This is a genomic window from Williamsia sp. M5A3_1d (assembly GCF_053345315.1).
This window is the reverse complement of sequence record NZ_JBKEZX010000002.1, coordinates 800,379-856,904: the sequence shown is the minus strand read 5'-3', so window position 1 is coordinate 856,904 and position 56,526 is coordinate 800,379. Positions and strand designations below refer to the sequence as shown.

The following is a 56,526-nucleotide window of genomic DNA, read 5'->3' as shown; positions in this document are numbered from 1 at the left end:
CACCATCGCGCGGACCGCACCGCGGCTCGGCGACTACGCGACGTCGTCGATCGAGCGCCTCGCGGCGCGGTCGGTGCTCTCGGCCCGGCTCGGCCGATTCCTCGACACGACCGGCATGGTGAGCGCGGCGATCCTCCGCAATCTGTCGTGGGTGCCCTACACCCAGCTCGCGAACCTGACGGGTCGTCCGGCGGCCAGCATCCCGCTGCACCAGGCACCCGACGGCCTGCCGATCGGCATCCAGTTCGTGACGCCACCCGGCGGCGAGGGACTGCTGTTCTCCCTGGCCAGTCAGCTCGAACAGGCGCTGCCATGGCGCGATCGGCATCCCGCTTTGTAGGCTCGTGCTCATCGCGAGCCCGAGTCCGCGAGGAGATGAGGCGATCGTGAACGCATTCCAGAAGTCGGCGGCGGTGTGGAACTCGTTCTTCACCCGCCTGATGCGAGTTCCCGTGCTGGACAGGGTGATCGGCAAGTCGACGGCGATCATCACCTACACGGGCCGCAAATCGGGCAAGACCATCAGCCTCCCGGTGAGCTTCTCGCGATCCGGCGAGACGCTGACGGTGCGCGTGATGATGCCGGACAAGAAGAACTGGTGGCGCAACTTCACCGGCACGGGTGATCGCGTCACCGTCGACATCGCCGGTGTCGAACGCGCCGGTCACGCCGTCACCGCACGCAGCGGCTCCGGTGCGGTGTCGGTGCGCATCGACCTCGAACCGTCCGCCCGCTGACGAAGGGGCGGCGTCGTCACGCCGACTGCTAGGTTTACTCGCATATAGTTTGCCTGGCACTCGGACCGAGGATCACCGATGACCGCACCCACCCCCGCCGACACGCGATCCGCGCGCCGGTCCCTCGCCGTGTCGGCCCTGGGCACCCTGCTCGTCCTGGTCGCGTTCACCGCACCGCTGTCGACGCTGAACGTGACCGCCGCGGCGCTCGACGCCGACGTGAGCGGCAAGACCTGGATCCTCAGCTCGATGAGCATCGGTCTGGGTGCCGCCCTGCTCTCGGCGGGGACCATCGCCGACGACTTCGGACGTCGACGCACCCTCACCCTCGGACTGGTGGTGATGGCCGTCGGATCGGTTGTGGGCGTGCTGGTCCCGGATGTCGTGGTGTTCGTGCTGACCCGCGTCGCCGTCGGTGTCGGTGGCGCGGCGGTGATCGCGTCGAGCCTGGGCATCATCGCCCACACCTTCGCGCCGGGCCCGGCGCGGGCGGCCGCGAGCGGTGTCTGGGGTGCGAGCGTGGGCGCGGGTATCGCGATCGGCCCGTTGCTCTCGGCGCTGCTCGAGAGGGCGCACAGCTGGCACGACGCCTACTGGGTCCTCGCCGCCGCCGCACTGATCCTCGCGGTGGTGGCCGAACGTGTTGTGCCCGAATCGCGCTCGGACTCGCCGCGGGGCCTCGACCTCCCGGGTGCACTGGTGTTCGCCGGCGGGATCGCGACGCTGCTCGCAGGCCTCGTCGAAGGTCGACAGGGGTGGGGGCAACCGGTGGTGATCGGGTTGTTCGTCGCATCGGCGGCGTTGCTCGCGTTCTTCGTGGTCGTCGAACACCGCAGTGCCACCTCGATGCTCGACCTGTCGCTGCTGCGATCGCCGGCGTTCGGTGCCGCCACCCTGGCCGCCGTGGCCATCGGCGCCGGCGCGATCGCGCTGATGTCGTACATGTCGGGCTTCCTCGGCGCGGCGCTGGGGATCTCGGCGCTCGGGGCCGCGCTGCTGTTGTTCGCGTGGTCGGGGACCTCCGTCGTCACCGCGCTGCTGGCCCGCCGTATCCCGGCGCGCATCTCGGGTCGTGTTCAGCTCGGCGTCGGATTGCTGGGCGTCGCAGTCGGTCTCGCGGGTCTGACCGGTGTCGGCGAGGAGTCGGGATGGGCACGGTTCCTGCCGGGGCTGCTGTTCGCGGGTGTCGCGACCGGCGTGGTCAACGCCAACCTCGGCAAGGAGGCGGTTGCCAGCGTCCCGGCCGGTCGGGGCGGGATGGGCAGCGGGGCCAACAACACCGCCCGCTATGTCGGATCGGCGATCGGTGTGACGATCGTGTCGGTGATCGCCACCCACCCCGGTCCTGGCTCGGCCGCCGCCGACCTCGTCGGTGGCTGGAACGTCGCATCGGTGGTGACGGCGGTGATCTCGGCGGTGGGCGGTCTGGTGGTGCTGGCGCTGCACCGCCGAACTAGGATTCGAGATCTCGCCCAGAAAGACCCAGCCCAGTCGGGCCCGATTGTTCAGGTGGCAGAAAACCAGTGAGCGTTCTCGTGTGTTTCCACGCCCATCCCGACGACGAGGTGTTCAGCACCGGCGGCACGATGCGCCGCGCCGCCGACGACGGTCACCGGGTGGTGCTGGTGACCGCGACCGACGGTGCGCGCGGGGAGTTCCCCCCGGACCTCCTGGCCGAGGGGGAGTCGCTGCTCGAGCGCCGCCGCGTGGAGCTGGCCCGTTCGGCCGAGATCCTGGGCGTCCATCGACTCGTGATGTTCGACTATCCCGACTCGGGCATGGCCGGCACCGACGACAACGCCAACCCCGACGCGTTCACCAACGTCGACGTCGAGACCGCCGCGCAACGCCTCGCCGACATCCTCGTGGAGGAGAAGGCCGACGTGGTCACCTTCTACGACAGCAACGGCGGCTACGGACACCCCGATCACATCGCGGTCCACCACGTCGGTCGGCGTGCCGCCGAGATCGCGGGCACGCCACACGCTTTCGAGAACGTCGCCAACCGCGACCGGATGCGTGAACTGATGAAGATCAATCCCCGGTGGTCCGAGGAGGAGTCCCCGCTCGACATCGAGACGTTCGGCGTACCGGCCGCCGAGATCACCGTCGAGGTGGACGTGAGCGACCTCATCGAGACCAAGAGGGCCGCGATGGTCGCGCACGCCACCCAGATCGGTGACTTCGGACCGTTCCTCGAGATGCCGGTGGAGATGTTGACCGCCGCGTTCGGACTCGAGTCGTTCCGACGAGCAGACCTCGTGATCGAGCCGATGCGGGATCGTCTGCCGCTGTAGCGGGATCAGCCGATGGTGGCGTGCATCTCCCACACGATGACCTCGGCGCCGACCGCGGAGCTCAGGGTCTGACCCCCGCCGCCGCTGACGCGCACCGCGTCGCCCTCGGCGAGCACACCGACGCCTTCGAGTGAGGCCTCACCGCGGGCGACGAAGACGTGCAGGAACGGTGCGTCGGGCAGGGTGACCGCTCGCCGGCCCGGCTGCAGCCGCGCCACGTGCATCGCCGCGTACTTGTTCTTGATGCGGATCGCCGAGTGGTCGGCGTATTCGGGCATCCCCGATGCGACTGGGACCAACCCACCCGAGAGCAGCTCGTGGTCGATCTCGAGTTGCTCGTAGGTGGGGGTGATGCCGCCCTCGTCGGGGACCACCCACATCTGTACGAAGTGCACCGGCTCGGCGTGCTCGGACTTGTACGCGCCCGCGACGTCTCCGAGGCGCCACGAGTCGTTCTTCTCCGAATGCATGATCCCGGTGCCGGCGCTCATGCGTTGGGCGAGCCCGGGGTAGATGACGCCCGAGTGCCCCATCGAGTCCTGGTGGACCAACGATCCCTGCAACACCCAGGTGACGATCTCCATGTCGCGGTGCGGGTGGGTGTCGAAACCCTGCCCGGGCGTGACGATGTCGTCGTTGTTGACCAGCAGCACGCCGTGATGGGTGTTGTCGGGATCGTAATTGCCCCCGAACGAGAACGAATGCTTCGAGTCCAGCCACCCGATGCGGGTGGAGTCCCGGTCATCGGAGCGGCGGACGTCAAGGTTCGGCGCGACTGCGGTGCTCATGCGGACAGTTTGCCCGCGATGGAGACCACTCGGGTGGCGAGGTGATCGAGCGCGTCGAGGGTGGCCGGCGACAGTTCATCGGTGTTGTTCGCACCGGTGATGTGGCCGACGCCGTAGGGGTTGCCGTCGGCGAATTTCACACCGTCGGTGTAGCCGGGTGCGGCGATGACGCCGCCCCAGTGCATGACCGAGGTGTAGAGCGCGAGCAGCGTGGCCTCCTGACCGCCGTGCGCGGTCTGGCTGGAGGTGAAGGCTGCGTACGCCTTGTCGGCGAGCTTGCCCTGGCCCCACAGGCCGCCGAGCGTGTCGATGAACGCCTGGAACGGCGCCGCGGTGTTGCCGAAGCGGGTGGGCGACCCGAGGATCACGCCGTCGGCCCACACGATATCGTCACCGGTCGCCGCGGGCTGGTCCTTCGTGGCCTCGTAGTTGGCGCTCCAGGCCGGGTTCTCGGCGAACACCGAGGGATCGGTGGTCTCCGCGATGTGGCGCACGCGGACCTCGGCGCCTGCCTTCTCGGCCGCCTCGGCGATGCGGTCGGCCATCGCGGTGCCGTGGCCGGTGGCGGAGTAGTAGATGACAGCGAGCTTGGTCATGGGGACACCTTTCGAATAGACGTCTGACCGCCGAGATGGTTGCGCGATCAATCACCCTGGACACTACCGAAGATGATTGCGTTGTCAACCATTTGTCGTATCCTCGTCTCATGACGGAGACGAGATGGCTCAGCGACGACGAGCAGCGGATGTGGCGTGCCTACCTCGACTCCACGCGTATGCTCCTCCACCGGCTCGACCAGCAACTCGTCCACGACGCGGGCGTCTCGTTCACCGACTACGAGCTGCTGGTGCGGCTGTCGGAGGCGCCGGGACGGCGCCTGCGGATGTCGCAGCTGGCCACCGCCGTCACCGCCACGCGTAGCGGTGTGACCAGGGCGATCAGTCGATTGGTCGATGCGGGATGGGTTGAACGGACCCCGTGTCCGGACGACCGCCGTGGCGCGTGGGCGGTGCTGACGGATGCCGGTGCGGGAAAGCTCGAGTCGGCGAGTGCCGGGCATGTTGAGGCGGTGCGCGCCAATGTCTTCGACGTCCTGTCGCCGCGTGACGTGGACAGTCTCGGCGCCGCCTACGCCGAGATGCGACAGCACATGCAGGAGTTGCCTGCGCACGCGTGATCGTTGCCGAGGAAATCGTCGACGCGGCGTCGCCTCCGGTTCGAGATGCGTTCACCTGCAGCGCGGATCAGACTTGCGGCCATGACCCTGAACGACCTCGAGGCCCCGAGTGACTTCGAGGTGCCCGTCGTCGACCTGTCCGCGCCGCACGACGACGTCGTCGCAGCGGTGGACGAGGCGTGTTCGCGGGTGGGTTTCATGCAGATCGTCGGCCACGGCATACCGGTCGGGGTGATCAACGGTCTCGCGGACGCCATGGACGCGTTCTTCGGCCTCTCGCTCGAGGAGCGATCGCGCTACCGGGTGGCCGATGCCAACCGCGGGTACAGCCCGCCGAAGAGCGAGTCGCTGAGCCTGAGTCTCGGGGTGGAATCGGCCGCGCGCATGAACGATTTCTTCGAGGCGTTCAACGTCGGGGTGGAGGCGCGTTCCTTCGCCGACCTCGATCTCGACGAAGCCGACTACGGGATCAATCTGTGGCCCGCGGTCGTGGGATTCCGCGAGAACGTGGAGACCTACTTCGCCGAGGCCGGTCGGGTGGCGCGCGCACTGACCTCGATCTTCGCGGCGGCCCTGGACCTCCCGCCGGAGTTCTTCGCGTCGATCACCGATCATTCGATCGATGTGTTGCGCATGAACAACTACGCGTTGCCGCCGGGCACGGTGACGGTGTCGGGTGAGCTCACCGGCATGGGCGAGCACACCGACTTCGGGATCGTGACGGTGTTGTGGGCCGACCGGGTGGCGGGCCTCCAGGTGCTCGGTGCCGATCGGCGATGGCACGACGTCTCACCGGTGGAAGGCGGACTGCTGGTGAACCTCGGCGATCTCACCGCGCGACTCACCAACGACCGGTGGCTCTCCACGCTGCACCGGGTGAAGCCGCCGATCGTCGACGGCACCATTCGTCGGCGACGATCCGCGGCGTTCTTCCACGACGGCAACCCCGACGCGGTGATCGGAACCCTCGCCTCCCACCTCGGGGCCGACGACGGTCTCGCCTATGAACCGATCACGGTGCGCGATCACATCGCGGCGAAACTGGCGGGCTCGCGACAGGGCACGTCGAACACCGCGGCGGTGCGTGAGGCGCAGCGGGTGGCGGCCGCATCGGACTGAGTCAGGCCGCCGGTCCGCGTTCGAGTTTCGTGAGCAGAGCGACGAGGGTGGCGATCTCGTCGTCGTCGAGGGCACCGAACGCGGCGGGCGCGGGGTCGTCGGTCGAGCGGGCGTCGGCGAGCATCGCGTGACCCTCGTCGGTGAGCGACACCAGTTTGCGGCGGCGGTTGGACGGGTCCACGGTGCGGGCGGCGAGGCCCCGGTTCTCGAGCTCGTTGACACCGACGGTCGCCGCGGGGGCGTCGATGGACGCCGAGGCCGCGAGGTCGCCGATGGTGATCGGACCGTCGGCGATACGACGCAGCAGTCGGAAGTGGTTGAACGGCAATCCGGTTCGGGCCATCATCGCCTTGCGCCACGGGCCGCGGTTGTCGATCACGAAGTGCGCCATCACCTGCCACGCGCGGGTGCGCTGATCAGACATGGGCCGGTGCCTTCGGCTCGGTCGGTTCGAACAGGAACGCGGTCTTCTCGACGGTGTTCTTCGCCCACGCGGTGGTGCTCGCGATGCCCAGCGCCGTGATCGCCAACGCCAGTCCGGTGGTCACCCACCACAGCGGCTGCACCGCGTCGGTGAACGCGCCGTCCGACGCCGTGACCGCGGCGCCGGCGATGGACCCGCTGATCGCGACACCGAGGCTCACGCCGAGTTGACGGCTCGTCGACGCCACGGCCGAGGCCGCGCCGGCGCGATCGCGAGGCATGCCGCTGACCGCCGATGTCGTGATCGGTGCGTTGACCAGACCGAACCCCACGCCGAACAGGCCGAAGGTGACGACGAGCTGCCATACCGGGGTGGTGGGCGTGAACGTGGTGAGCAGGATCGACGCCAGCGCCAGCAGCAGGCCCGAGACGATGAGCGACGGGCGCGTGCCGTACTTGCCCACCAGCCGTCCCGAGATCGGCGAGAAGATGAGCGTGCCCACGGCGATGGGCAGGTAGATGACGCCGGTGTGGATCGCGGAGTACCCGCGGACGTTCTGCAGGTAGTTCGACATCAGGAACAGGAAGCCGCCGTACGCGGAGAAGGCCAGGATGCCGATGACCGTGGCCGTCGCGAACGGGACGCTGCGGAAGAAGCGCAGGTCGATGAACGGTGACGCGTGTCGGCGTTCGTGTCGGATGAAGCCGACCAGGCCGATGATCGCCACGGCGAAGATCGCGAGCGAACGCGGATCGCCCCAGCCCAGGTTCGGACCCTCGATGAGTCCCGACACCAGCGCCGCCATGAACACGATGCCCAGTGCCTGGCCGATCGGGTCGAGCCTGCGGACGGTCGTCGACTTCGACTCCGGCACGAAGATCGCGGCCAGCACGACGGCGGCGGCGCAGATCGGGAGATTGATCCAGAACACGGCCTTCCAGTCGAGGACGTCGATGAGCACGCCGCCGACCATCGGACCGAGAGCCATCGAGATCCCCACGACCGCACCCCAGATACCCACGGCGCGAGCACGTTCGGCACGCCCGCTGAAGACCTGGGTGATGATCGACATCGCCACCGGGTTGAGCATCGATCCGCCGATGGCCTGCACGAACCGAGCCGCGATGAGCATCTCCACGCTGGTCGACAGGCTGCACAGCAGCGATCCGAGTGCGAAGACGGTGAGGCCGATCTGGAAGATGCGACGCCGTCCGATGCGGTCGGCCATGGCTCCGGAGAGCAGCAGCAGGCTGGCCAGGACCAGCGTGTAGATGTCGATCACCCACTGCAGGCCCGACACGGACGCGTCGAGATCACGACGGATCGCCGGGATCGCGACGTTCACGATCGTCGCGTCCATCGACACGATCAGCAGGCTGAGGCAGCAGGTGGCCAGGATGATCCATTTGCGCCGCGCGCTGTAGGTCTCGGTTTCCACCGGACCATTGTGAAACTACAACTGTTAGTCGGGCAAGCGATCGCCGAGTGGGATGGGTCACCGGGTCCGTCGACCGTGCCGAAACCGGCCGGCGAGTGTGCCGAACGTTGCCGCCGAGTGTGCCGATAACGTCTGCCGGGTGGACAGTTCTCCTGACGTGACCGCGCGATCGTGACCGGCGCACTCGACGGCATCGTCGTGGCCGACTTCAGTCGGGTGCTGGCCGGGCCCTACGCGACGATGATGATGGCCGACCTCGGCGCCGAGGTGGTGAAGGTCGAGCGACCCGGGACCGGCGACGACACCCGCTCCTGGGGGCCGCCGTTCCTCCCGTCCGACACCGCGAACGCCGACGGCGACCCGATGGCCACCTACTTCGCGTCGGTGAACCGCAACAAGGCCTCGCTCGTGGTGGATCTGCAGACCGATGAGGGGCGCAGGGAGGCTCGCGATCTGGTGCGCCGCTCGGATGTGGTGATCGAGAACTTCCGGGCCGGGACCATGGAACGGCTGGGCCTCGGTTACGACACCCTCGTCTCCGACACACCCGACCTCATCTACTGCGCCATCACGGGTTTCGGCCGCGATGGTGGCGCCGACATCCCCGGATACGACCTGCTGATCCAGGCCATGAGCGGACTGATGAGCATCACCGGCCCGGACGAGAGTTCGCCGAGCAAAGTCGGTGTCGCGGTGGTCGACGTGTTGACCGGGGTGCACGCGGTCGCCGGGATCCTCGCCGCGCTGCGTCATCGTGACCGCACCGGGGAGGGTCAGCGGGTGGATCTCGACCTCTTCTCGGTGGCGCTGTCGTCGATGGCGAACATGACCACCGCGTACCTCGGCGCCGATGTCGTACCGCGCTCGATGGGCAACCGCCATCCGAGCATCGTTCCGTACGAGGTGTTCTCGACCGCCGACCGACCGCTGGCGCTGGCCGTCGGGAACGACACCCAGTTCCGTCGGCTCGTCGACGCCCTGGACACGCCCGCCCTCGCCGAGGACGAACGGTTCGCCACCAACACCGCCCGCGTGGCCCACCGCGACGACCTCGTCGTCGAGCTGACGCGCGCGCTCCGCGAAGAGGGCGCCGACCACTGGTTTCGGGTGCTCACCCGAGCCGGTGTGCCGGCCGGTCCCATCAACGACATCGCCGAGGCGTTCGCCTTCGCGCGCTCGATCGGCATCGAACCCGCCGTCGCTGTCGCGGGGACCGACGTTCCCGCGGTGCGCAACCCGATCGGTATGTCGCTGACGCCGGCCACCTACCGTCTACCGCCGCCTGTGCTGCCCGACTGACGCGAACCACGGCCCAACTGACGCGAACGTCGGCCCAACCGGCGCGGACGTCGGCCCAACCGACGCGAACGTCGGCCCAACTGGCGGGAACGTCGGCCCAACTGCGGTGGTTACGTGCCCGACCGGCGGGGTGGGTCAGGGGCGGGGATCGGTGGGGAGGAGGCCGTGGAGGACGAGGTCGTGGCGGCGGCCGTCCTTGCCGAGCCGCGCCGAACGGAGAACACCCTCCTCCACGAACCCGCACCGAGCGGCCACGCGCCGCGACGCCGGGTTGTCGGCGTGGGCGTCGAGGGCGATGCGTCGGGCCCCGATGGACCACGAGTAGTCGATGAGCAACAGCGTTGCACGGGTGGCGATCCCGCGCCCCCGTGCCCAGGGCGACACCATGTAGCCGATCTCGGTGACGGCGGACTCCTCGTCGCGGATGCGCAGGCCGCAGGTGCCGATCAGGGCGCCGTCGGCGTCGGTGATGGCCATCTCGAATCCCGGCCACGCCCTCTGCGCCGAGGAGTCGACGAATTCCACGGCGTCCGCGCGGGTGAACGGGCTAGGTATGGAGGTGAAGGCCGCCGAATCGGGATCGAGGCAGGTGGCGAGCACCGAGTCGACATCGTCGACCCCCAGTGGGCGCAGGGTGATCACGCCGTCGGTCAGCGTCGGGATGGTGCGCGGCCAGTCCATCAGCTCACCGCCCCGTCGCCGTGCCCGAGTGATTCCATCAGGTCGGTCATGATCTCCGACCGGACGTCGGCGCGCATCACCGCGCTCACCGGGATCCGCAATCGACCTTCGCGTTCGCGCAGCCGGGCGATCGCCGACCCGGGTGGCTCGTCGTAGAGCACCGTCCACGCATCGGGTTGGTTGATCAGTTCCAGCGTCGCGGTGTGGTCGGCGGGCACCGGCGGACCGTACCGCGGGGTGAGCCCGACATCGGCGAACGCGTCGCGGATCACGGTGTGCAGCAACACCTGCTGCTTCTGCGGCGGCATGATCAGCGGGTGGTGGGCGAGATCGGCCAGGGCGACATCGTCGGCGCCGGCGAGAGGATGCTTCTCGGACACGGCCACCGTCAGCTCCTCCACCCACAGCTGCGTCACGTGCAGGCGACTGTCGACGAGGGTGCCGCGGATGAGTGCGATGTCGACGTCACCGGACACGACGGCGTCCACCCGGCGCTGGAAACTCTTGATCACGAACTCGATCTCGACGCCCGCGTGGCGTTCGCGGACCGCGGCGATCGCCGCCAGCGACCGTCGCGCGAACGACATGTTGGCCGCCAGCCGGATGCGTGACCCCGGGTCGCGCACCGCGGTGTACGCACGATTCTCGAGTTCGATGATCTGGCGCGCGATGGGGAGGAGGCGTTCGCCCGCGTCGGTCACACTCACCGTTCGCGTCGACCGCTCGAGCAGGGTGGCACCGAGGTCGCGTTCGAGGCGGGCGATCTGGTGGCTGATCGCCGACTGCGAGATGAAGGTGCGTTCGGCGGCTCTGCTGAAACTCAGCTCGTCGCACACGGCGACGAAGTAGGCCAACTGACGTAGCTCCACCACACACCTCGTCTCACCGCATCGCCGATCTCCCATGGCGCCGCCCGGAGGCGACGCCGTGAAGACTACCCGGCATTGATGAGCGATCGAGATCAGTCTCATATCGAAGTCGCGCGTGATCTCGGGATCAAAACCCAGCACCATGGGTGTTGGTCATGAGTGACCGACGTTCGCGATCGAGACGAGGAGTGCGACATGGGTACCGCGACAGAACAGACCTACGACGTGGTGATCGTGGGATCGGGCTTCGGTGGTGTCGCGGCGGCGCGCCGCCTGGCCGGCTCGGACAACTCGGTGCTGATGGTGTCGGGCAACGCCCAGTATCTCTTCCAACCGCTGCTCTACCAGGTGGCGGCCGGTGTCCTCGATCCCGAGACCGTCGCGCGCGACGCCGCCGATGCGGTTCCCGACTCGGTGGACGTGGTGACCGGATCGGTCACCGCGGTCGACGCCGACGCCCACACCGTGACCTACGACTCGGCCGCCGGTCAGGTGACTGTCGGCTACAAGTGGCTGATCGCGGCGACGGGTGCCTCGCAGTCGTATTTCGGACGCGACGAGTTCGCGCACCGGACCTTCTCGCTCAAGACCCGCGACGACGCCGTCCGGTTGCGTGAGCAGATGATCGCCAACTTCTCGAAGCCCGACGACGCGGCCGCGCAGAACTACGTGGTGGTCGGCGCCGGTGCGACAGGCGTCGAGCTCGCCGGTGAGATCGCCGGTCTCGCTCGACGTCATCAGCGCGGCGACGTCACCATCACCCTCGTCGAGGGTGTGAAGGAGGTCCTGCCGGCATTCGGTGGTCGGTTGAGCCGGTATGCGCAGCGGCGGCTCGAGAAGGGCGGGGTCGACGTGGTGCTCGGGTCGCTCGTCACAGACATCGACGACGGCGTCGTCACCATCGACATCGATCACGGGTCGGAGACACGGAGGATCGCGGCCGACACGGTGATCTGGGCCGCGGGGGTCTCGGCGTCGCCTTTCGCGCAGATCCTCGCCCAGGCCACCGACTGCGACACCGACCGCGCCGGGCGTCTTCGCGTCAACCCCGATCTCACGGTCGGTGCGCACGCCGATGTCTTCGCCGTCGGCGACATGACGATCCTGGAGAACTACCCCGGGCAGAGCCCCGTCGCCATGCAGGAGGGACGCCACGCCGCCGACACGATCACCCGCAGGATCGGACCCGGTACCCGATTCCGCTACTTCGACAAGGGCAGCATGTCGATCATCGGACGCGGGAGTGCGGTGCTGCAGACCCCGGTGAAGCTCGGCCTGACGGGGCTCCCGGCATGGGGCGCCTGGCTCGGCGTGCACCTCTACTACCTGTCGGGCATCCGGAATCGCCGCGACGCCCTCCTACGGTGGGTCGGCGCGTACGGCGCCAACTGGCGCCCGGGGCTGCGGGATGCGCGGCACGCCCAACACGGCGATCGGGTCCACCGCTAGGCGCACCGGTACTCCTCAGCCGCCGAACAGCAGGTACAGCCCGAGGAAGGTGTAGCCGACCATCGTCAGCATCAGGGCGAGCTGCCCGGTGAGTCGGTGGCGTCTCGGGAGCAGTCGTAGCGAGGCGTCGTGTGCGGCGATCACCGCGGCGATGTGGCCACCGACGACGAACACCAGTTTGAGCGTCGACGACACCGTCGGATGCGACGACAACACGTACTCGGGATGGATGTCGCTCAGCCACAACACGTTCCATCCACGATCGAGAGGATCGGCGAGCGAGGCGAACACCAGCTGGCTGCGTTCGACGATGTAGTTGAGGTAGTGGGCGAGGATGTAGCCGATCACGATCGGGATCAGGGTGTGCGTCATCTGCAGCGGCAGTCGACGCCGCTGCTGTGGCGTGACCCCGCCGGTGGCTCGCGTCGCCGCCCAGAACGTCGCCGCCACCACGGCGATGAAACCGGCGAGCGTTGCCGTCGACACCGCCGACGCAGCGGCGCTGCCCTCGCCCACATCGTCGATGGTCCTCTGCCACAACGGGAACGACGAGAAGCTGTCGAACGCCGTCGACCCCAGCAGCACCGACATCACCGCCAGCATCCCGGGCCGCTCGGGCAGCGTCTGCAGGTGCGCCAGGGGATTGCCCAGCACGACGCGACCCGACCCGTCACGACGGAACGGTGCGAAACGCGACGCCACGAGGCCGTAGGTCTCGAAGGGATCGGCTCGGGCGAACCATCGCGAGCCTGTGAGCGCAACGCCGACCGCCATGGCGACGACGTAGACCAGCAGCCAGATCCGGATGCCGGTCAGCGAATCGGGGTCTGGTGAGGCAAGTTCCAACCACACGAACGCGGCCAGTCCGACCGCTGCCGGTCGGTGTCCCCACGATTCCGGGTACGCGCGCCGAACCGGGGAACCGGTCGGCAGCCGCGCGAGCAGGCGCGCCACGGTCCGGATCGGTGAGATGACCCGCCACACCGGACCGAACAGCACCGACAGGACCACCAGCCCGACCCACAGCAGTACGTAGAACACCCCGGGTAGCGGGTTGACCTCGGGATCGTCGCTGCCCGCGACCGCCGCGAGCAGCACCCACACGGTGAACAGGAGTGCGGCGCCGGCGGCGACCCAGCGCACCCCGCGCGAGTCGACCAGCCGTGTGACCGCCGTCGGCAGAGCGACGCCGGGAGCTCGCGGCTCCAACCGCGGCGTCCTCCAGGCGAAGGCGACGATCGCGAACGATGCCGTGAGTGCCCACGCGCCACCGATCAGCGCGTAGGTGTAGGGCAGCGGGAGGTACTCCGCGCCGAGACCGTGCGCCAGGATCGTGCTCTGGCTCATCGCCGTTCGGCCGGATCGGTGTCCGCGGAATCGGTACCGGCGGCAGCATCGGGATCGTCGTCCTCGTCGTCACCACGCCGCCGGTCGCGCACGGCGACGAACACGATCACGCCGACCAGCAGGACGGCCGGGACGAACGCGGGCAGCGCCAACAGGAGCGAATGCGACGCCAGCGTCGTCGTGGTCGTCACGGACGCGGCCCCACCTTCGGTCGCTCGGTGGCCGTGCGCACAGGCGTGGCGTCGTTCCGGTTGATCCGGGCCGCGCCCCACGCCATGGCCGTGATCAGCAGCAGCGAGCAGACGCCGACGACCAGCGACGCCGCACCGTACAGCCAGCTCGGGTAGTCGAACGTGCGCTCGCGCTGCAGGATCGTGATCTCGCGGACGAAGTCGCGGGTCATCCGCGGCTCGGCCGGCACCTGCTGAGCGCCGATGCCCGGGTCGGCAGGAAGGTAGATCGGCACCGCGGTCATGGTGGTGCCGTCCTGCACGCGCAGCAATGTCTTCCACGAACCCGAGGTCGGCACCGACTTCGTCGAGCGGTACAGCCCGGGGCCGATCTTCTCCAGGGGGTCGATGATGAGGCCACGGGATTTGTCGAGACCGCCCTGCCAGGCGAGAAGCGTCACCCACTCGGGGTCGTCGCTGACGAGATCCTTTGGCGTGATCGCGACGACGGCGGTCGCGCGGGTCTCACCGTCGACACTCGCCGCCGGACTCAGGGTGATGGTCGCGCTGGCGTTCTCGGGCACCGTCGTCCGCAGTCCGTTCGCGACCGCACCGCCGATCACCAGCACGGTGATCGCGACGGCGACGGTGGCCCACTTCGGCCGCGGCAGCCGTTCGCCGGTGAGGATGATGCCGAGCAGTGCCCCGCACAGGCCCATCCCGACGGCCACGGGGATCGCCATCGCGAGGGCCTCGGCCCACATGCCGACCGGCCACGGGTAGTGGTACACCGCATCGATCCACAGCGACTCGAGATACAGTCCCGCGGTGGCGATCCCGAGCCCGCCGACGACGCCGAACCACACCGGTCGACGGATGAGCGGAGTCAGCGCGAGGAGTTCGATCACCACGGCCGGGCCGAGGTACAGCGCGAAGACGTTGATCGGCGCGCCGAGACCGGGACCGACGACGAGGGCGACGACGCCCCGGATGACGGCGGCGAACACCGCGGCGATGATGGCGGCACCGCGACCGAGCGTGATGCGGGCGGCGATCAACGCGAACGCAGCCGCTCCGGCGATCATCATGGGCTGCAACACGAGTCGGAACTGCTCGATGCCGAAGTCGTATTCGATCTGGAACACCGACAGGCCGATCAGCAGACCGCCGAACGCGAGGCACCGCACCAGCCACATGCCGCGCCCGTCGGTCGGGGCGTCGTCACCCATCGCCGCCCGCCCCTCGCGCTCGAGGAGCAGGACGCCGATCAGCGACATCCCGGCGCCGCCGATCAGCATGAGGTGCGTCGGGCCCCACAGGGTGACGTCCTGGCCGAAGATGCGGTGCCAGATGTCGTCGAGGGGGAACCCGATCAGCGCGTACAGACCGGAGCCCGCCAGCAGGATTCCGCCGACCGGCGCATGCCAGGTGCGGGTGATGCGGACCGCGGCGCGACCGGGCTTGTCGTAGGGCAGGAAGATCGAGAGCATGCCTGCGATGAACAGCAGGAACAGGCCCACCAGGATGAAGTAGTGCGCCGGGTTCGCCAGCGGTCCCGCGTCGCGCCCCTTGCCGACGTGCAGGCTGACGTCCCAGAGGAAGCCGAACAGCGCGCAGATGATGGTCGACACGAACAGGAACACCGGTAGCGCGGCCCACGGCGGACGGTTCAGGCGCCGGCCGGCCCACTCGCCGAGCGAGGTCAGCCAGGTGATCTTGTGGGTGCGGTGACGCCACCCGGTCCACAGGAGTGCCACCGAGACCACGGCGGCGGCCACACTCATCCCGAACACCTGGTCGAGCGCCGCGCCACCGCCCTCGGAGCCCGCCGCCGCGCGAACCACATCAACCGCTGTTGTCATGGTGTCAGTATTGAACAACCACCGTTGTCATGTCACGACATCGCGCAAACCGGGTGAACCGGCCTCACCGGTCGGCGGGCGCCAGGTCCTCCTGAACGTCGCGACCTGCCTCGACGCGCGCGGCGTGGAAGTCCTTCGATCGGATGAGGAACGCTGCGCTCAGCGCCGCGATCCCGGCGATACATGCCGCGATCAGCAGGATGAGGTCGAGCGCGTCGGCGTATCCGCGCCCCGCACGCTCGGCGACCAGCTCGCGCAACGGCGCTGGGACGGAATCGATGACCTGTGCCGCGGCTCCGTTGGCGACGGCGTCACCGATCTCGCGGCCCTTGTCGGCGAGCGGCGTACCGGCCAGCGCCGACTGCACGTTGTCGCTCAGTCGCGAGGCCAGCAGGCTGCCCAGCAGGGCGACGCCGGTGGCGATGCCGATCTGGCGGAACGTGGAGTTCATGCCCGAGGCCATGCCGGCGCGCGACTGTTCGACGACGCCGACGGCGGTGGACGCCAGCGGCACATTGATCAGGCCCGTGCCGATGCCGGCGACGATGAAGCCCGGGATGAACTGCGTCCAACCACCGGTGGGGTCGGTGCCGCGCATCAGCAGCAGGCCGACGCCGACCAGGATGAAGCCGGGCGTGATGAGCCAGCGTGCGGGCACCTTGTCGGAGAGTCGACCGGCGATGGCGGCCGAGACGAAGACGAGTCCGGAGAACGGCAGGAAGTACAGACCCGCCTGCAACGCGGAGTACCCCATGGTGCCCTGCAGGTAGATGACGATGTAGGTCAGCAGCGAGAACATCGAGGCCGAGATGGCCCACGCGGCGATGAGCCCGCCGGTGAAGGTGGGGACCCGGAACAGCGCGGCGTAGACCATCGGCTCGGCGACGGTGCGCTCGACGACGGCGAACGCGATCAACAGCACGGCGGCGGCGATGAGGGAACCGGAGACCTGCAGCGAGCTCCACCCGTCGGCATGGCTTCGGATGAGTCCGAACACCAGGAAAGCCAGTGCGGCGCTGAAGGTCACGCAGCCCAGCCAGTCGATCTTGTGGGTGCCGGGGGCCTTCGACTCGTCGACCCCGACCATCGTGATGACCAGCGCGACGATGCCGACGGGGATGTTGACGAAGAAGATCCAGTGCCACGACAGTCCGGTGGTGAGGACGCCGCCGAGGACCGGCCCGACCGCGACCGAGACGCCGGTGACCGCGCCGAAGACGCCGAAGGCGACACCGCGTTCACGTGGGGCGAACGCCTGGGCCAGCAGGGCCAGGGCGGTGGCGAACATGATCGCGCCGCCGACGCCCTGGGCGAGGCGGGCGATGATGAGCGTGAGGATGTTCGGCGCGAGACCGCAGGCGAGCGATCCGACGGTGAACACCACGATGCCGGTGGCGAACACCAGGCGTCGGCCGACGATGTCGGCGATGGTGCCCGAGGTCAGCAGGAGCGCGGCGAGCGACAGCGCGTAGGCGTCGACGACCCACTGCAGGTCGGACAGGTTGGAGTCGAGGTCTTTCTGGATGTCGGGAAGTGCGACGTTCACGATGGTGACGTCGAGCAGGAGCATGAACACGCCGGTGCAGACGGCGGTCAGGGTGAGCCACTTGCGGGCCATGGATCCTCCAGGTTGAGTGCGGACTCAGAAAATGGTGACACATTCTGAGTGGACACTCAACAATTGACTTCCGTTGGGTAGTGTGGCCCGCATGGCGCGACGCGGCAGACCACCGGCGATCGGGCGCGACGAGGTGTTGGCCTCAGCGCTCGAGGTGCTGCGCGAGCGCGGGGTCGCACGCCTGACCACACGCGAGGTCGCCTCGCGCGCAGGTGTTTCCGAGGGTTCGATCTTCTATCACTTCCGCGACCGACATGGTCTGCTCACCGCCGTCTTCAACGAGGCGTTGCGCCCGCTGTTCGCGTTCAAGAACGACATGGATCCCACCGCGGTCGGTGATCTCGAAGATGTCCGTGCGGTGCTCGAGCAGTACGTCGCGGCGGTGCACACGTTCCTCGACGACGGTCTCGAGTTGCTGGTCGCCGCCCATGGCGACGCCGGCCTGCGCGACGAGGTGGGCGCGGTGGTGGCGGCCAACGACTTCGGGCCCCATCGCGGTGTCGCCGCGGTGGGCGAGTACTTCGGCGCGCTGAAGGACGCCGGCTTCATCGCCGACGACGTCGACACCGACACCGCGGCCTATCTGATGGTCAGCGCGGCGTTCCTGCGCTCGGCGCAGCCCAAACTGTTCGGCCACGCGAAGGGCATCGCGTCGATGACCGACGTGATCGACGCCGTCGTGGCCATGCTCGGCGCACCGGCCCGGGCGACCGGATCGATCTAACCGACCACCTTCTCGGTCTTCGCGTACCCGCTCTCGACGCCGTCTTTGTACGGACGCCACCAGTCGGCGTTGTCGCGGTACCACTCGATGGTCGCGGTGAGGCCGGCGGTGAAGTCGACATATCGGGGTGTCCAGCCGAGTTCGGTACGCAACCGCGTGGAGTCGATGGCGTAGCGCATGTCGTGTCCGGGTCGGTCGGTCACGTGGTCGTAGGCGTCGGCGGGTTCACCCAGGATCGCCAGGATCGACTCGACGACCGTCTTGTTGTCGGTCTCTCCGTCGGCGCCGATCAGGTAGGTCTCGCCGACCGTGCCGCGCTCGACGATGGTCCACACGGCGTCGTTGTGGTCGTCGACGTGGATCCAGTCGCGCACGTTCGTCCCCGCGCCGTACAGCTTGGGTCGCAAGCCGCTCAGCACGTTGGTGATCTGCCGCGGGATGAACTTCTCGATGTGCTGATAGGGCCCGTAGTTGTTCGAGCAGTTCGACAGCGTCGCGTGGATCCCGAACGACCGCACCCACGCGCGGACCAGCAGATCGCTGCCGGCCTTCGTGGAGCTGTACGGGCTCGAGGGGTTGTAGGGCGTCGACTCGGTGAACCGGGCGGGGTCGTCGAGTTCGAGATCGCCGTAGACCTCGTCGGTGCTGATGTGGTGATAGCGGGTGCCATGACGGCGGACCGACTCGAGAAGCGTGTACGTACCGATGAGGTTGGTGTGCACGAAGGCCGACGGATCGGCCAGCGAGTTGTCGTTGTGCGACTCGGCGGCGAAGTGCACCACCAGGTCGGTCGCGGCGACGAGCGGGTCGACCACGGCGGCGTCGGCGACGTCACCCTGCACCAGTGTGATGCGGTCGGCGACCGACGACAGGGTCGCCGGGTTCGCGGCGTAGGTGAGCTTGTCGAGCACGGTGATCTCGACGTCGGGACGTTGTTCCACGGTGCGCAACACGAAGTTCGCGCCGATGAAACCCGCCCCGCCGGTGACCAGAACACGCATCAGGTGGTTCCTTCCCTCGAGGGCGAAGACTACCGGCCCCGTAGCGCGGTCGCGTGACTCACGCGTGTGCGCGCGGTGCAATAGTGTGGCGCCATGCGGGGAATCATCCTGGCCGGTGGCACCGGTTCACGACTCCATCCGATCACCCTCGGCGTCAGCAAACAGCTGGTGCCGGTCTACGACAAACCGATGATCTACTACCCGTTGTCGACGTTGATGCTCGCCGGCATCCGCGACATCCTGGTGATCACCACTCCCGGTGATGCGGCGTCGTTTTCGCATCTGCTCGGTGACGGTTCGCAGTTCGGTATCTCGATCACCTACGCCGTGCAGCCGTCCCCCGACGGCCTGGCGCAGGCATTCGTGCTCGGGGCCGAGCACATCGGGAACGATTCCGTCGCACTGGTTCTCGGCGACAACATCTTCTACGGGCCCGGCCTCGGCGACAAGCTGATGGCCTACACCGACGTCGACGGCGGGTCGATCTTCGCCTACTGGGTGGCCGAGCCCAGCGCCTACGGCGTGGTCGATTTCGATTCCGACGGCAAAGCGATTGCACTGCAGGAGAAGCCGGAGAAGCCGCGGTCGAACTACGCGGTGCCGGGGCTGTACTTCTACGACAACGACGTGATCGAGATCGCGCGGTCGCTTCAGCCCAGTGCGCGGGGCGAGCTCGAGATCACCGACGTCAACGCGACGTATCTGCAGCGCGAGAAGCTGTCGGTGCACGTGCTGCCCCGCGGTACCGCCTGGCTCGACACCGGTACCTTCGACTCGCTGCAGGACGCCGGGAATTTCGTACGAACGGTCGAACAACGGCAGGGTCTGAAGATCGCCGTGCCCGAGGAGATCGCGTGGCGCCGCGGCTTCATCGACGAAGACGGACTGCGCCGCCGCGCCGAGACCCTGATGAAGTCGGGGTACGGCGCCTACCTGCTGACGATCCTGGAACAGGGGAGCTGACATGCGTGTGCGACCACTGACGATCGCCGGGTCGTGGGAACTGACACCGGTCCAGCACGGTGACCCGCGCGGGGTGTTCCTCGAGGCGTTCAAGGCGCCGGTTCTCGCCGAGCTGATCGGGCACGATTTCACCCTCGCGCAGGTCAACATCTCGGTGTCGGCGGCCGGGGTGCTGCGCGGCATCCACTACGCCGACACCCCACCCGGACAAGGGAAGTACGTGACGTGTCCGCGCGGCGCGATCCTCGATGTCGTGGTCGACATCCGCGAGGGGTCGCCGACCTTCGGGCAGTGGGACAGTGTCGTGCTCGACGACGTCGACCGTCGCGCGATCTATCTGTCGGAGGGGCTCGGGCACGCGTTCTGCTCGCTCGAGGACGACTCGACGGTCTCGTATTTCTGCTCGACCGGCTACAACCCGGGCGGTGAGCATGGCATCCATCCGCTCGACGCCGACGTCGGGATCGACTGGCCCGCTGTGGGCCGCGACGGTGCTCCGCTGGAGTACTCGCTCTCGGACAAGGACACCGCCGCTCCGACGCTGGCGCAGGCCCGCGCCGACGGCGCGCTGCCACGCCTCGACGATGTCGAGAGCTACCTGCGCGGTCTCGCCGCCCGCGACGCCTGACCCCGGGTTCACGACGTTCGGTGTCGGGTTCAGAGTGTCACCCCGCCTGGCCGTAGACGTTCTCGGCGTGTAACCGCAGCACGAGCCGGCCGTCGGCGACCATGGCGCGCCGGTAGTCGTCCCAGTCGGGATGCTCGCCGCCGATGGAGCGGTACAGCGCGATCAGTTCCTCGACCGCGTCGTCCTCGGGTGCCGCCGCGACCGCGCTGAGTTCGACCGGGCCGTCGGCCACGGCGTACGACCAGCCGTCGGGGCTGCTCACGTGCAGCGCGGCCCGCGGATCGCGCCGCAGGTTCGCAGTCTTCGCGCGGCCGTCGGTGATCGACACCCGTAGGACCGACGTCCCCGGATCGAACGCGTAGTTGACCGTCGACAGCTGCGGTCGGCCGTCGCGACGGATCGTCGCGAGCACGCCCTGATCGTGTACACGGATGAGATCGATGAGTGCAGATCGCGTGGCCATGTGTGGACTATGACGGCCACGGGTCCCGGCGACAACCCCTTGTGAGGCGACGTCGCTAGTGTGGGGTGATGAGTGACGACATCGAGAGCATCGCCGAGGGCGAAGGCAACGAATACAGCTACGACTCCGAGGATCAGCCCGGCGCCGAGGACGGCCTCGACGTCCGAGGACTCGACGATCCCCTCGACGAGGGGTACTCGCCGCCGGAGAAGCCGAGCCCCGCAACGCGATACGGCATCACCGCCGAGGAGCAGCGCGAGGGCGAGTCACTCGACCAGCATCTCGCGGAGGAGGTGCCCGACCCGACGACCGAGGTCGCGTTCCACGACGACGTCGCCCCGCGCGTGCCCGCGAACGACGAGGACCTGTCCGAGGACATCGACGAGGTCGACGAGTTCGGTGACGACGCAACGATCACCGGTGAGGTCGGCGACGAGCGTTCCGGCCGGTTGATCTCGCCCGACGAAGGCGTCAACCCCCACATCACGCATCAGGAGGTCGCCTCCGACGCCGGCATCGACGGAGCCGGGGCATCGGCCGAGGAAGCCGCCGTGCACACCGTTCCCGACGGTCAGATCCCCTGATCTAGCGCGACTCGGGAAACGCCGGTAGCGCCTTCTGGCGCAACCACTTCTGCCACAGCGGCGTGAGCGACGCGGCGCTGTGACGCGCGGCGAGTGCCGTGAAGTCGTCGGTGCTCACCGAGCTGTAGCGGTGTTCGCGGGTCCATTCCTTGAGCAGTTCGAAGAAGGCCTTGTCGCCGATCGTGGTGCGCAGTGCGTGCAGCGTGAGTGCGCCGCGCTTGTAGACGCGGTCGTCGAACATCTTCTCGGGCCCCGGATCGCCGATCACGATGTCCTTGCGCGAGGTCGCCAACTGCCGGTGGTGTCGGCGGGCCAGGTTGTCGGCGGTGTCGTCGCCGGCGTACTCGGCCCACAGCCACTCGCTGTAGCAGGCGAAACCCTCGTGCAGCCAGATGTCCTGCCACCGCGCCAGGGTCAGCGAGTTGCCGAACCACTGGTGGGCGAGCTCGTGGGCGACCAGTCGCTCCGACCCGCCGTTGCCGTCGCAGTGGTTCGCGCCGAACGTCGACATCCCCTGCGCCTCGATCGGGATCTCGAGGTTGTCGTCGGTGACGACCACGGTGTACTCGGGGAACGGATACGGGCCGAACATGTCGCAGAACGCCGTCATCATCTGTTCCTGGCGCGCGAAATCGGCATCGAAGCCCGCGCGAAGCCGCTCGGGCAGCACCGCGTGGATCTTCACCGGCTTCGTCGCGAGCGTCGTCCGCACATAGGGCCCGATGGAGATGGTCGCGAGGTAGGTCGCCATCGGCTCCACCTGCTCGTACACCCACGTCGTCATCGCGGCCTTGGTGCGTTTGCGCTGCAGGGTCCCGTTCGCGATCGCGTGATACGGCGACTCGGTGGTGATCGCGATCCGGTACGACGCCTTCGACGAGGGGTGGTCGTCGCACGGGAACCACGACGCCGCGCCGTTGGGCTGGTTGGCGCACAACGCACCCTCGGTCAGTTCCTCGAACCCGACCTCGCCCCACGGCCCGCGGATGGGCTTCGGCGAACCCGCGTACTTGATGACCACGGTCATCGAGGCGCCCGGCGGCGGGGGAGTCGCGGGGGTGATCGACAGCTTGTTGGACCGTTGGCTGTAGCGCGAGGCCCGCTTGCCGTTCACCGACACCCGCGCCACCGACAGCGACGTGGCGAGGTCGAGCGTGAAGCGTCCGAGATGGTTGATGGCGGTCGCGGTGATGGTCGCGACGCCGGTCAGGCGGTTGCTGGCCACCTTGTACTCGAGCTCGAGGTCGTACCGGCTGACCCGATAACCGAGGTTGCCGTTCTTGGGCAGGTACGGGTCGATGCCGTCGGTCGGGTCACCCAGGAGAGGGCCGCCACTCGATGAACCCGTACCCGATGAACTGCTGACCGGCACCAAACCTCCACTCGCACATGTGTGTCGTGGCACGGCGCCCACGATCGTGAAATGAGGTTACCCGCCGACCGGTGGGGCTCGCTCCGGTAGCGTTCGCCCTCAGAGCAGGCGAATCGGACATCAGGAGGAACGGTCATGGGCGCATCGAGAAGTCTCACATCGCTGATCGCGAGGGTGATCCTGGGGATCATCTTCATCATGCACGGCTGGCAGAAGCTGCACACCAACGGAATCGACGCCACCCAAAAGGGATTCGCGGCTATGGATGCGCCGTTCCCGGAGTTCAGTGCGCACTATGCGACCTGGGTCGAGTTCGTCGGCGGCATCCTCCTGATCCTCGGGGTCCTCGTGCCGCTGGTGTCGATCCTGCTCATCATCGACATGATCGGCGCGATCTTCGTCGCCCACGTCGACAACGGTTTCTGGAACTCCGACGGCGGATACGAGTTCCCGCTCGCCCTCATCGCGGCGCTCATCGCGGTCGGCCTGGTCAACACCGGCAAGACCGGTGTCGACGGCTATCTCATGAGCCGTCGGGGCCGCGCCACCACCTGACGGGCTCGCACGTCGTCGCCGACGCCTGGCGAACGTCATCGCGCAGTACCACGACCCCAGCAGCTCCTAGCGGCGGTTGTCGTACATATGTTCTATGATGGTGGAGGTCGTCCGGGGGGGATGGCGGGGAGGGGGCGCGCGATGTCGGTCGACACTGTTGCGCGCGCTGCGGCGTTGGACCCGCTCGATGCCGTGGGCGCCTTCGAGACCGTTCTCGACGGGCTCGATGACACTGCGTTGTCACTCCTGAGTGACGCTGATCTGCGGTCGGTGATGCATCGGCTCGAGCGCGTGCAGCGGCGTCTCGGCGTGGCGTCGCATTCCGTGGTGAGCGAGATCGCCTCGCGGGGTTCGCATGTGGGGTGGGGTTACATGCTCGCCGGCGACATGCTGTCGCAGGAGTTGCACATCTCCCGGGGTGAGGCGGCTCGTCGGCTGCGGGTGGCGGCGGCGATCACACCGTTGACAGGGTTGACCGGCGCGGTGTGTGAGCCCACCCATCCAGAGATCGCGGATGCGATGGGTGACGGTGCGATCTCCGATCACCACGCCGACACGGTGTTGTCGGTGCTGGACAAGATCCCGGCTGCGGTCGACGAACAGACGCGTGAACTCGCCGAGGCGACGTTGGTGGAGTCGGCGAAGCAGTTGACTCCGCTGGACCTGTCGCGAGTGGGTGACCGTCTGCTCGCCCGGGTCGATCCGGACGGAACGTTGACCGACGACCGGGATCGAAACAAGCGTCGGGGGTTGTCGCTGGGGAGGCAGGACGCGCAGTTGATGTCGAAACTGTCCGCGGAACTCGACCCGAAGACGCGCGCGATGCTCGATGTCCTGCTCGACACCTGGGCCACCCCCGGCATGAACAATCCCGATGACCCCGAGTCGCCGGCCGGCTCGTACAGCGACCCCGGCACCGACCGGGATCAGGCCGACGCGGCCGCGGAACGTGACACCCGGTCGGCCCCGCAGCGTCGTCATGACGCGTTCTCGGCGATGCTCGGGTGGTTCATCGAATCGGGGACTCTCGGCTCTCACAGGGGGTCACCCGCCCAGGTGGTGGCGACGATGACTCTCACCGAGTTGGAGAAGTTGGTCGGGGTCGCGACGACGATGTCGGGTGGTGACATCCCGGTTGCCGATGCAGTGGAGTTGGCGAAGAAGAAGTCGGCATTGATCGCGGTTCTCGACCCGCAAGAGGTCCCGTTGTACCTCGGCCGGACGCATCGGTTGGCGTCGGCGGCGCAGCGGATCGCCGAGAGTCTGCGCGACCGCGGCTGCACACACCCGGGTTGCTCGGTTCCGCCGTCGTGGACGCAGTCGCATCACGGAACGGACTGGGCGAAGGGTGGTCTGACCGACATCGACCAGCTCGTACAGGCGTGCCCGGAACATCATGCGATGGTCGGGGACGGCCCCGAGCGGTGGCAGACGGTGATCGTGCAGCACGGCCCCTATCGGGGGAGATGCGGATGGATTCCGCCGGCAGCCATCGACCCGGACCGACAACCGAGAATCAACCACCTCCACCACCCCGACGAACTCCTGGCCCAGGCGTGGGAACGAATATCCACCAGGCCGCGATCACCTGATCCGTGGACGAACTAGGGGACAAAACCCTGCTGGTCTCCGACCAGATCAACTCCTGCTGGTCTCCGACCAGATCAACTCCTGCTGGTCTCCGACCAGATCAACTCCTGCTGGTCTCCGACCAGGGCGCGATGGGGTTGCCCTGCCAGCGGGTGAAGTCGGGGACCACGTCGCCGCGCATCACCAGTGACGCAGGCCCGACGGTCGCCGCGTCACCGAGACCGGCGGCGGGGAGTGCGACACAGTGCGGTCCGAGCGTGGCGCCGTTGCCGAGGGTGACGCGGTCCATCGCCATCACACGGTCGTGGAACAGGTGTGTCTGCACCACGCAGCCGCGCGCGATGGTGGCGCCGTCACCCAGGGTCACCAGGTCGGCCTCGGGGAGCCAGTAGGTCTCGCACCACACGCCGCGACCGATCTTCGCGCCCAGCAGTCGCAGCCACACGTTGAGGATCGGGGTGCCGGTGGCGGCGTTGGCGAACCACGGCGCCGCAACGGTTTCGACGAAGGCGTCCGACAGCTCGTTGCGCCACACGAACGAACTCCACAACGGGTGTTCGCCGACGGCGATGCGGCCTACCACCAGCCACTTCGCCGCGGCCGCGATACAGCACGCCGCGGCCCCGGCGACCAGCAACATCAATCCGCTGACCAAGCCGGCGAGCCAGAAGTTCGACTGCGAGGCGATGTACTGCAGGCCGATGAGCACGAACAGCCCGAGACCGAAGGAGATCATCACCGGGATCAACCGCATCGTCTCGACGACCGCGCGCGCGATCTTGAGCTTCCGCGGCGGGTCGAAGGTGCGGCTGGTGTCGGTCTGGGCGACCGCGCGCCGCAGACGCACCGGCGGGCTGCCCAGCCAGCTCGACCCCGACTTCGCCTTGTCGGGCGTCGCCGAGAGCACGGCGACCAGGCTGTTCTTCGGGACCTTGCGGCCCGGACCGGTCATACCCGAGTTGCCGAGGAAGGCGCGCTTGCCGATCTTCGCCTCGTCGATGTGCATCCAGCCGCCGCCGAGTTCGTAGCTCGCGACCATGGTGTCGTCGGCGAGGAACGCGCCGTCGCCGACCGAGGTGAACTTCGGGATCACCAGGGCGGTGCTGATCTCGGTGCCTGTGCCGATGTCGGCGCCCAGCAGCCGGAACCACGCCGGCGTCAGCAGGCTCGCATACAGCGGGAAGAGGTAGGTGCGCGCCGAATCCATCAGTCGCTCGGTAGCCCACACCTGCCAGCCGACCCGCGACCGCACCGGGTGGTAACCGACCGTCATCCCGATCGACAGCAACCGCACCCCGACCGCGGTGATCGCCGCGAACACCAGCAGGCTCACCACGGTCGCAGCGGGCAGCAACGCCAACGACCGCAGCGCCACGTCGCGCAGACGGTCGGCGCGCGCGGCCCACGTGCCGATCACCGCGAGACCCGCGGCCAGGGCGAGCAGCGGGATACCCGCCAGCAGGATCGAGCTGACGCCGTACACCGGCACCCACCAGCTCGCGCGCGGCGGTCGTTCCGCCGGCCACGGGGTGGTGGCCTTGCCCGTCTTCACCGCGGGTGAACCGGCCCAGTGCTGACGGGCCTTCACCTTGCCCAGCACGGCCGATCCGGGGGCGACGACGGCGTCGCGGCCGATGCGCGTCCCGGGCAGCAGGGTCGAACGGCTGCCGACGGTGGCGCGTTCGGCGATCTCGATGTCGCCGATGTGGACCACGTCGCCGTCGATCCACCAGCCGGCGAGATCGACCTCGGGTTCCACCGAGGAGCCCTCGCCGAGCGAGATCATGCCGGTCACCGGGGGCAGCGAGTGCAGATCGACACCGGAGGCGATGTCGGCGCCCAGCGCGCGGGCGAAGTAGATCATCCACGGTGCGCCGGCCAGGTTCGATGCGCCGCTGGCCTCGGTGAGGCGCTCGGCGATCCACAGCCGCAGGTGCACCGACCCGCCGCGCGGGTAGGTCCCCGGCGCCACCCCGGCGAGCAGCAGTCGACACCCCGCGGCGGCGATCACCATGCGACCCAACGGGGTGATGAACACGACGAACGCGGCGATCAGCACCCACCAGTTCACCGAGATCAACCACGGCACATCGGTGAACGCGGCGGCGACGTTGTTGGCCACCCCGAGCCACGTCGCCCACTGCAGACCGGTGAGGGTGGTCAGCGGGATCGACAGCAGCATCTGTGCGATGCCGGTGATGCGCGGTGTCGGGCGCACCTCGCGGGGTTCGGCGACGATGCCGGGGTTGAGGTCGTCGAGCATCGAGGCGAGCGATCCGAGCCGCGGGTGGTCGTAGAGGTCGGCGACGGTCACCTCGGGGTAGCGCTCGCGCAGCGCGGTCACCAGCTGCGCGGCGGCGAGAGAACTGCCGCCTTCGCTGAAGAAATCGGCCTTCTCGTCGGCGATCGCCACGCCGAGCACCGCCGTCCACAAGTCGGCGACCCAGGCAGCCGTCGGCCCGAGGTCGGCGCGGTCGGCGTCACCGGTCGCACCGGGCAGCGGCCAGGGCAGTGCGTCGCGATCGACCTTGCCCGAGGTCCGGGTGGGCAACTCGTCGACGAGTGCGAGCCGGGGGACCATCGCCGCGGGGAGTTGTTCGGCGAGGATGTCGTGCGCGCGGTGCAGATCGAACGCGGGATCGGTCGAGGCGAGGTAGCCGACGAGCACCGAGTTGCCTGCGGCGGTCTTGCGGACCGCGGCGGCGGCTCCGCCCACACCCGGCAGGTTCTGCAGTGCGTTGTCGATCTCGCCGAGTTCGATGCGTCGTCCGCCGACCTTCACCTGGTCGTCGGCGCGGCCGGCGAACACCAGTCCCTCCGCCTCGAGGCGCACCAGATCGCCGCTGCGGTAGGCGCGGTCCCACCCGAGTGTGGGCATGGCCGAGTACTTCTCGGCGTCCTTGGCCGGATCGAGGTACCGCGCGAGTCCGACCCCGCCGATCACGAGTTCGCCGGTCTCGCCCTCGGCGACCGGGTTGCCCGAGGAGTCGACGACCGCGAGATCCCATCCCCGCAGGGGCAGTCCGATGCGCACCGGCCCCTGACCGGTCAGCGGTGCGGCACATGCGACGACGGTGGCCTCGGTGGGGCCGTAGGTGTTCCACACCTCGCGGCCTGGGACCGCAAGGCGCTCACCGAGTTCCGGCGGGCACGCCTCGCCGCCGAAGATGAGCAGTCGCACCGCCTCGAGGGCCTCGGCGGGCCACAGCGCGGCCAACGTCGGGACGGTGGAGACCACGGTGATGTCGCGCGCGACCAGCCAGGGCCCGAGGTCCATGCCGCTGCGCACCAGGGCCCGCGGCGCGGGGACGAGGCAGCCGCCGTGGCGCCACGCGAGCCACATCTCCTCGCACGAGGCGTCGAACGCGACCGAGAGTCCCGCGAGCACGCGATCGCCCGGACCGATCGGTTCGTCGACGAGGAACATGTCGGCCTCGGCGTCGACGAACGCCGCGGCGTTGCGGTGGGTGACCGCGACACCCTTCGGGGTGCCGGTGGAGCCCGAGGTGAAGATGATCCACGCGTCGTCGTCGGGTGTGGGAGCCATCGACGCCGCCGACGCGGGGGTCTCGACGGTGTCGCGGTTGCGCACCGACGCCGTGCGGTGCAGTCCCGATTTGTCGATGACCGCGGCGACCTGGGCTTCACCGAACACGAGATGCGCGCGTTCGTCGGGGTCGTCGACGTCGACCGGTACGTACGCCGCTCCGGCCGCCATCGTCGACAGGATCGCCAGATAGAGCTCGCGGAATCCCGACGGCATCCGGATGCCGACCCGGTCGCCGCGCCCGATGTTCTGCTGGGCCATCCACCGGGCACCGTCGTCGACCGCCTCGAGCAGTTCGGCGTACCCCAGCGACACCTCGCCGTCGTCGATTGCGGGAGCGTCGGGGTGCCGGCGGGCGGTCTCGGTGAGGATGTCGATCAGCGTTCGTGCGTCGCCGGCCTGCGCCGACAACAGGTACTGCGGCGGGATCGGATGGGTCACCGACGTCCTTTCCAGCTGAGCTCGCGGCCCTGTTCGGGCGATGACAGTGTGTCAGCCCCGGGCGGTGAGGATGCGGTGAGGTCGACCATGACGGCGGCGATGTCGGCGGTGGGATGGCCGCGGTCCGAGGACGGTCAGACGCGGTAGGTGTTACGTTCGGATACAGAGATAAACGCCAGCCAATCCGGCGTCACCGTTCGTTCATCGAGCGTTTGCGTCCCGTTCGACAGGTCGCGTTCCGACAAACAGTGTTCGGATCCGCGGTCGTCGACACCGCCCACCGGAGGAGGCCCTCATGCCGGTGATCGTCCACAACCGCCCCAGTCGCGGATCGAGACCGATCTGGGTCGGTTCACGCCTGATCCTCAAGCCGATCCTGAGTCTGTGGCCGCTGACGCCGTCGGGGATGCGTCTGCTCTACCTGATCGATCGCGCGGCATCGCGCGGTCCGAAGCCACGCGGTGTCGTGAGCGAAGAGCTGGAACTGGCCGGTCGGCCGGTGGAGATGTCGGTCCCCGCCGGGCCCAGCCGCCGCGACAGCGACACCGCCCTGCTCTACCTGCACGGTGGCGCCTTCATCACCTGTGGTCTCGCGACGCATCGCGTGGTCGCCGGACGGATGGCCCGGGTGACCGGCCTACCGGTCTTCTCGCTCGCCTACCGCCAGCTGCCCGAGGCGGGTGTGGGGACGTCGGTGCACGACGCCTACTACGCCTACCGCGAGCTGCTCCTCGAGCGCGGCTATCGCCATGTGGTCGTCGCGGGTGACTCCGCGGGCGGGTTCCTGGCCGCCAAGATCGGTGAATACGCCCACCGCGACGGACTCGCGATGCCCACGGCGTACGTCGGGTTCTCACCGCTGCTCGACCTCGACCTCGCGAACAACCCCGACCGCAGCAGCCGCAGCGACGCCTACCTGCCGATGTCGAAGATGGCCGAGCTGACCCCCATGTTCGACGAGGGGCCGATCGCGCTCGACGGTGTCCGCCGCATCGGTGCACTGTCACCCCGGTCGATCCCGCCGCTGCTCATCACGTGCGCGCAAGACGAGATGCTCGAACCCGACATCATCGAACTCGTCGAGTCGCTCGACGCCGCGGGCGCGACGGCCGTCGCCCACAGCTTCTCGTGGCAGGTGCACGCATTCCCCGCCATCTCGGGCAAGCACCGCGAGGCGCTCGAGGCGATCGCGTTGGCCGGAGACTTCGTCCGCGAGGCGTTGGCGAGCGCCAAGCAGGGCGACTCCACGGCCGAGAAGATGCACGGCCAGGCCGGTTAGGCCCAGTCCGTCCGCTCGGGGTCTATCAGCTCTGGTCCGTCCGCTCGGGTCTGTCAGCTCGGGTCTGTCAATTCGGGTCTGGGGCTCGCCGATCGCGGCGGGCCTGGGCCCGGCACTTCGCCGAGCAGTATCGGACGTCGTCCCACTGTCCGCGCGCGGCCCAACGCTTGCGGTTGTCGAACGGTCGCCCGCACACCTCGCAGGTCTTGCTCTCCCGCCAGTCCACCGAGTCGCCGCGCTGCCTGCCCATCACCCCATTGTTGCCGCTGCGCCGTCGGGCGCGGGGCTAGCCTGGAAACCATGACTGCTCAATCCGTCACCGAACTCATCTCGCTCGACGATCTGCTCGACGCCGACGAACGCGAGATCCGCGACACCGTGCGCCGCTTCGGCGAGGAGAAGTTGCGCCCGCACGTGGCCGGCTGGTTCGAGGACGCGAAGCTGCCGGTGCGCGAGCTCGCGGGCCAGCTCGGCGAGCTCGGGCTGTTCGGGATGCATCTCACCGGGTACGGCTGCGCCGGCCTGTCGGCGACCACCTACGGACTGGCGTGCCAGGAACTCGAGGCCGTCGATTCGGGGTTGCGCAGCTTCGTCTCCGTCCAGGGGTCGCTGGCCATGTTCGCGATGCACGCGTTCGGCAGCGACGACCAGAAGGACGAGTGGCTGCCGAAGATGGCCGCGGGCGAGGCCATCGGCTGCTTCGGACTGACCGAGGCCGACTACGGCTCGAACCCAGGCGGCATGCGCACCAACGCCAAGCGCGACGGTGACGACTGGGTGCTCAACGGGTCGAAGATGTGGATCACCAACGGTTCGGTCGCCGACGTCGCCGTCGTGTGGGCGCGCACCGATCTCGACGAGGGTGCCCGCGGCATCCGTGGCTTCGTCATCCCCACCGACACCCCCGGGTTCAGTGCCCCGGAGATCACGAAGAAGATGTCGCTGCGCGCGTCGGTCACCTCCGAGCTGGTGCTCGAGGACGTCAGACTGCCGGCGTCGGCGATGCTGCCCGGCGTGCAGGGACTCAAGGGGCCGCTGAGCTGTCTCAACGAGGCGCGGTTCGGGATCGTGTTCGGCGCGCTCGGTGCCGCCCGCGACTGCCTCGAGACCGCGCTCTCGTACGCCGCCGACCGCGACGTGTTCGACAAGCCGCTGTCGAGTTATCAGCTCACCCAGGCCAAGCTCGCCGACATGGCGCTCGAACTCGGCAAGGGACAGCTCCTCGCCGTCCACCTCGGGCGTCGCAAGGACCGCGGCGAGATCCGGCCCGAGCAGATCAGCGTCGGCAAACTGAACAACGTCCGCGAGTCGATCAAGATCGCGCGCGAATGCCGAACCATCCTCGGCGCCAACGGCATCACCCTCGAGTACCCGGTGATCCGACACATCAACAACCTCGAGTCGGTGCTCACCTACGAGGGCACCAGCGAGATGCACCAGCTCACCGTGGGCAAGGCACTGACCGGGTACGACGCCTTCCGCTGACCGAGTCGGACATGTCGGTTCGTTAGGCTGTCGCGCATGGAACAGGGCATGCGTACGTTCTCCAAGAGCCTGACCGTGCTCGGATCAATCCTGCTGATCGGCTGCGTCGGCTACCTCATGGTCGGATGGTTCGCCGACGAACGCTGGGGCTGGGTCGCGATCGGCATCATCGTGATCGCCGCGAACCTCGGCGTGCTGTTCGTCCAGCTCAAGCCCACCCCGGCGCCCCGCGACTGGACCGTCGAAGAGGTCCGGACACTGATCGAGCCGGTGCACGGCGAGATGGCGCAGATCCGCACCCTCCGTCGCGCCGACAAAGGGCTACCCCTGGCCAAGGCCGTGGAACTCGTGGCCCAGGCGCGCATCGAGACGTAGCTCCCTCAGCGCTGTTCACTGACATCAAACGCCAGGACTCGCAGTTGATGTCAGACCGCAACCATGACGCGTTCGAGGCAGTGCGCTCCGTGCGCCGACCGTGCCACACAGTGTTGTCGAGCGTGCCACTCCGAACGCACCTGGCCTCCGGACATGGTCATCGACGCCGCCTGACCCGCGGGTGGAACTCAGGCGGCAGCGCGCTCCACCGACAGCAGGCTGTTCGCGTGGTGTTCCTCTTCGTACGCCTTCGCCCCGCCGTTCGCGCCGAACAGGCGTTTGCTCCACACCAACCACACCACCGCGGCCACGTTGACCGCGAGCAGAGCGATGCGCAGGACCGTGACCTTCTCGGTGAGCTCGTAGATCTCGACGGGCAGGAACACGCTGGTCGCGACCACGGCGAAGTACTCTCCCCACCGCTTCATCAGCCACAGTCCGGCCGCCTCGATGAGCTGTGAGATCCCGTAGATCGCGATGGCGACCCCGATCCACACGAGCGTGGTGGAGCTCAGGGAGAAGCTCTTCTCGACGAGCCGCACCACCTTCGAATCGTCGATGTTCCAGCCGAGTTGGTTGGCGAGTGGACGGAGCAGCGGCAGTTCGGTGTCGAAGGCGTTGCGTGCCTGATCGCGGCTGTCGCGGAACCGGATGACCGCGCCCGCCGCGATCAGCAGAACGATCGCGCGCAGCAGCCGCTCGATCGCGAGGAACCGCAGCACCACCCGGTCACGCGCGGCTTTCCCGCCGGCGATATCGGGTGCCTCGTCGGCAGGGCCGCGCCCGCTCGGCTCGCCGACGGCGAAGTCACCGCAGCGCAGGCATCGCCAGGCATCCCCGACCGCGGTCGTGGTGGTCAGCCGCGACCGCAGCCCGGGGTGGTCGGTGGGCTCATACGTGGCGTGCCCGTGTCGGCTGCACGCACGCAGTGACCAGTCCATCGATGCCGCCGCCTCTCCCGAGCCCGAAGTGTGTCCACACAGTAAGCGCTGAGGACCCCGACGAGCCGTCGGCGCGATCTTTGTCCGTTTCACGACAACGGCGCGAGAATTCGGCGGGCGTTTCACTGGGCACCCGCGCGCGCGTGAGGCAAGATTCGAGCCGGCACCCCTGTCGGTGTGCCGTCGACGCAGACCGCTCGTCTGCCCGGGTCGAGGAGACCACCATGACCGGCTTCGACCGCCACGACATCAGCCGCCGCACCCTGTTCAAAGGTGCAGGTGCGCTCGGCGCGGTTGCCGCTGTCGGGGCGGTGAGCAGCAAGAACCCCCCGGTCGCCTACGCCGATCCCGCCGCGGGATCCCGTGCGGTGTCGATCGCGGGCACCACGCTCGACACCGTCGCCACACCGGCCGCGACCGGACCGAAGTCGTACCGCAGGCTGGTCGCGGGACCGGCGTGGCCGCTGGTCGTGCGCGGAGAACTCGCCGCTCCCAAGGCGGGGCGCGACGCTCGACGCACGGGGCTCGCGTCGATCGTGCAGACCACCGACGTCCACATCGTCGACGCCGAGAGCCCGGTACGCGCCGAGTTCATCCACCTGCAGAACGGGTCGGCGTTCCGACCGCACGAGAAGCTCGGCGCCGCGGCGACCATCAACCTGGTGAAGCGGATCAACGATCTGGCGTCGGCGCCGTTCAGCGGCCGGAAGTTCGACTGCGTCGTGTCGACCGGCGACAACACCGACAACCACGAGTTCGTCGAACTGGGCTGGTTCCTCACGTTGTTCAGCGGGGGGACGCTGCAGCAGTCCACCGGTGACCTCGACCGCTACGAAGGCGTCCAGGTGTGGGGGTCGACGCTGTACTGGCAGCCCGAGTCGGCGGTGAACGACATCTACAAGCAGAAGGGGTTCCCGCAGATCCCCGGGCTCCTCTCGTCGAGCATCAAGCCCGTCACCAGCCCCGGCCTCGACACCCGCTGGTTCAGCGTGTTCGGCAATCACGACGACAGCGTGTCCGGCGTGATCCCCAGTGGCATCGGCATTCTCGACAACCTCTACACCGGGAACATCAAACCCGATCTGCCGCTGCACCAGAACCAGGTCGACGCGATCGCCGGGGCGTACACCAACCGGCCGGCCGACGCCGGACGGATGTTGGCCGCGCAGGCGTCCAGTGGCCCCATCCGCACCATCACCCCGGACCCGCGTCGGCGTCCGTTCACGCCGCGTCAGTACATCGCCGAACACTTCAAGGACCGCTACACCGGACCGGGACCGGTCGGACACGGATTCGCCCGTGACGCAGCTGAATCCGGCATCACCTACTACTCGTTCGAGATCGCTCCCGGCGTGGTCGGCGTCTCGATGGACACCACCAATCACGCTGGGTTCACCGACGGCTCGATAGGGCAGGGCCAACTCGACTGGATGCAGCGACTGTTCACTCGCGACCGCACCACCCTGTTCGTCGCGTTCAGTCACCACACGAGCGACACCATGGAACTGCCGCTGCCCGATCCGGAGCGGCCTCTCGAGCGTCGCGCCACGGGGCCGCAGCTGATCGACTTCTTCCACCGGTTCCCGAACGTGATCGCCTGGGTCAACGGTCACACCCACGAGAACAAGATCACCCCGCACCGTGGACCGACACCGGCGCAGAGCTTCTGGGAGATCAACACCGCCTCGCACATCGACTTCCCCCAGAACGCACGCGTGATCGAGGTGTGCGACAACGCAGACGGCACCCTCTCGCTGTTCTGCACCCTCATCGAGTCGGCGGCGCCGTATTCGGTCGACTACGCCGATCACTCGGTGGCCGGTCTGGGGTCGATGTATCGCGAATTCTCCTACAACGACACCGGTTACGAGGCCAAGCGCCTCGGCACCTCCGTCGACCACAACGTCGAACTCCTGCTCCCCAAGCCGGTCTGAGCGTCGCCTGCTGAGATTGCGCACTCAGCGACCAGGCGGGCCCGATACCGCGATGCCGACCCGCTCAGCGCGACATCTCAGCACACGGCGGGGCATGCGAGGGCGCCATAGAGTTACGGAGATGAAGGAACCGGCCACCACGCTCACGGTTGCGGCAGCCCAACCGCGCACCGTGCTGGGTGATGTCGTTCCTCGGCGGCGTTCGCGCTCCGCTTTCGTAGCCGCGCTCCGCTTTCGTAGCCGCGCTCCGCTTGCAAGCGGAGCGCGACTGGAGAGGCGGAGCGTGAACTCAGACCGTGACGTCGGCGGGTTGCTGATCGGCGAATTGGGTGCGGTAGAGCTCGGAGTAGCGACCACCTGAGGCCAACAGCGTGAGATGGGTGCCGCGTTCGATGACGCGACCGTCCTCCAGCACGAGGATCTGCTGCGCGGCGCGCACCGTCGACAAACGGTGGGCGATCACGATCGACGTCCGATCGACCAGCGCCTCCGAGAGCGCCTCCTGCACTGCGGCTTCCGACGTCGAATCGAGGTGCGCGGTGGCCTCGTCGAGGATCACCACGGCCGGTTCGGCCAGCAGCAACCGCGCGATGGTGAGCCGCTGACGTTCGCCACCGGAGAGCCGGTAGCCGCGTTCTCCGACGACGGTGTCGAGCTGATCGGGCAACGACCGCACCAGGTCCTCGAGCCGCGCGCGCCGCAGCGCGGCCCAGATGTCGTCCTCGGTCGCCTCGGGAGCGGCGAGCATCAGGTTGGATCGCACCGAGTCGTGGAACAGGTGGCCGTCCTGCGTCACCAGCCCGACCGACCGGTGCAGCGACGCCGACGTGACGTCACGGACGTCGATGTCGTTGACCGTGATCGAACCCTCGTCGACGTCGTAGAGCCGGGTCGCCAGCTGGGCGATCGTCGATTTCCCGGCACCCGAACTACCGACGAGGGCGACCATCGACCCGGCCGGCACCTCGAACGACACGTCGTGGATGACCTCCACGCCACCGCGGTTGTCCAGCTGCGCAACCTCTTCCAGTGACGCCAGCGACACCTTGTCGGCCGAGGGGTACGCGAACCGCACCCCGTCGAAACGCATCGACACCGGTCCGCGCGGTAGCTCGCGCGCGTCGGGTTTGTCGGCGATCAGCGGCACGAGGTCGGTGACCTCGAAGACTCGCTCGAAACTCACCAGCGCGCTCATGATCTCCACGCGGGCGTTCGCGAGAGCGGTCAGAGGCGCGTACATCCGCGTGAGCAGCAGCGCCAGCGAGACCACCGATCCGGCGTTGAGGTGGCCGTGGACGGCGAGGTACCCGCCGACTCCGTACACCAGCGCCAGCGCCAGCGCCGACACCAGCGTCAGCATGGTGACGAACACGGCCTGCAGTACCGCGCGGCGCACGCCGATACCGCGCACATTCGCAGCGCGCACAGCGAATTCGCGCGACTCCTCGTCGGGTCGACCGAAGAGCTTCACCAGCGTCGCACCGGGAGCGGAGAAACGTTCGGTCATCTGCGTCGACATCATCGCGTTGTACTCCGCGGCCTCCCGCGACAGCGACGCCATCCTCGCGCCCATGCGACGGGCGGGGATCACGAAGAGCGGCAACAACACCAACGCGAGCAGCGTGATCTGCCAGGAGATGAACAGCATGACCGTCATGGTGAGGATCAGCGTCACCAGGTTCGAGACCACGCCCGACAGAGTGTCGCTGAACGCGCGTTGCGCACCGATCACGTCATTGTTGAGGCGGCTGACCAGCGCGCCGGTGCGAGTGCGCATGAAGAACGCGATCGGCATCGTCTGCACGTGGTCGAACACCGTGCGCCGCAGATCGAGGATCAGCCCTTCGCCGATCGTGGCCGACAACCACCGGACGAGCAGTCCGACACCGGCCTCGACGAGCGCGATCACCGCGATGAGCACCGACAACCACACGATGACCGAGGTCGAACCGTTCCCGGTGATCTGGTTGACGACCCGCCCGGCGAGCAGGGGGGTGGCGACGGTCAGGACCGCGGTCACGATGCTGAACACGAGGAAGACGGCGATGCGGGTGCGATGGGGGCGGGCGAACCGGCCGATCCGCCGCATCGTGCGGCGTCGCTCCTCTTTGGGAAGCCGCGACTTCTTCTCCGACCGCGACATCGTGCGGTACAGCGAGTTGTACGCGACGGATTCCATGGACATCTTCCGAGCGTAAGACATCAACCAATGTTCAGGTCAACGGAAGGCCTTCTCGTTCGCGCTCAGAGGAATGCGCCCGGCCGTGACCGCGCGAGACGGCTTCGCCCGCCGACCTTCAGAACGTCTTCAGCTCCGGGGTACCGAACGTTCGTAGCGTGGGTGTCATGACGCAGCCCCACAACCCGGATCAGCCGGAACAGCAGCCGCCGACCGAGAAGTTCGACGCACCCGCGCCGCCCGCGTTCCCGCCCGTGCCGCCGGCGCAGCAGCCTCCGCAACGCACGTCCTGGTTCTCCGGGACTCGGCGGACCGCCATCGTCGCCGGCGTCGCAGGCCTGCTGATCGGCGGGATCATCGGCGGCAGCATCGGGTGGGCGGCCACCGGTGACGACGACACCCCACGCGCCGATGCGGCCTATTCGCGACAGGCGGCGAACGGCGAGGGGCGGCAGAACGAGGCCGCACCGGCCAAGCGGCACGTGCGCGCAGCGGTGGCGGGGACCATCACCGCGATCAACGGGACGTCGTGGACGCTGTCGGTGCGCAACGGCCGCACGCTCACCGTGGCCATCGGCGAGAAGACGACATTCGGTACGAAGAAGGCCCCGGCGCAGGAGGCCGACTTCCGCGTGGGCGATCGTGTCGCCGTCGTCGGCAAGGACGTCTCGGGCACCATCGACGCCATCCGTGTCGCCAAGAGGACCGTCCCTGCGGCCTCGTCCACCCCGCCGAGCGCGTCGGTCGCCCCGGGCGCGACCACCCAACCGAGCTGACCTGGGCAGCGACGAGGGCATCATGGGCTGATGGGTTCGTCGGTTCTGCTCGTCGAGGACTCGACGTCGATCCGCGTGGCCATCACGGCCGCGCTGACCGATGCCGGGCACTCGGTGCTGGCCCGCGGCGACGGTGCGCGTATCGAACTCGACCTGGGCGAGTTCCGGCCCGACGTGGTGTTGCTGGATGTGATGCTCCCGGGGTCCGACGGGTTCGCGTTGCTCGAGATCGTCCGGCGGCGCACCGACGCCGGCATCGTGATGGTGACCGCCCGCGACGCCGTCGGTGACCGGCTGCGCGGCCTCACCGAGGGTGCCGACGACTACGTGATCAAGCCGTTCGAGATGGCGGAGTTGGTCGCCCGGGTCAACGCGGTCCTGCGCCGCCGCGGACGGGGTGCCTCGATCGTCCACGTCGACGACCTCGTGATCGACCCCGACGCCGCCGTGGTGGTGCGCGGTGGGACCCCGATCGCATTGACCGCGACCGAGTTCCGCATGCTGGTGGTGCTGGCGCGGCGGCGCGGACGGGTGCTCACCAAGACCCAGATCCTCACCGCGGTATGGGGGTACGAACACTACGACCCCAACCTCGTGGAGGTGCACATGAGCGCGCTGCGCCGCAAGCTAGAGGAACACGGACCGCGCCTGCTCCATACCGAGCGTGGCCGCGGCTACACCCTCGACAGCGCCCGTCCCCAGAGGTCGCCGTGATCCACCACGACGCGGCCGGGCCCGACGTCACCGGATCCCCACGGCTGCAGACGAGGTCGTTGCGGTTTCGCGTGACCGCCATCTGCCTCGGTGTCCTCTCGATCGTCCTCATCGCCGTGATCGTGACCACCGCAACGCTGTTCACCGCCGTCTCGCACCGCGACGTGAACAACCTGTTGACCGACCGCATCGCCTACGCACGTCAGCTCGCGCGTACGGCGACCGGGCCCGAGGTGTTCCTCACCCGCATCGACGGCCGCTCGGTCCGCGCCCAGTTGATCCTCGCCGACGGCACGGTGGTGGGAAGGCCGCTGTCGCCGAACGAGAGTGAAGAACGTCGGGTGGTGCGCCTGCGTGGCGGCCGCGCGTGGACCCAGGGTGCCGAACTCACCCTCGCCGTCGACAACCGCCTCCTCGACCGGCTGCAGACCCGACTGCTGTGGGGTATGGCGATCGCAGGCATCGTGGCGCTCCTGCTCACCGCGGCGCTGCTGTGGTTCGCGGTCCGCTACGCACTCGCCCCGCTGGACACGATGACCGGTCTGGCGCGCTCGATCAGTCGCGGCCACCGTGGGCGACGGCTGTCCCCTCGACGCCGCGACACCGAACTCGGCCGTACGGCAGCGGCATTCGACGACATGCTCGACTCGCTCGAGGGCGCCGAGGCCCGCGAACGCGCCGCGCAGCAATCGGTGCGGCGGTTCGTCGCCGACGCCGCGCACGAACTGCGCACCCCCATCACCGGCGTGGCGGCCATCGCCGAGACACTCCTGCAGGCCGACCGCGACACCCCCGTCGAGGATCGCGAACAGTTGTGTCTGCTGCTGGTGCAGGAGACACGTCGCGCCGGCCGGCTGGTCGACGACATGGTCGACATGGCGCGCATCGACGCCGGGTTGACGCTGAGCCCGTCACCCACCGAACTGCTGACGCTGGTCGCCGATCAGGTCGCCCGCGTGTCGGTGATCCACCCCGAGATCGCGGTCACCGCGCAGGGCGAGGAGACACCGTTGGTCGCCGATGCCGGCCGTATCAGTCAGGTGGTGGCGAACCTCGTCGACAACGCTTGTCAGTCGACACCGCCCGGCGGCGCGGTCACCGCATCGGTGTACGCGACGCCGGGATGGGCGCATCTCGAGATCAGCGACACCGGGCCCGGTGTCGCCGCGGCCGACCGCGAGCGGATCTTCGAGCGGATGGTCCGACTCGATGCCGCACGCGATCGCCGGTCCGGGGGTTCCGGACTGGGGCTCGCCGTCGCGCGAGGTCTGGCCCGTTCGCACGGCGGCGACCTCGTCCTGGTCGCATCCCCCGCAGGTGTCGGCGCGACGTTCCGCCTCGACCTCCCGCTCTCGCCTTCTCGCTGACCGCTACCGCAGCAGCGGCAGGAACGTGTCGGCGATGACGCGGTGGCCGGTGGGGTTGGCGTGGATGTCCTTGTACTGGGTGCATCCCCACGTCCACTGGCAGATCCGGGCGACGTTCTTCGGCAGTGGCCCGAAGCCGTCGACGGCGACCTGCGAGACGGCGTCGTTGTTGGAGAAGGCGTTCAGCACGTCGGCGGTGGCGAACCCGTTGGCGGCGTTGGCCAAGCGGATCGTGTTCGAGAAGATGTTGTCCGCCGCCGCGGTGGCCTGCGCGAACACCTTGCCCTGCGCGCTGTCGATCCATTGTCGCAGCGGCGGCGTGTAGTAGTTCATGCCCACGTAGCGCGGCCCGGGTCCGCCCGCGGCCCGCAGGCGACCGTCGATGGTCGACAGGTTGGTGCCCACCGTCTGCAGGGCACCGCCGATGCAGCCCACGTCGGGGATCCCCAGCGCCGAGGAGCCGGTGGTGACCGATCCGTTGAGACAGCGGTAGAGATCGTTGGCGCCGATGTCGAGGGTCACGAACCTCACGCGCGCACGGTTCGCGGTGAGAAACCGGGTCGCCTGGTCGAGTTGCGACGACGCCCCGGCGTAGGTGCAGCGACCGCCGTCGATCATCGTCGCGGTCGTCTCCCCGCTGCATCCCAGCCGCACGTGCACGAGGTTCGGGTCCGACGCCTTGAGCGCGTCGTAGATGCGGTCGGTGTACGAGACGGGTTCGTCGGTCTTCGTGTTCGGTTGGTACCCGGCGGCCAGCGAATCGCCCAGCGACACGTAGTAGGTGGCGGTCGGTGACGGATTCGGTAGCGGGCCGGGGGCGGCCCACGCCGGCGTGGTGACCAGCCCCGCGACCACCACTGCGGCCGCTCCGACCGCTGCGAGCACCCGAGTGCGCATGTACGAACCTCCCGTGAACGTGGTGTCCTCCGAACGGAGGACAACGTTCGATTCGTATCACGGAAGGCGTTGGCCGGAAGAATGTTTGATCGCATCGAGACCGCACGCATGTCCGACCGACGCCGTGACGCTAGGTTGGGGGCAGGAGTCGAGTGCCGACGGCGGTACCCCGGTGGAGGAGAAGTGCAATGGCGCAGCAGCTGAGACTCGGTTACAAGGCATCGGCCGAACAGTTCGATCCCCGGGAACTCGTGGAGATCGCGGTCTCGGCCGAGGAGCACGGCATGGATTCGGTCGCCGTCAGCGACCACTTCCAGCCCTGGCGGCACAACGGTGGCCACGCCCCGTTCTCGCTGGCGTGGATGGCCGCGGTGGGCGAGCGGACGAAGCGCGTCCAGATCGGTACCTCGGTGATGACCCCGACGTTCCGCTACAACCCGGCGGTCATCGCACAGGCCTTCGCCTCGATGGCGTGCATGTACCCCGACCGCATCATGCTCGGCGTGGGCACCGGCGAGGCGCTCAACGAGTACGCCACCGGGTTCACCGGCGAATGGCCCGAGTTCAAGGAGCGTTTCGCCCGTCTCCGCGAGGCCATCGCGCTCATGCGCGAGCTGTGGACCGGCGAGCAGGTCGACTTCGACGGCGAGTACTACTCCACCCAGGGCGCCTACATGTACGACATCCCTTCCACGCCCGTCCCGGTCTACGTCGCGGCCGGCGGCCCGGTGGTCGCCCGCTACGCCGGACGCGCCGGCGACGGTTTCATCTGCACCTCCGGCAAGGGCATGGAGCTCTACACCGAGAAACTTCTGCCCGCGGTGGCTGAGGGTGCGGGCAAGGCCGAGCGCGACGTCGCCGACATCGACAAGATGATCGAGATCAAGATCTCCTACGACCCGGACCCGGAGCTGGCGCTGGAGAACACCCGGTTCTGGGCGCCGCTGTCGCTCACCCAGGAGCAGAAGCACAGCGTGAACAGTTCGACGGAGATGGAGCGTCTCGCCGACGAACTCCCCATCGAGCAGGTCGCGAAGCGGTGGATCGTCGCCTCCGACCCCGACGAGGCCGTCGAGCAGGTGAAGCAGTACACCGACGCCGGACTCAACCACCTGGTGTTCCACGCACCCGGTCACGACCAGCAGCGGTTCCTGACCAACTTCCAGAACGATCTCGAGCCGCGGCTGCGCAAGCTCGGCTGAGCACCTGCTCACCGCGGGTGTCGAGCTCGTCACAGGGTGGCCTCGCGAGGTCGACGAGAACGCCTGCGGTCCCTACCGTGGGGATCTCGTGACCAACTGAGTCAGAGTCGACTCCCTGGGCCCGGCCTCTCCGAGAGCGGTCGGCCCCGATCTCCACAGGAGCCGTGACCCATGTCGTTTCTTCCCCTGCTCATCGTGATCCAGGCCTTCGTGCTGTCGACCTGGTCGATGGTGGTGCTCACCGCGTACCTCGTCACCCGCGACGACGACCACGCCTACGAGTCCCTCGATCTGACCGCCGCCAACGTGGCAGGTGAGCGCACCCGATAGGTTCTCCCGGGTGACCGCTCGCCCGAACCCCGCCGTCCTCGCGGCCGTCGTCACGGTGCTGCTGTGGGCGTCGTCGTTCGTGGTGATCCGCTCGGTCGGCGACCATTTCTCGCCCGGCGCACTGGCATTCGGGCGACTCGCCGTCGGATTCACCGGCCTGGCACTGATCGCGCTGCGTTATCGACGGCCGCTTCCCCGGGGCCGGGCGCTGGTGTTGGTGATCGGCTACGGCGTCGCCTGGTTCGGCGGCTACACCGTGCTCCTGAACTGGGCCGAGCAACACCTCGACGCCGGTACCGCGGCGCTCCTGGTGAACTTCGCGCCGATCATCGTCGCGGTGTTCGCGGGCCTGTTCATGGCCGAAGGGTTCCCGCGACCGCTCGTGGTCGGAATGGTGATCGCCTTCGCCGGGGTCCTGCTCATCGCCTTCGGTGGCAGTGGCGGCAGCGGATCGAACGACGGGCTCGGCGTCGCCCTGGGACTCGTGACGGCCGTCCTCTACGCCGCGGGCGTCCTCATGCAGAAGGTCGCACTGCGCTCGGTCGACGCGATCACCGCCACCTGGGTCGGGTGCCTCGCCGGTCTGCTGGTCACGGTCCCGTTCGCACCGCAGGCTGTCGGAGAGATCGCCGATGCCTCGGCGGGACAGATCGCCGGCGTGGTGTTCCTCGGCATCGGCCCCACGGCGATCGCGTTCACCACCTGGGCGTATGCGCTGACCCGCACCGACGCCGGGAAGATGGCCGCGACCACCCTCACCGTCCCGGCCATCGCGATTCTCCTGTCGTGGGTCACCCTCGGCGAGGTACCGACGCTGCTGGGACTGGTGGGCGGCGCGATGTGCCTGACCGGTGTCGCCATCTCGCGACGCCGCGCAAGTACCGCTTAACGTCTTCAGTCATGGATCGCGAGCGCATGGTCGACGTGGCGGTGTCGGTGGTGTCGCGTTTCGGCGCCCAGGCCCTGAGCCTGACCTCGGTGGCCCGGCACGCCGGCGTCGGACGCGCGACGGCGTACCGCATGTTCGGCGGGCGCGACGAGTTGCTCGCGGCCATCGTCGACCGCGAGGTGTCGACGCTGCACGACCGCATGGACGGCTGGATGCTCGCCGTCGACAGCCCGCACGACAAGGTCCACACCCTCGTCACGAAGACGCTGGCCTATATCCGCGAGCACGAGGCGCTGCAGTACCTGCTCCGCAACGAGCCCGGCGAGCTGGTGTCGACACTGGTGGCGAGCGGCCCCGACCGCGCGACCGACACCACGATCGTCGACGTGATCGTGCAGCGCTGCCTTCCCGACCTCGACGCCCAGCCCGCTCTCGCCGGCGCCCTGTACCCCGACGGTCGCGCGGCGTCGGAGTTCGCCGCGCGGGTCGTCTACTCGCACATGCTCGTCCCCGGCAGTTCGATGACCGACGATCAGGTGGCCGACCTCGTCTGCCGAGCCGTGCTGGGTGGTTAGGGTGGGGCTGTGGCCCATCTGACCCGTGACGACAGCGTTTTCGTGCTCCACCTCGGCGACGAGGGCGGAGGTGACGACGAGAACGTCTTCGGACCGCCCCAGGTGGAGGCGATCAACGCGCTCCTCGACGAGGTGGAGGCGAGTGAGGGCCCCACTGCGCTGGTGACCACCAACGAGGGCAAGTTCTACTCGACCGGCCTCGACACCGGCTGGGTGCTCACCCACGTCGACGAGGTCGACCCGTACATCCAGAGCGTGCAGGAACTGCTCGCGCGCATCCTCGTGTTCCCGATGCCGACGGTCGCCGCCGTCGCCGGTCACGCCTTCGGTGGTGGCGCGCTGTTCGCCCTCGCCCACGACCATGTCGTGATGCGATCCGACCGTGGCTACATCTGCATGCCCGGTGTCACCATCGGCGCGAGCTACGCCCCGGGCAGCGTGATGCTCGTCGGCGACAAGGTGCCCGCGCGGGTCAACCACGAGATGCTCGTGACGGGCAAGCGGTACGGCGGACAGCAGGCCCACGACCTCGGGATCGTCGACGCCGCAGCCACTCTCGACGACGTCCTGCCCACCGCGCTCGCGTACGCCCACGCGAACAAGCACACCCGCGGGCGCACCATCGGCGAGATCAAGTCCTCGATGTACGCCCGGACGGCCGCGGGACTGCGCGCGACGGTCAGCGGCGTCGGCGGCCAGGCCGCCATCGCCGAGAGCTGAGCCCGCTGCTGAGATCCTGCACCCAGCGGTCCGGCGTCCTCCCCACGGCGATGCCGACCCGCTCAGTGCGGTTTCTCAGTCGTTCTCGCTGAGAGACTTCAGATTCAGCAGTTGCCGGCGCGCCATCACCAGGTCGCCGACCGACACCAGCGGCGCGATGAGTCGCCCCCGCGCCATCACGATCTTGAGAAGCAGTCGGGTGCGCTCGCCGGCCGGTACCAGCACGTACGACATCACCGCACCGGCGATTTCACCGGTCAGCGACTCGCCCGGAGCCACGTCGAGGATCTCGCCCAGCGGTCGTCCGCCACACGACATGAAATGTTCTCCCACAACCGGTTCCGGTAGACCCGACAACTCGGTGGGGGAGCGGCGACCGAGGTTGTCGACCCAGTCGTAGGAGTAGGGCGCGAGACGCAGTTGCCCGATCCACGGCCACACGCGTTCGGCCGGCGCGTGCACGGTGACACCCCGCCACGCCCGCAGCACCGGCGTCGACACGATGTCGTCGCACGGAAAGAGCCGCGAGGTCTCCGACGCGTCCACACCCCACCGGTCACCGATCATCACCCGTTCCTACCAGCGCGCGACGCGCGATGCGCTCCCAGCGACCTCCCAGCATCCGTCCAGCCCCGGAGGAGACAGAACGGACATCGTGAGGAACGTACCGATCGGCGTCTGCCGGTCGGAGACCCTTACGGAGGCATCATGACCACCCTTGTCGACCGGGCACGTCCGCCCGCCGATCCGGACCCCGATGGTGGTCGCCATCGGATCGTCCACGACACCCCGCAGAGCTCCCGTTCCCGCCTGCTGACCCGGGCGCCGCTGCGGCTGCTGCTGGTGGTGACCGCGGTGCTCTACCTGTGGAACCTGTCGATGAACGGCTACGCGAACAGCTTCTATGCCGCGGCCGCGCAGGCCGGCGGCACCAGCTGGAAGGCGTGGTTCTTCGGCTCTCTCGACGCTCAGAACTTCATCACCGTCGACAAGCCCCCGGCGTCGCTGTGGGTCACCGGACTGTCGGTGCGCATCTTCGGGATGAACAGCTGGGCCGTCCTCGTGCCGCAGGCGCTGATGGGTGTCCTCGCGGTGTTCCTGCTGTACGCGACGGTGAGACGCACGGTGTCGAACCCACGCCACGGCCAGGTCGCCGGCCTCGTCGCCGGGACGGTGCTGGCGTTCACGCCGGCCGCCGCACTGATGTTCCGGTTCAACAACCCCGACGCCCTGCTGGTGCTGCTGATGGTGGCGGCCGCGTACTGCCTGATCCGTGCGATTGCCGCGGGGTCGGGGAGGTGGTTGGCGCTGGTCGGCGTCGCGCTGGGATTCGCGTTCCTCACCAAGATGCTGCAGGGCCTGCTCGTACTGCCCGCATTCGGTCTGGCGTACCTGCTGCTCGCGAACACCGGGTGGCTCACGCGGATCGGGCAGCTCGTCGTCGCGACGATGTCGTTGGTCGCCGGCGCCGGCTGGTGGGTTCTCGTGGTCGCACTGTGGCCGGCCGGATCGCGCCCCTACATCGGCGGTTCCACCGACAACACCGTGATGGACCTCGTACTCGGTTACAACGGCCTCGGCCGCATCTTCGGCGCGAGTGGTGGCGGCGGGGGCGGTGGCATGGGCGGGAACGGTGCTGCCGGTTCGAGTTTCGGTGGTGCCACCGGACTGAACCGACTGTTCGGCTCGGAGATGGGGTACGAGATCTCCTGGCTGTTGCCGGTCGCCCTCTTCGTCCTCGTCTTCGGTGCGTATCTCGTTGTGCGACAGTTGATCCGCGGCCGTGAGACCACGCGCCTGTCGCGCACCGAGATGGCCGGGCTCGTCATGTGGGGCGGATGGCTCATCGTCACCGGCGCGATCTTCAGCTTCATGAGCGGCACGATCCACCCGTATTACACCGTGGCGCTCGCACCCGCGATCGCAGCGCTCGTCGGTCTCGGCGGCGTGTTCGCCTGGAGTCGGCGTGACCGTTGGGACGGCCGGATCGCATTGTCCGCCATGATCATCCTCGCTGCCGGATGGTCGGTCGTCCTGCTGAACCGGGCTGACTTCGGACCGGTCTGGACGCGCTGGTCGATCGGTACGGTTGCCGTGATCTCCGTCCTGGTCGTCGGTGTCGGTGGCCGACTCGGGTTCCGCAAGGCGGTCGCCACCGCGGTGCTCGTCGGCGTTCTCGCCGGGTTCAGCGCCTCAGCCGCTTTCGGTGTCGCCACGGCGGCAACCGAACACACCGGCTCGATCCCGACCGCGGTGCAGACCGCCGACTCCTCGGGTGGCATGGGCGGCCCGGGCGGTGGCGGCGCACCGGGCGGAAGTGACGCCGGCGGTGCCGGCGGCCAGCGGCCCTCGGGCGCGCCCGGAGGCACGGCGACGCAGTCGCAGGGCCAGACCCAGACGCCCACACAGCGCACCGGCGGCGCGGGTGGCGGCATGGGAGGGTCGACGAGCGCCGAGCTGACCACGCTGCTCGAGGCCACGACCACGAAGTGGGCTGCGGCGACCAATGGTTCGCAGTCGGCGTCGGGAATCGAGATCGCCAGTGGCACATCGGTGATGGCGATCGGCGGATGGAGTGGCGATCCCACCCCGACGCTGGCGGAGTTCATCTCCTACGTGCAGGACGGCAAGATCGGCTACTACATAGCGAGCGGTCAGGGCGGTGGTCCGGGCGGGTCGAGTTCGAGCGCCTCGGAGATCTCCACCTGGGTCGCCGAGCATTACACCGCCACCACGGTCGGTGGGCAGACGGTCTACAAGCTCACCTGAGCACGTCGGCCCGATGCGACGACACCGGTGGTCACCCTCGTGACCGCCGGTGTCGGTGTCTCAACGTCTGTTGTGTTCATGGACGGCCCGTGCTTGAATGCGAACTGATCGAATCATCAGAATCGATCGGGACGTAGGGGCTGTTCATGGATGTCACACGCCGCCAGGCGATCACCGCACTGGCCGCCGGTGGGGTGGTCGCCGGGCTCGGGCATGGGACGTCCACGGCGGCCGCCGATCCCGGGCCCACGGGGTCGGGTCGGTACCGCGTCGACCTCCACGCGCACTTCCTCCCACCCCGCTACCGGTCGGCGTTGCAGGCGAGTGGCTACACCCTGCGGTCCTTCGTCCCGGTGCCCTCGTGGTCACCGAACGAGGCACTGGCGTTCATGGACGCCCACGGCATCGGCACGCAGGTGTTGTCGATATCCGATCCGGGGGTGAACTTCCTCCCGCCCGCCCAGGCCCGCGCGATGAACCGATACTGCAACGACTACCTGGCCGATCTGATCGCGCGGTACCCGACCCGTTTCGGCGGGTTCGCCTTCCTTCCCCTGCCCGACGTCGCCGCATCGCTGGCCGAGATCACCCACGCCCTCGACGTCCGCAAGCTCGACGGCGTCGCGTTGCTGAGCAACTACAACGGGATCTACCTCGGCGACACCCGCTTCGAGCCGGTGATGGCCGCGTTGAACGCCCGGTCTGCGTTCGTCTTCGTGCATCCGGCCGAACTCGCGCCGAGCAACCGGCCGGAGCTGCCGTTCCCCGCGTTCTACGAGGAATACCCCTTCGACACCACCCGTGCCGCGGCCCTGCTGATGGCCACCGGGACCATCGATCGGTATCCGGACATCCGGTTCTCCCTCGCTCACGCCGGTGGCTGCGTGCCGTTCCTCTCGCAGCGCCTGTCGACGCCGCGTCAGGCGTTTCCCGCCGCACCCGACGTGTCGGTGTTCGGCACCGATGAGACGATCCGCGACTTCTTCTACGACACCTCGCTGTCGACGTCGCCTGCCGCGATGCGCAGCGTGTTGGAGGTGACCGGCATCGACCACATCGTCTTCGGGTCCGACTGGCCGTTCAGCGCACTGACCTACCGCAGTCAGACCGGCGCCGACCCGGCACCCGCACTCGGGGAGGTCTTCGACCCGCAGCAGCGCTACCGCATCGATCGACTCAACGCGCTGGCACAATTGCCCCGATTGGCATCGCGCCTGTCGTGAACCGAGGGGAGGGCGCCGTCGTGGCGACAGCGAAGACACCTGACCCCGCGCCGCCCCCCGCCCCGAACCGCACCGATCGCCGCCGCGCGAAGACCCGCCAGGCCCTCATCGACGCCGCCCGCACCCTCATCGCCGACGGACGCGCGGCCACTGCGAGCATCGCCGACATCACCGCCACCGCCGACGTCGGCTTCGGCACCTTCTACAACCACTTCGACGACAAGAAGTCGCTGTTCGACGCGGCCGTCGAGCAGATCCTCGAGGTGCTCGGCGACGACCTCGACACCATCGCCGACCGCACGGACGATCCCGCCGAGGCCTTCGCCACGTCGTTCCGGCACGCGGGACGGTTGGCGATCTCGCACCGACAGACCGCCGAGATCATCGATTCCTACGGGTTCGTCCTGATGGACTCGCCGACGGGCCTGGGCCCCCGGGCCCGCCGGGACCTGGCCGCCGCGGTCGCCGCGGGACGGCTGCACATCGACGACGTCGCCCTGGCGACGGCGATCACCGGTGGCCATCTGCTCGCGCTGGTCCACGCCTGGCTGGCCGAACCGACCTCGGTCACCGACGCCGACGTCGACGCATCGGTCGAGACCCTGCTGCGGTCGTTCGGGATGCCGGCGGTCACCGCCCGTCGCCTCGCCCATCGTGCGTTGGCGCCGCTCGACTGAGTTCGTCGAGACGCATCGCGGCACCCAGGACCCAACCACCCTCGGTGGTGCGTGGATCGTGCCCGGTCGCAGCGGCGACACGAGCGAGTCGGTAGCCGATCGTGTTGCGGTGCACATGCATCCGAGCGGCGGTGGTCACGGTGTTCGACGACCCGGCGAGATGGGTGCGCAGCGTCTCGTACAGGATCGGATCGGTGCGAAGTGCAGCGAGCACCCGCCGCAGGTGGGGGTGGGCCCTATCTGCCGTCGCGATCGTGAATCCGAAGAGCACCCCCGCGCCGGTGCACATCTCATCGTGGCGCCCCTCGGTCTGTGCTGCTGAACACACCAGTGCCGCCTCGGTTCTGGCCCGAGGGATGTCTGACCGCGTCGCCGGCGCCGACACGCCGGCCCAGAACGTCGACGACGCGTCGTGCGGGAGGGCCTCGTCGAGTGACTGTGCGGTCGCAGCGCCCGTCTGGTCGCCGAAGGTGGTGGGGACCAGTGCGGTCCACCCGTCGTGGTCGGCCACCACGAACGCGCCGGGGATGTCGGTGATCGTGGTGACCACCGACCGCAACGTGACCGGATCGGCACCGCTGGTCGGTACCAGCACACAGACGCAGAATGATTCGGCGATGTGACCGGCCCGTGCCGACGCCCACGGTCCGGGAGCGGCGCCGTCGAGCAGTGCCGTCGCGACCGCGCGCCGTGCATCCGCTGTGCCCCAATGGTGTTCGGGGGCCGAGTCGGACCGGACGGCCGCCGCGATACGCCCGGTGACACCGGTCAGGTATCGGACGAGCGCGGTGGTCGCCTCGATGAGGAGGGCGTGATCGGCGGGACCCAGTTCGCCCGCCGTCCGTTCCCAGATGGTCACCGACCCGGTCTGATACACGCCCAGGATGTCGTCGACGGCGACGCCGTCGGCGTGACGTGTGAGGGCGAGGTCGACGACGGGCTGCAGCTGCGCGTCGGTCGGCATGATGCCGGTCGACAGGTAGTGGAAGAACAGGTCGATGTTCACCCGGATTCCGTGGACCACGTCGGCTTCGACGAGGGCGCGGGGTGCGTCGTCGTATCCGGGCAAGGCCGAGGAGAAGCTCGTGATGACGGATGAGGCCCGGTGGTGGAGCTTCCGGATCGTTGACGCTCGATCGGTCACGGTGTCTCTGCTCGGTGGAGAGTCAGTTCGGTTGCACAGCGGATGAGCATCATTGATTGTGCAAACGACCATGGACCGTCCGGCGGCGAATGCGATGTGGTGTAGCGCAGATCACAACAGCCCGTCGGGGGCACTGTGCAGGGGAGTTGATGTTCCGATGATTCGAGCAGGACGCCGGTGTGGCGCGTGGATTGCCGTGGTGGCGATATGTGTCGGCGCGCTGATGGCGACGGTCACGCCCGCGGTGGCGGCACCGGGAGCGCCTGCGCCGCCGACGATCGCACCCGCGCCGCCGTTCCCCGTCCCGCCGCTGCCGCCGGAGCTCGATCCGGGGTTCTATCAGCCGCCGCAGGCGGTCGTGGAGTCGAAGAGACCGGGGGAGGTCATCGCGGCCCGACGCGTGAACCTCGCGTTCTTCGCCGCGCTGCCCCTGAACATGGATGCCTGGCAGTTGTCGTTCCGTTCGTCGGACTCGCGTGGTGCCGCGATCCCCGCGGTGACCACGGTGATGCGCCCGCGTGGTGCGACCGCACGCAATCGCCCGCTCCTGTCGTTCCAGTCGGCCGAGGACTCGCTCGGTCAGTACTGTCGACCGTCCTACGTCACCCAACTGGCGTCGGTGGGGCCACTGGCCGGTGCAATAGAGACCAACTCCCTGTTCGTGGTGCCCCTGGCAGCACTGGAGATGGGTTGGTCGGTGGTCATCACCGACACCCAGGGACCCCGCCAGGCGTTCGGTGCCGGTCCTCTCGAGGGACGGATCACCCTCGACGGCATCCGGGCGGCGGAGAACTTCTCCCCGATGCGGCTGTCGCGGTCGACGCCGGTCGGGATGATGGGCTATTCCGGTGGCGCCATCGCCACCGGCCACGCCGCGGAATTGCACCGCAGCTATGCACCCGACCTGCGGATCGTGGGAGCCGCCGAGGGCGGCATCCCCGCCGACATCGGCGCGGCGCTGCGGCTCAACACCCGCAATCTCGGCTCGGGGCTCATCTTCGCCGGCGCCATCGGCGCCCAACGCGAGTATCCCGTCCTGCAGGACCTGTTCCGGCGCTACCTGACACCGGCTGGTCGCGCCTACGTCGCGGCGAAGCAGAACCTCTGTCAGGTGCCGTCTGCGGTGGTGCTGCCGTTCGTGGACATCGAGTCGCTGTTCTCGATTCCGCGACCGTTCGACGATCCACGGGTACGTGACGTGCTCGCCGAGATCTCGATGGGCCACGCGACACCGGACTTCCCGATGTTCATGACCCAGTCCAATCCCGACTACCTCGTGCCCGTGGGACCGGTCAACGCTCTCGTGCGCAAGTACTGCAACGATCCGCAAGCCCGGATCGAGTACCTCCGCGACCACTTCAGCGAGCACATCACGCTCGACATCTTCGGACTCCCGTTGTTCCTCAGGTTCCTCGCCGACCGCTTCGACGGTGTGCCCGTCGCGCGCGGATGCCGCACGAAGGACGCCGGCAGCGTCCTGCTCGCACCCCGGTTGTGGCAGACGCTGTTGCCCTCGATCGCGCCGGTCATCCTCGATCTGCTGGGGAAACCCGTCGGCCGATAGGCTGAGCGGCATGGCCGCAGGGAGTCCGACCTCGAGCAGCATCTACATCGCGTCGCCCGAGGGCGACACCGGCAAGTCGACGATCGCGCTCGGGACGCTGCACCTGCTGGCCGCCACCGGCGGTCGCGTCGGGGTGTTCCGCCCCATCTCGCGGGCCGCGGCCGGCGAGCGCGACTACATCCTCGACCTGCTGATGGAGCACGACTCGGCTGATCTCTCCTACGAGGACTGCATCGGTGTCACCTATGAGCAGGTGCACTCCGATCCCGAGGCCACGCTCGCCGAGATCGTCGACCGATTCCACGCCGTGGAGGAGCAGTGCGATTCGGTGCTCGTCATCGGGTCGGATTTCACCGACGTCGCGAGCCCCTCGGAACTGAGTTTCAATGCGCGGATCGCCGCGAACCTCGGCACGCCGATGGTGTTGGCGCTCAAGGCCGCCGACCGCACGCCCGACGAGGTCCTTGCCCTCGCCGAACTCTGCCTGGCCGAGGTGCGCGGCGCCCACGCACAGGCCGCGGCCCTGATCGCGAACCGCTGTGCGCCCGATCAACTCACCGAGGTGAAGACGACCTTGGAGACCACCGGTCTCCCCGCGTGGGCACTGCCCGAGGACCCGGTTCTGGTCGCGCCGACGATGAACGAACTGATGGCCGCCCTCGACGGCGAGCTCTACAGCGGTGACCCCGAGCTCCTCGACCGCGAGGCGATGAGCGTGATGGTGGGCGGCATGACGGCCGAACACATCCTCGAACGCCTCACCGACGGTGTCGCGGTGATCACCCCCGCCGACCGCTCCGACGTGCTGCTCGCACTCGTGACCGCCAATGCGGCACAGGGTTTCCCGAAACTGTCGGGCATCATCATGAACGGCGGCATCCACCCCCATCCGATGATCTCGTCGCTGGTGGAGGGACTCAAGCCGGCGCTGCCGATCATCACCTGTCAGCAGGGCACCTATGAGACCGCGCGCACCGCGGCCTTGGCCCGTGGCCGGGTCGGGGTCGAGTCGGTGCGCAAGATCGATGCGGCGCTCACCCTGATGGAGGAGCATGTCGACTCGGAGTCGCTGCTGGAGAAGCTGCGGCTGTCGGCGCCGACGGTGGTGACGCCCCAGATGTTCGAGTATCAGCTCATCTCCCGCGCGAAGTCCGACCGCAAACGCATCGTGCTCCCCGAGGGCGACGACGACCGGGTGCTGCGCGCGGCCGGCCGACTGCTGCGGCGCGGTGTCGCCGACCTCACGCTGCTCGGAGACGTCGACGACGTGCGGTCACGCGCACAGGAACTCGGGGTCGATCTCGACGCCGCCGAGGTGATCGACCCGACCACGTCGGATCTGCTCGACCGGTTCGCCGACTCGTACGCCGAGCTCCGTAAACACAAGGGCATGGACACCGCCCGGGCGTTGCAGGTCGTCCGCGACGTCTCGTACTTCGGCACGATGATGGTGCACGAGGGCATCGTCGACGGCATGGTGTCGGGCGCGAAACACACCACCGCACACACCATCCGACCCGCATTCGAGATCATCAAGACCCTCGAGGGCGTGTCGACGGTGTCGAGCGTGTTCTTCATGTGCCTCGCCGACCGCGTGCTCGCCTACGGCGACTGCGCCATCGTGCCCGATCCGACGTCCGAGCAGCTCGCCGACATCGCCATCTCCTCGGCCGCCACCGCCGAGCAGTTCGGCATCGAGACCCGTGTCGCGCTGCTGTCGTACTCGACCGGCGAATCGGGGTCGGGAGCTGACGTCGACAAGGTCCGCACCGCAACCGAACTGGTGCGTGACCGCGCGCCCGACCTCCTGGTGGAAGGGCCCATCCAGTACGACGCGGCCGTGGAACCCTCGGTGGCGCAGAGCAAGATGCCGGATTCGAAGGTGGCCGGCCAGGCCACGGTGCTGGTGTTCCCGGACCTCAACACCGGCAACAACACCTACAAGGCGGTGCAGCGCAGTGCGAACGCCGTCGCCATCGGCCCGGTGCTGCAGGGCTTGCGCAAACCGATCAACGACCTGTCCCGCGGGGCGCTGGTGTCCGACATCGTCAACACCGTCGCGATCACCGCGATCCAGGCGCAGGCACTGAGCTCGAAAGCGCAGAGCTGATGGGCGACGCCGCAGGCGCCGTCCTGGTCCTCAACTCCGGCTCGTCGTCACTGAAATACCAGCTCGTGCATCCCGATTCGGGCGAGGTCATCGCCTCGGGCCTGGTGGAGCGGATCGGATCCGACACCGCGGGGGCCGAACACGAACAGGACGGTGAGACCCGGCGATTCGACGGCGCCATCGCCGATCACCACGAGGCGTTGGAGAAGGCGCTGGAGTTGTTCTCCGCGGCCGGTACCGATCTGGCGTCGAGCGGGTTGCAGGCGGTCGGACACCGGGTGGTCCACGGCGGTCAGGAGTTCTCCGAGCCTGTCCTGGTGGGCGACGAGGTGATCGAGACCATCGATGCCCTGTCGGGACTGGCGCCCCTGCACAACCCGGTGAACCTCATGGGTATCACCGCGATCCGCGCCCTGCTGCCCGACGTGCCCGGGGTCTGCGTGTTCGACACCGCCTTCTTCCACGACCTCCCCGCGGCGGCCGCCACGTACGCGATCGACCGGGAGGTCGCCTCCGAGCACCACATCCGTCGGTACGGGTTCCACGGCACGTCGCACGAGTACGTCAGTGGCGCGGCCGCAGACTTCCTGGGCGCTGATCCCGCCGACCTCCAACAGATCATCCTGCACCTCGGCAACGGGGCCTCGGCCTCGGCGGTGCGGGGTGGACGGCCGATCGACACCTCGATGGGCCTCACCCCGCTCGAGGGTCTGGTGATGGGAACCCGCAGCGGCGACATCGATCCCGCCATCGTGATGTACCTGCGGCGGGTGTCGGACATGGACATCGACGACATCGACCACATGCTGAACTCCGGCTCCGGGCTGAAGGGGCTGTGCGGCGAGAACGACTTCCGCACCATCACCTCGCTGGTCGGCGACGGTGACGAGGCCGCGCAGCTGGCCTACGACGTCTACATCCACCGACTGCGTCGCTACATCGGCGCGTACATGGTCGACCTCGGTCGGGTCGACGCCATCGTGTTCACCGCCGGGGTCGGGGAGAACGCGCCGACGGTGCGGCGCGACGCATTGGCCGGACTCGAGCGGTACGGCATCGCCGTCGACGACGAGGCCAACGTGGTGCGGTCGCGACAGGCGCGACGCATCTCCACCGCCGACTCGCAGGTGGCGGTGCTCGTGGTCCCCACGAACGAGGAGTTGGCGATCGCCCGCAAGGCCGCCGCGGTGGTCGCAGGCATCTGAGCGTCAGCTCCGGACGACGATCTGCTCGTCGCTGCGGCTGATGAGGCCGGCGCGTTCGAAGTCGTCGAGCCAGCCGGTCATCGGCCAGCGCCCCCAGCGTCGGTGGAAGACCGCGGCGTTGACGACGATGTCGTCGAGATGCTCCACCGGGGGTCGCGAGACCGGGTGGTGTTGGTGGTGGGCGTGCGCACCGCCGACCCAGGAGATCCCGACACCGGCCGCTGCGGCCACAGCCGCGAAATCGGTGTCCTCGCCGCCGTATCCGCGATAGTCCTCGCAGAAGCCGCCGACACGTCGCCACGTCGCCGGGGTCACCGCGAACGACAGGGACCAGAACAGGTCGGGGTCGGCACCGGCGACCACCGCACCGTCGGGTGGGTTTGGGCGGGCCGGGTGCGGATCGGTGGCCGCCGCCAGTTCGGGTGTGGTCCAGGCGGAATCGTGAGGGGGCAGGTAGGTGACCGGTCCGCACAGGAGGGTGTCGGGGTGCGTGGCCGAGGCGGCGACGTATCGCGTCAACATCTCCGGCGTCGGGATGCAGTCGACATCGAGGAACACGACGAGCTCGGCGCCGGCGTCGACCGCCGCCGCGGCGCCGCGATTGCGCGCGGTGGCCAGCGGCAGGCGGTGATCGTCGGTGCCGACCGTGACCAGAGTGGTCGGCAGCGGGCTCTCGTCGAGGACGTCGGCGACCGTCGGGTCACCCATGGCGACCACCACATGGACGAGGGGCGGACACGTCGACGCGGCGAGCCCGGCGCGCTGCGCCCGCAGGTGGCGGTGCCGGCCGGAGACCACCGTCACCACGGCGACGGCCGTCACCGGGCCACCTCGGCGACCAGTCCGGACACCACCGCCGCGGCGCGCTCGGCCGCGCCATCGGTCTGCAGTCGCTTCCATCCGGTGGGGTCGATGGCAGAGGCCTCGGCGAGCAGACGCGGCCACGCCTCCGGTGCGGGCCAGTCGTCGGTGGTCACCGCGATCGCGGCGTGGTCCAACGCGTCTGCGGTCGCGTTCTGCTCGCCGAA

At 68.5% G+C, this 56,526-nt stretch carries 54 protein-coding genes (2 of these 54 running past the window's edge); 32 read left to right on the top strand and 22 right to left on the bottom strand.

Going from position 1 to position 56,526, the window contains the following annotated elements:
• From ACLBW1_RS11595 to ACLBW1_RS11580, 4 genes are all read left to right on the top strand, one after another.
• Positions 1–340, top strand: the final stretch of a protein-coding gene (locus ACLBW1_RS11595; RefSeq protein WP_447811969.1) for an amidase. It extends 1,139 nt beyond the left edge of the window; the window shows 340 of its 1,479 coding nt (coding positions 1,140–1,479); the start codon falls outside the window, past its left edge; it ends in the stop codon at positions 338–340.
• 46 nt (positions 341–386) lie between these two features.
• Positions 387–737: a hypothetical protein gene (locus ACLBW1_RS11590; protein WP_447811968.1), complete on the top strand. Its 351-nt coding sequence runs from the start codon at positions 387–389 to the stop codon at positions 735–737.
• Between the two features lie 78 nt (positions 738–815).
• Entirely contained in the window at positions 816–2,264 is a 1,449-nt protein-coding gene (locus tag ACLBW1_RS11585; RefSeq protein WP_447811967.1) for an MFS transporter, read from the top strand.
• Positions 2,261–3,034, top strand: coding sequence for a PIG-L family deacetylase (locus ACLBW1_RS11580; protein WP_447811966.1), 774 nt, complete (start codon positions 2,261–2,263; stop codon positions 3,032–3,034). Before ACLBW1_RS11585 ends, ACLBW1_RS11580 begins: the two co-directional genes overlap by 4 nt.
• 5 nt (positions 3,035–3,039) lie before the next feature.
• Here ACLBW1_RS11580 and ACLBW1_RS11575 read toward each other — a convergent pair whose 3' ends face one another.
• Both ACLBW1_RS11575 and wrbA read right to left on the bottom strand, forming a co-directional pair.
• Positions 3,040–3,822, bottom strand: coding sequence for a pirin family protein (locus ACLBW1_RS11575; RefSeq protein WP_447811965.1), 783 nt, complete (start codon positions 3,820–3,822; stop codon positions 3,040–3,042).
• Positions 3,819–4,418, bottom strand: a complete 600-nt coding sequence (wrbA, locus tag ACLBW1_RS11570) for an NAD(P)H:quinone oxidoreductase (RefSeq protein WP_447811964.1) — start codon at positions 4,416–4,418, stop codon at positions 3,819–3,821. The genes ACLBW1_RS11575 and wrbA overlap by 4 nt, the downstream gene beginning before the upstream one ends.
• A 110-nt stretch (positions 4,419–4,528) precedes the next feature.
• Here wrbA and ACLBW1_RS11565 point away from each other — a divergent pair, with 110 nt between their 5' ends.
• Positions 4,529–4,999 carry a MarR family winged helix-turn-helix transcriptional regulator gene (locus ACLBW1_RS11565; protein ID WP_447811963.1) on the top strand — a complete coding sequence of 157 codons (471 nt, stop codon included), beginning with the start codon at positions 4,529–4,531 and terminating at the stop codon, positions 4,997–4,999.
• A gap of 81 nt (positions 5,000–5,080) precedes the next feature.
• Positions 5,081–6,118, top strand: a complete 1,038-nt coding sequence (locus ACLBW1_RS11560; RefSeq protein ID WP_447811962.1) for an isopenicillin N synthase family dioxygenase — start codon at positions 5,081–5,083, stop codon at positions 6,116–6,118.
• A 1-nt stretch (position 6,119) separates the two neighbouring features.
• Here the strand turns inward: ACLBW1_RS11560 and ACLBW1_RS11555 are convergent, their stop codons facing one another.
• Complete coding sequence (locus ACLBW1_RS11555; protein ID WP_447811961.1) at positions 6,120–6,542, bottom strand: MarR family winged helix-turn-helix transcriptional regulator; 423 nt, start codon at positions 6,540–6,542, stop codon at positions 6,120–6,122.
• Positions 6,535–7,980 (bottom strand): MFS transporter, encoded by a 1,446-nt coding sequence (locus ACLBW1_RS11550; protein ID WP_447811960.1) that lies wholly within the window; start codon positions 7,978–7,980, stop codon positions 6,535–6,537. Before ACLBW1_RS11550 ends, ACLBW1_RS11555 begins: the two co-directional genes overlap by 8 nt.
• A 168-nt stretch (positions 7,981–8,148) precedes the next feature.
• On the opposite strand from ACLBW1_RS11550, the gene ACLBW1_RS11545 reads away from it, so the two are divergent.
• Complete coding sequence (locus ACLBW1_RS11545; RefSeq protein ID WP_447812169.1) at positions 8,149–9,279, top strand: CaiB/BaiF CoA transferase family protein; 1,131 nt, start codon at positions 8,149–8,151, stop codon at positions 9,277–9,279.
• Between the two features lie 135 nt (positions 9,280–9,414).
• Here the strand turns inward: ACLBW1_RS11545 and ACLBW1_RS11540 are convergent, their stop codons facing one another.
• Together ACLBW1_RS11540 and ACLBW1_RS11535 are read right to left on the bottom strand one after the other, a co-directional pair.
• The gene (locus ACLBW1_RS11540) at positions 9,415–9,960 is read right to left on the bottom strand and encodes a GNAT family N-acetyltransferase (RefSeq protein ID WP_447811959.1); all 546 of its coding nucleotides are present in this window, start codon (positions 9,958–9,960) and stop codon (positions 9,415–9,417) included.
• Positions 9,960–10,829: a LysR family transcriptional regulator gene (locus tag ACLBW1_RS11535; RefSeq protein ID WP_447811958.1), complete on the bottom strand. Its 870-nt coding sequence runs from the start codon at positions 10,827–10,829 to the stop codon at positions 9,960–9,962. Before ACLBW1_RS11535 ends, ACLBW1_RS11540 begins: the two co-directional genes overlap by 1 nt.
• Positions 10,830–11,024: 195 nt before the next feature.
• On the opposite strand from ACLBW1_RS11535, the gene ACLBW1_RS11530 reads away from it, so the two are divergent.
• Positions 11,025–12,278: an NAD(P)/FAD-dependent oxidoreductase gene (locus ACLBW1_RS11530; protein WP_447811957.1), complete on the top strand. Its 1,254-nt coding sequence runs from the start codon at positions 11,025–11,027 to the stop codon at positions 12,276–12,278.
• Positions 12,279–12,293: 15 nt separating this feature from the next.
• Here the strand turns inward: ACLBW1_RS11530 and ACLBW1_RS11525 are convergent, their stop codons facing one another.
• From ACLBW1_RS11525 to ACLBW1_RS11510, 4 genes are all read right to left on the bottom strand, one after another.
• Entirely contained in the window at positions 12,294–13,625 is a 1,332-nt protein-coding gene (locus ACLBW1_RS11525) for a hypothetical protein (RefSeq protein WP_447811956.1), read from the bottom strand.
• Positions 13,622–13,816: a hypothetical protein gene (locus ACLBW1_RS11520; protein WP_447811955.1), complete on the bottom strand. Its 195-nt coding sequence runs from the start codon at positions 13,814–13,816 to the stop codon at positions 13,622–13,624. Before ACLBW1_RS11520 ends, ACLBW1_RS11525 begins: the two co-directional genes overlap by 4 nt.
• Positions 13,813–15,657 (bottom strand): hypothetical protein, encoded by a 1,845-nt coding sequence (locus tag ACLBW1_RS11515; RefSeq protein ID WP_447811954.1) that lies wholly within the window; start codon positions 15,655–15,657, stop codon positions 13,813–13,815. The genes ACLBW1_RS11520 and ACLBW1_RS11515 overlap by 4 nt, the downstream gene beginning before the upstream one ends.
• Before the next feature lie 64 nt (positions 15,658–15,721).
• On the bottom strand, positions 15,722–17,275 hold the full coding sequence (locus ACLBW1_RS11510) for an MFS transporter (protein ID WP_447811953.1): 1,554 nt from the start codon (positions 17,273–17,275) through the stop codon (positions 15,722–15,724).
• A gap of 91 nt (positions 17,276–17,366) precedes the next feature.
• Here ACLBW1_RS11510 and ACLBW1_RS11505 point away from each other — a divergent pair, with 91 nt between their 5' ends.
• Complete coding sequence (locus ACLBW1_RS11505; RefSeq protein ID WP_447811952.1) at positions 17,367–17,999, top strand: TetR/AcrR family transcriptional regulator; 633 nt, start codon at positions 17,367–17,369, stop codon at positions 17,997–17,999.
• Here ACLBW1_RS11505 and rfbB read toward each other — a convergent pair.
• On the bottom strand, positions 17,996–19,000 hold the full coding sequence (gene rfbB / locus ACLBW1_RS11500) for a dTDP-glucose 4,6-dehydratase (RefSeq protein WP_447811951.1): 1,005 nt from the start codon (positions 18,998–19,000) through the stop codon (positions 17,996–17,998). The genes ACLBW1_RS11505 and rfbB overlap by 4 nt on opposite strands.
• Before the next feature lie 93 nt (positions 19,001–19,093).
• On the opposite strand from rfbB, the gene rfbA reads away from it, so the two are divergent.
• Both rfbA and ACLBW1_RS11490 read left to right on the top strand, forming a co-directional pair.
• On the top strand, positions 19,094–19,963 hold the full coding sequence (gene rfbA, locus ACLBW1_RS11495) for a glucose-1-phosphate thymidylyltransferase RfbA (protein ID WP_447811950.1): 870 nt from the start codon (positions 19,094–19,096) through the stop codon (positions 19,961–19,963).
• Between the two features lies 1 nt (position 19,964).
• On the top strand, positions 19,965–20,591 hold the full coding sequence (locus tag ACLBW1_RS11490; protein WP_447811949.1) for a dTDP-4-dehydrorhamnose 3,5-epimerase family protein: 627 nt from the start codon (positions 19,965–19,967) through the stop codon (positions 20,589–20,591).
• A gap of 37 nt (positions 20,592–20,628) precedes the next feature.
• On the opposite strand, the gene ACLBW1_RS11485 is transcribed toward ACLBW1_RS11490, so the two are convergent.
• Positions 20,629–21,054 (bottom strand): PPOX class F420-dependent oxidoreductase, encoded by a 426-nt coding sequence (locus ACLBW1_RS11485; protein WP_447811948.1) that lies wholly within the window; start codon positions 21,052–21,054, stop codon positions 20,629–20,631.
• Positions 21,055–21,122: 68 nt separating this feature from the next.
• On the opposite strand from ACLBW1_RS11485, the gene ACLBW1_RS11480 reads away from it, so the two are divergent.
• Positions 21,123–21,638 carry a DUF5709 domain-containing protein gene (locus tag ACLBW1_RS11480; protein WP_447811947.1) on the top strand — a complete coding sequence of 172 codons (516 nt, stop codon included), beginning with the start codon at positions 21,123–21,125 and terminating at the stop codon, positions 21,636–21,638.
• Between the two features lies 1 nt (position 21,639).
• Here the strand turns inward: ACLBW1_RS11480 and ACLBW1_RS11475 are convergent, their stop codons facing one another.
• Entirely contained in the window at positions 21,640–23,010 is a 1,371-nt protein-coding gene (locus ACLBW1_RS11475; protein WP_447811946.1) for a M1 family metallopeptidase, read from the bottom strand.
• A gap of 135 nt (positions 23,011–23,145) precedes the next feature.
• Here ACLBW1_RS11475 and ACLBW1_RS11470 point away from each other — a divergent pair, with 135 nt between their 5' ends.
• On the top strand, positions 23,146–23,565 hold the full coding sequence (locus ACLBW1_RS11470; protein WP_447811945.1) for a DoxX family protein: 420 nt from the start codon (positions 23,146–23,148) through the stop codon (positions 23,563–23,565).
• Positions 23,566–23,706: 141 nt separating this feature from the next.
• Positions 23,707–25,173: a DUF222 domain-containing protein gene (locus tag ACLBW1_RS11465; RefSeq protein WP_447811944.1), complete on the top strand. Its 1,467-nt coding sequence runs from the start codon at positions 23,707–23,709 to the stop codon at positions 25,171–25,173.
• Between the two features lie 82 nt (positions 25,174–25,255).
• Here ACLBW1_RS11465 and ACLBW1_RS11460 read toward each other — a convergent pair whose 3' ends face one another.
• Positions 25,256–29,143 carry a Pls/PosA family non-ribosomal peptide synthetase gene (locus ACLBW1_RS11460; protein ID WP_447811943.1) on the bottom strand — a complete coding sequence of 1,296 codons (3,888 nt, stop codon included), beginning with the start codon at positions 29,141–29,143 and terminating at the stop codon, positions 25,256–25,258.
• 295 nt (positions 29,144–29,438) lie between these two features.
• On the opposite strand from ACLBW1_RS11460, the gene ACLBW1_RS11455 reads away from it, so the two are divergent.
• The gene (locus ACLBW1_RS11455) at positions 29,439–30,422 is read left to right on the top strand and encodes an alpha/beta hydrolase (RefSeq protein WP_447811942.1); all 984 of its coding nucleotides are present in this window, start codon (positions 29,439–29,441) and stop codon (positions 30,420–30,422) included.
• A gap of 67 nt (positions 30,423–30,489) precedes the next feature.
• On the opposite strand, the gene ACLBW1_RS11450 is transcribed toward ACLBW1_RS11455, so the two are convergent.
• Positions 30,490–30,672, bottom strand: coding sequence for a DUF2256 domain-containing protein (locus ACLBW1_RS11450; RefSeq protein WP_447811941.1), 183 nt, complete (start codon positions 30,670–30,672; stop codon positions 30,490–30,492).
• A gap of 50 nt (positions 30,673–30,722) precedes the next feature.
• Here ACLBW1_RS11450 and ACLBW1_RS11445 point away from each other — a divergent pair, with 50 nt between their 5' ends.
• The gene (locus ACLBW1_RS11445; protein WP_447811940.1) at positions 30,723–31,907 is read left to right on the top strand and encodes an acyl-CoA dehydrogenase family protein; all 1,185 of its coding nucleotides are present in this window, start codon (positions 30,723–30,725) and stop codon (positions 31,905–31,907) included.
• 36 nt (positions 31,908–31,943) lie between these two features.
• Positions 31,944–32,282 carry a hypothetical protein gene (locus ACLBW1_RS11440; RefSeq protein ID WP_447811939.1) on the top strand — a complete coding sequence of 113 codons (339 nt, stop codon included), beginning with the start codon at positions 31,944–31,946 and terminating at the stop codon, positions 32,280–32,282.
• Positions 32,283–32,470: 188 nt separating this feature from the next.
• Here the strand turns inward: ACLBW1_RS11440 and ACLBW1_RS11435 are convergent, their stop codons facing one another.
• Entirely contained in the window at positions 32,471–33,223 is a 753-nt protein-coding gene (locus ACLBW1_RS11435) for a DUF2127 domain-containing protein (RefSeq protein ID WP_447811938.1), read from the bottom strand.
• A 224-nt stretch (positions 33,224–33,447) separates the two neighbouring features.
• Here ACLBW1_RS11435 and ACLBW1_RS11430 point away from each other — a divergent pair, with 224 nt between their 5' ends.
• Entirely contained in the window at positions 33,448–35,157 is a 1,710-nt protein-coding gene (locus tag ACLBW1_RS11430) for a TIGR03767 family metallophosphoesterase (protein ID WP_447811937.1), read from the top strand.
• Positions 35,158–35,446: 289 nt separating this feature from the next.
• On the opposite strand, the gene ACLBW1_RS11425 is transcribed toward ACLBW1_RS11430, so the two are convergent.
• On the bottom strand, positions 35,447–37,336 hold the full coding sequence (locus tag ACLBW1_RS11425; protein WP_447812168.1) for an ABC transporter ATP-binding protein: 1,890 nt from the start codon (positions 37,334–37,336) through the stop codon (positions 35,447–35,449).
• Between the two features lie 167 nt (positions 37,337–37,503).
• Here ACLBW1_RS11425 and ACLBW1_RS11420 point away from each other — a divergent pair, with 167 nt between their 5' ends.
• The 3 genes from ACLBW1_RS11420 (at position 37,504) to ACLBW1_RS11410 (ending at position 40,193) form a co-directional block, all read left to right on the top strand.
• Complete coding sequence (locus ACLBW1_RS11420) at positions 37,504–38,112, top strand: DUF5666 domain-containing protein (protein WP_447811936.1); 609 nt, start codon at positions 37,504–37,506, stop codon at positions 38,110–38,112.
• Between the two features lie 30 nt (positions 38,113–38,142).
• On the top strand, positions 38,143–38,826 hold the full coding sequence (locus ACLBW1_RS11415; RefSeq protein WP_447811935.1) for a response regulator transcription factor: 684 nt from the start codon (positions 38,143–38,145) through the stop codon (positions 38,824–38,826).
• A gap of 71 nt (positions 38,827–38,897) precedes the next feature.
• Positions 38,898–40,193: a sensor histidine kinase gene (locus tag ACLBW1_RS11410; RefSeq protein ID WP_447811934.1), complete on the top strand. Its 1,296-nt coding sequence runs from the start codon at positions 38,898–38,900 to the stop codon at positions 40,191–40,193.
• A 3-nt stretch (positions 40,194–40,196) separates the two neighbouring features.
• Here the strand turns inward: ACLBW1_RS11410 and ACLBW1_RS11405 are convergent, their stop codons facing one another.
• The gene (locus ACLBW1_RS11405) at positions 40,197–41,090 is read right to left on the bottom strand and encodes an SGNH/GDSL hydrolase family protein (RefSeq protein WP_447811933.1); all 894 of its coding nucleotides are present in this window, start codon (positions 41,088–41,090) and stop codon (positions 40,197–40,199) included.
• Positions 41,091–41,278: 188 nt separating this feature from the next.
• Here ACLBW1_RS11405 and fgd point away from each other — a divergent pair, with 188 nt between their 5' ends.
• The 5 genes from fgd (at position 41,279) to ACLBW1_RS11380 (ending at position 44,806) form a co-directional block, all read left to right on the top strand.
• On the top strand, positions 41,279–42,292 hold the full coding sequence (fgd, locus tag ACLBW1_RS11400) for a glucose-6-phosphate dehydrogenase (coenzyme-F420) (protein WP_447811932.1): 1,014 nt from the start codon (positions 41,279–41,281) through the stop codon (positions 42,290–42,292).
• 171 nt (positions 42,293–42,463) lie between these two features.
• Positions 42,464–42,622, top strand: coding sequence for a hypothetical protein (locus tag ACLBW1_RS11395; protein ID WP_447811931.1), 159 nt, complete (start codon positions 42,464–42,466; stop codon positions 42,620–42,622).
• A 10-nt stretch (positions 42,623–42,632) separates the two neighbouring features.
• Complete coding sequence (locus ACLBW1_RS11390; protein WP_447811930.1) at positions 42,633–43,511, top strand: DMT family transporter; 879 nt, start codon at positions 42,633–42,635, stop codon at positions 43,509–43,511.
• Between the two features lie 11 nt (positions 43,512–43,522).
• Positions 43,523–44,086, top strand: a complete 564-nt coding sequence (locus tag ACLBW1_RS11385; RefSeq protein ID WP_447811929.1) for a TetR/AcrR family transcriptional regulator — start codon at positions 43,523–43,525, stop codon at positions 44,084–44,086.
• Between the two features lie 9 nt (positions 44,087–44,095).
• Entirely contained in the window at positions 44,096–44,806 is a 711-nt protein-coding gene (locus ACLBW1_RS11380) for an enoyl-CoA hydratase/isomerase family protein (protein WP_447811928.1), read from the top strand.
• A gap of 75 nt (positions 44,807–44,881) precedes the next feature.
• On the opposite strand, the gene ACLBW1_RS11375 is transcribed toward ACLBW1_RS11380, so the two are convergent.
• Positions 44,882–45,373, bottom strand: coding sequence for a polyketide cyclase (locus ACLBW1_RS11375; protein ID WP_447811927.1), 492 nt, complete (start codon positions 45,371–45,373; stop codon positions 44,882–44,884).
• A 141-nt stretch (positions 45,374–45,514) separates the two neighbouring features.
• Here ACLBW1_RS11375 and ACLBW1_RS11370 point away from each other — a divergent pair, with 141 nt between their 5' ends.
• The 3 genes from ACLBW1_RS11370 (at position 45,515) to ACLBW1_RS11360 (ending at position 49,475) form a co-directional block, all read left to right on the top strand.
• The gene (locus ACLBW1_RS11370; RefSeq protein WP_447811926.1) at positions 45,515–47,575 is read left to right on the top strand and encodes an ArnT family glycosyltransferase; all 2,061 of its coding nucleotides are present in this window, start codon (positions 45,515–45,517) and stop codon (positions 47,573–47,575) included.
• Positions 47,576–47,721: 146 nt separating this feature from the next.
• Entirely contained in the window at positions 47,722–48,798 is a 1,077-nt protein-coding gene (locus ACLBW1_RS11365; protein ID WP_447811925.1) for an amidohydrolase family protein, read from the top strand.
• A gap of 20 nt (positions 48,799–48,818) precedes the next feature.
• Positions 48,819–49,475 carry a TetR/AcrR family transcriptional regulator gene (locus tag ACLBW1_RS11360; protein WP_447811924.1) on the top strand — a complete coding sequence of 219 codons (657 nt, stop codon included), beginning with the start codon at positions 48,819–48,821 and terminating at the stop codon, positions 49,473–49,475.
• Here the strand turns inward: ACLBW1_RS11360 and ACLBW1_RS11355 are convergent.
• A complete protein-coding gene (locus tag ACLBW1_RS11355) occupies positions 49,429–50,619 on the bottom strand; it encodes a PucR family transcriptional regulator (RefSeq protein WP_447811923.1) in 1,191 nt (396 codons plus the stop codon). The two genes, ACLBW1_RS11360 and ACLBW1_RS11355, sit on opposite strands and share 47 nt — an antisense overlap.
• A 157-nt stretch (positions 50,620–50,776) precedes the next feature.
• On the opposite strand from ACLBW1_RS11355, the gene ACLBW1_RS11350 reads away from it, so the two are divergent.
• The 3 genes from ACLBW1_RS11350 to ACLBW1_RS11340 are packed head-to-tail and all read left to right on the top strand — an operon-like array spanning position 50,777 to position 55,498.
• The gene (locus ACLBW1_RS11350; protein ID WP_447811922.1) at positions 50,777–52,183 is read left to right on the top strand and encodes a lipase family protein; all 1,407 of its coding nucleotides are present in this window, start codon (positions 50,777–50,779) and stop codon (positions 52,181–52,183) included.
• A gap of 10 nt (positions 52,184–52,193) precedes the next feature.
• Complete coding sequence (gene pta / locus ACLBW1_RS11345) at positions 52,194–54,293, top strand: phosphate acetyltransferase (RefSeq protein WP_447811921.1); 2,100 nt, start codon at positions 52,194–52,196, stop codon at positions 54,291–54,293.
• Positions 54,293–55,498 carry an acetate kinase gene (locus ACLBW1_RS11340; RefSeq protein WP_447811920.1) on the top strand — a complete coding sequence of 402 codons (1,206 nt, stop codon included), beginning with the start codon at positions 54,293–54,295 and terminating at the stop codon, positions 55,496–55,498. Before pta ends, ACLBW1_RS11340 begins: the two co-directional genes overlap by 1 nt.
• A gap of 3 nt (positions 55,499–55,501) precedes the next feature.
• On the opposite strand, the gene ACLBW1_RS11335 is transcribed toward ACLBW1_RS11340, so the two are convergent.
• Together ACLBW1_RS11335 and ACLBW1_RS11330 are read right to left on the bottom strand one after the other, a co-directional pair.
• The gene (locus ACLBW1_RS11335; protein WP_447811919.1) at positions 55,502–56,320 is read right to left on the bottom strand and encodes a glycosyltransferase family 2 protein; all 819 of its coding nucleotides are present in this window, start codon (positions 56,318–56,320) and stop codon (positions 55,502–55,504) included.
• Positions 56,317–56,526 carry the end of a glycosyltransferase gene (locus ACLBW1_RS11330; RefSeq protein ID WP_447811918.1) on the bottom strand. 792 nt of this gene lie beyond the right edge of the window, so 210 of the gene's 1,002 nt are visible here — the last part of the coding sequence; its start codon lies beyond the right edge, outside the window — the gene reads right to left on this strand; its stop codon occupies positions 56,317–56,319. Before ACLBW1_RS11330 ends, ACLBW1_RS11335 begins: the two co-directional genes overlap by 4 nt.

Excerpts from the sequence above, each read along its gene's own strand:
- ACLBW1_RS11585 (WP_447811967.1), top strand. The coding sequence starts at position 816 with ATGACCGCACCCACCCCCGCCGACACGCGATCCGCGCGCCGGTCCCTC.
- ACLBW1_RS11575 (WP_447811965.1), bottom strand. The coding sequence starts at position 3,822 with ATGAGCACCGCAGTCGCGCCGAACCTTGACGTCCGCCGCTCCGATGAC.
- wrbA (WP_447811964.1), bottom strand. The coding sequence starts at position 4,418 with ATGACCAAGCTCGCTGTCATCTACTACTCCGCCACCGGCCACGGCACC.
- ACLBW1_RS11565 (WP_447811963.1), top strand. The coding sequence starts at position 4,529 with ATGACGGAGACGAGATGGCTCAGCGACGACGAGCAGCGGATGTGGCGT.
- ACLBW1_RS11560 (WP_447811962.1), top strand. The coding sequence starts at position 5,081 with ATGACCCTGAACGACCTCGAGGCCCCGAGTGACTTCGAGGTGCCCGTC.
- ACLBW1_RS11555 (WP_447811961.1), bottom strand. The coding sequence starts at position 6,542 with ATGTCTGATCAGCGCACCCGCGCGTGGCAGGTGATGGCGCACTTCGTG.
- ACLBW1_RS11540 (WP_447811959.1), bottom strand. The coding sequence starts at position 9,960 with ATGGACTGGCCGCGCACCATCCCGACGCTGACCGACGGCGTGATCACC.
- ACLBW1_RS11530 (WP_447811957.1), top strand. The coding sequence starts at position 11,025 with ATGGGTACCGCGACAGAACAGACCTACGACGTGGTGATCGTGGGATCG.
- ACLBW1_RS11525 (WP_447811956.1), bottom strand. The coding sequence starts at position 13,625 with ATGAGCCAGAGCACGATCCTGGCGCACGGTCTCGGCGCGGAGTACCTC.
- ACLBW1_RS11515 (WP_447811954.1), bottom strand. The coding sequence starts at position 15,657 with ATGACAACAGCGGTTGATGTGGTTCGCGCGGCGGCGGGCTCCGAGGGC.
- ACLBW1_RS11510 (WP_447811953.1), bottom strand. The coding sequence starts at position 17,275 with ATGGCCCGCAAGTGGCTCACCCTGACCGCCGTCTGCACCGGCGTGTTC.
- ACLBW1_RS11505 (WP_447811952.1), top strand. The coding sequence starts at position 17,367 with ATGGCGCGACGCGGCAGACCACCGGCGATCGGGCGCGACGAGGTGTTG.
- rfbB (WP_447811951.1), bottom strand. The coding sequence starts at position 19,000 with ATGCGTGTTCTGGTCACCGGCGGGGCGGGTTTCATCGGCGCGAACTTC.
- rfbA (WP_447811950.1), top strand. The coding sequence starts at position 19,094 with ATGCGGGGAATCATCCTGGCCGGTGGCACCGGTTCACGACTCCATCCG.
- ACLBW1_RS11490 (WP_447811949.1), top strand. The coding sequence starts at position 19,965 with ATGCGTGTGCGACCACTGACGATCGCCGGGTCGTGGGAACTGACACCG.
- ACLBW1_RS11485 (WP_447811948.1), bottom strand. The coding sequence starts at position 21,054 with ATGGCCACGCGATCTGCACTCATCGATCTCATCCGTGTACACGATCAG.
- ACLBW1_RS11480 (WP_447811947.1), top strand. The coding sequence starts at position 21,123 with ATGAGTGACGACATCGAGAGCATCGCCGAGGGCGAAGGCAACGAATAC.
- ACLBW1_RS11470 (WP_447811945.1), top strand. The coding sequence starts at position 23,146 with ATGGGCGCATCGAGAAGTCTCACATCGCTGATCGCGAGGGTGATCCTG.
- ACLBW1_RS11465 (WP_447811944.1), top strand. The coding sequence starts at position 23,707 with ATGTCGGTCGACACTGTTGCGCGCGCTGCGGCGTTGGACCCGCTCGAT.
- ACLBW1_RS11455 (WP_447811942.1), top strand. The coding sequence starts at position 29,439 with ATGCCGGTGATCGTCCACAACCGCCCCAGTCGCGGATCGAGACCGATC.
- ACLBW1_RS11450 (WP_447811941.1), bottom strand. The coding sequence starts at position 30,672 with ATGGGCAGGCAGCGCGGCGACTCGGTGGACTGGCGGGAGAGCAAGACC.
- ACLBW1_RS11445 (WP_447811940.1), top strand. The coding sequence starts at position 30,723 with ATGACTGCTCAATCCGTCACCGAACTCATCTCGCTCGACGATCTGCTC.
- ACLBW1_RS11440 (WP_447811939.1), top strand. The coding sequence starts at position 31,944 with ATGGAACAGGGCATGCGTACGTTCTCCAAGAGCCTGACCGTGCTCGGA.
- ACLBW1_RS11435 (WP_447811938.1), bottom strand. The coding sequence starts at position 33,223 with ATGGACTGGTCACTGCGTGCGTGCAGCCGACACGGGCACGCCACGTAT.
- ACLBW1_RS11430 (WP_447811937.1), top strand. The coding sequence starts at position 33,448 with ATGACCGGCTTCGACCGCCACGACATCAGCCGCCGCACCCTGTTCAAA.
- ACLBW1_RS11425 (WP_447812168.1), bottom strand. The coding sequence starts at position 37,336 with ATGGAATCCGTCGCGTACAACTCGCTGTACCGCACGATGTCGCGGTCG.
- ACLBW1_RS11420 (WP_447811936.1), top strand. The coding sequence starts at position 37,504 with ATGACGCAGCCCCACAACCCGGATCAGCCGGAACAGCAGCCGCCGACC.
- ACLBW1_RS11415 (WP_447811935.1), top strand. The coding sequence starts at position 38,143 with ATGGGTTCGTCGGTTCTGCTCGTCGAGGACTCGACGTCGATCCGCGTG.
- ACLBW1_RS11405 (WP_447811933.1), bottom strand. The coding sequence starts at position 41,090 with ATGCGCACTCGGGTGCTCGCAGCGGTCGGAGCGGCCGCAGTGGTGGTC.
- fgd (WP_447811932.1), top strand. The coding sequence starts at position 41,279 with ATGGCGCAGCAGCTGAGACTCGGTTACAAGGCATCGGCCGAACAGTTC.
- ACLBW1_RS11395 (WP_447811931.1), top strand. The coding sequence starts at position 42,464 with ATGTCGTTTCTTCCCCTGCTCATCGTGATCCAGGCCTTCGTGCTGTCG.
- ACLBW1_RS11385 (WP_447811929.1), top strand. The coding sequence starts at position 43,523 with ATGGATCGCGAGCGCATGGTCGACGTGGCGGTGTCGGTGGTGTCGCGT.
- ACLBW1_RS11375 (WP_447811927.1), bottom strand. The coding sequence starts at position 45,373 with ATGATCGGTGACCGGTGGGGTGTGGACGCGTCGGAGACCTCGCGGCTC.
- ACLBW1_RS11370 (WP_447811926.1), top strand. The coding sequence starts at position 45,515 with ATGACCACCCTTGTCGACCGGGCACGTCCGCCCGCCGATCCGGACCCC.
- ACLBW1_RS11365 (WP_447811925.1), top strand. The coding sequence starts at position 47,722 with ATGGATGTCACACGCCGCCAGGCGATCACCGCACTGGCCGCCGGTGGG.
- ACLBW1_RS11350 (WP_447811922.1), top strand. The coding sequence starts at position 50,777 with ATGATTCGAGCAGGACGCCGGTGTGGCGCGTGGATTGCCGTGGTGGCG.
- pta (WP_447811921.1), top strand. The coding sequence starts at position 52,194 with ATGGCCGCAGGGAGTCCGACCTCGAGCAGCATCTACATCGCGTCGCCC.
- ACLBW1_RS11340 (WP_447811920.1), top strand. The coding sequence starts at position 54,293 with ATGGGCGACGCCGCAGGCGCCGTCCTGGTCCTCAACTCCGGCTCGTCG.